Source organism: Rhodococcus sp. 7Tela_A2 (assembly GCF_049311045.1).
Classification (GTDB): domain Bacteria; phylum Actinomycetota; class Actinomycetes; order Mycobacteriales; family Mycobacteriaceae; genus Rhodococcus.
The window spans coordinates 1-57671 of record NZ_JAXION010000006.1 but is presented as its reverse complement, the minus strand read 5'-3'; the positions used below and the strand labels follow the sequence as shown (position 1 = coordinate 57671).

Annotated in this window: 47 protein-coding genes and 3 tRNA genes (1 of these 50 running past the window's edge); 31 read left to right on the top strand and 19 right to left on the bottom strand. The window is 66.9% G+C overall.

Annotated elements, in window-relative coordinates:
- The 16 genes from TVH25_RS02410 to TVH25_RS02335 all read left to right on the top strand — a co-directional run.
- Window positions 1-373, top strand: partial view of a DUF721 family protein gene (locus TVH25_RS02410; protein ID WP_169620896.1) — the 3' portion only. Its footprint begins 185 nt before the window's first position; only the last 373 of its 558 coding nucleotides appear in the window; its start codon lies beyond the left edge, outside the window; it ends in the stop codon at window positions 371-373.
- Between the two features lie 213 nt (window positions 374-586).
- Complete coding sequence (gene gyrB / locus TVH25_RS02405; RefSeq protein WP_169621078.1) at window positions 587-2623, top strand: DNA topoisomerase (ATP-hydrolyzing) subunit B; 2037 nt, start codon at window positions 587-589, stop codon at window positions 2621-2623.
- Between the two features lie 366 nt (window positions 2624-2989).
- Window positions 2990-7003, top strand: coding sequence for an ATP-binding protein (locus TVH25_RS02400; RefSeq protein ID WP_422423273.1), 4014 nt, complete (start codon window positions 2990-2992; stop codon window positions 7001-7003).
- Window positions 7000-7416 (top strand): roadblock/LC7 domain-containing protein, encoded by a 417-nt coding sequence (locus TVH25_RS02395; protein WP_072701130.1) that lies wholly within the window; start codon window positions 7000-7002, stop codon window positions 7414-7416. The genes TVH25_RS02400 and TVH25_RS02395 overlap by 4 nt, the downstream gene beginning before the upstream one ends.
- 13 nt (window positions 7417-7429) lie before the next feature.
- Window positions 7430-7804 carry a DUF742 domain-containing protein gene (locus TVH25_RS02390; protein WP_072701132.1) on the top strand — a complete coding sequence of 125 codons (375 nt, stop codon included), beginning with the start codon at window positions 7430-7432 and terminating at the stop codon, window positions 7802-7804.
- A gap of 13 nt (window positions 7805-7817) precedes the next feature.
- On the top strand, window positions 7818-8372 hold the full coding sequence (locus TVH25_RS02385) for a GTP-binding protein (protein WP_169621077.1): 555 nt from the start codon (window positions 7818-7820) through the stop codon (window positions 8370-8372).
- A gap of 26 nt (window positions 8373-8398) precedes the next feature.
- Window positions 8399-9166, top strand: a complete 768-nt coding sequence (locus tag TVH25_RS02380) for an MHYT domain-containing protein (protein ID WP_422423272.1) — start codon at window positions 8399-8401, stop codon at window positions 9164-9166.
- Between the two features lie 24 nt (window positions 9167-9190).
- The gene (locus TVH25_RS02375; protein WP_296551331.1) at window positions 9191-9967 is read left to right on the top strand and encodes an MHYT domain-containing protein; all 777 of its coding nucleotides are present in this window, start codon (window positions 9191-9193) and stop codon (window positions 9965-9967) included.
- A gap of 178 nt (window positions 9968-10145) precedes the next feature.
- On the top strand, window positions 10146-12650 hold the full coding sequence (gene gyrA, locus TVH25_RS02370; protein ID WP_169620892.1) for a DNA gyrase subunit A: 2505 nt from the start codon (window positions 10146-10148) through the stop codon (window positions 12648-12650).
- Between the two features lie 372 nt (window positions 12651-13022).
- Complete coding sequence (locus tag TVH25_RS02365; protein WP_378527198.1) at window positions 13023-14114, top strand: DUF3566 domain-containing protein; 1092 nt, start codon at window positions 13023-13025, stop codon at window positions 14112-14114.
- A 74-nt stretch (window positions 14115-14188) separates the two neighbouring features.
- Window positions 14189-14262: transfer RNA gene (locus TVH25_RS02360), tRNA-Ile, on the top strand.
- 138 nt (window positions 14263-14400) lie between these two features.
- Window positions 14401-14473, top strand: a tRNA-Ala gene (locus TVH25_RS02355).
- A 137-nt stretch (window positions 14474-14610) separates the two neighbouring features.
- The gene (locus tag TVH25_RS02350; RefSeq protein WP_169652304.1) at window positions 14611-15114 is read left to right on the top strand and encodes a hypothetical protein; all 504 of its coding nucleotides are present in this window, start codon (window positions 14611-14613) and stop codon (window positions 15112-15114) included.
- A 78-nt stretch (window positions 15115-15192) separates the two neighbouring features.
- Window positions 15193-15711, top strand: coding sequence for a copper chaperone PCu(A)C (locus TVH25_RS02345; protein ID WP_422423271.1), 519 nt, complete (start codon window positions 15193-15195; stop codon window positions 15709-15711).
- Window positions 15704-16876 (top strand): Dyp-type peroxidase, encoded by a 1173-nt coding sequence (locus tag TVH25_RS02340; protein ID WP_422423270.1) that lies wholly within the window; start codon window positions 15704-15706, stop codon window positions 16874-16876. The genes TVH25_RS02345 and TVH25_RS02340 overlap by 8 nt, the downstream gene beginning before the upstream one ends.
- Window positions 16877-16902: 26 nt before the next feature.
- A complete protein-coding gene (locus TVH25_RS02335) occupies window positions 16903-17919 on the top strand; it encodes a R2-like ligand-binding oxidase (protein ID WP_422423269.1) in 1017 nt (338 codons plus the stop codon).
- A 31-nt stretch (window positions 17920-17950) separates the two neighbouring features.
- Here TVH25_RS02335 and TVH25_RS02330 read toward each other — a convergent pair whose 3' ends face one another.
- Window positions 17951-19051, bottom strand: a complete 1101-nt coding sequence (locus tag TVH25_RS02330) for a hypothetical protein (protein ID WP_422423268.1) — start codon at window positions 19049-19051, stop codon at window positions 17951-17953.
- A 302-nt stretch (window positions 19052-19353) separates the two neighbouring features.
- Between TVH25_RS02330 and TVH25_RS02325 the strand changes: the two genes are divergently transcribed.
- Window positions 19354-20649: a lipase family protein gene (locus tag TVH25_RS02325; protein ID WP_296551342.1), complete on the top strand. Its 1296-nt coding sequence runs from the start codon at window positions 19354-19356 to the stop codon at window positions 20647-20649.
- Window positions 20650-20776: 127 nt separating this feature from the next.
- On the opposite strand, the gene TVH25_RS02320 is transcribed toward TVH25_RS02325, so the two are convergent.
- Entirely contained in the window at window positions 20777-22714 is a 1938-nt protein-coding gene (locus TVH25_RS02320; RefSeq protein WP_169620884.1) for an acyl-CoA dehydrogenase family protein, read from the bottom strand.
- Window positions 22715-22958: 244 nt separating this feature from the next.
- On the opposite strand from TVH25_RS02320, the gene TVH25_RS02315 reads away from it, so the two are divergent.
- A complete protein-coding gene (locus TVH25_RS02315; RefSeq protein ID WP_422423267.1) occupies window positions 22959-23153 on the top strand; it encodes a hypothetical protein in 195 nt (64 codons plus the stop codon).
- A 65-nt stretch (window positions 23154-23218) separates the two neighbouring features.
- Here TVH25_RS02315 and TVH25_RS02310 read toward each other — a convergent pair whose 3' ends face one another.
- A complete protein-coding gene (locus TVH25_RS02310) occupies window positions 23219-23641 on the bottom strand; it encodes a hypothetical protein (RefSeq protein WP_378527206.1) in 423 nt (140 codons plus the stop codon).
- A 104-nt stretch (window positions 23642-23745) separates the two neighbouring features.
- On the opposite strand from TVH25_RS02310, the gene TVH25_RS02305 reads away from it, so the two are divergent.
- On the top strand, window positions 23746-24273 hold the full coding sequence (locus TVH25_RS02305; protein ID WP_169620881.1) for a peptidylprolyl isomerase: 528 nt from the start codon (window positions 23746-23748) through the stop codon (window positions 24271-24273).
- Window positions 24274-24283: 10 nt separating this feature from the next.
- Window positions 24284-25210 (top strand): rhomboid family intramembrane serine protease, encoded by a 927-nt coding sequence (locus tag TVH25_RS02300; RefSeq protein ID WP_169620880.1) that lies wholly within the window; start codon window positions 24284-24286, stop codon window positions 25208-25210.
- On the opposite strand, the gene TVH25_RS02295 is transcribed toward TVH25_RS02300, so the two are convergent.
- Both TVH25_RS02295 and crgA read right to left on the bottom strand, forming a co-directional pair.
- A complete protein-coding gene (locus tag TVH25_RS02295) occupies window positions 25195-25650 on the bottom strand; it encodes a PH domain-containing protein (protein WP_169620879.1) in 456 nt (151 codons plus the stop codon). The two genes, TVH25_RS02300 and TVH25_RS02295, sit on opposite strands and share 16 nt — an antisense overlap.
- Window positions 25651-25736: 86 nt before the next feature.
- Window positions 25737-26003 carry a cell division protein CrgA gene (gene crgA / locus TVH25_RS02290; protein ID WP_169620878.1) on the bottom strand — a complete coding sequence of 89 codons (267 nt, stop codon included), beginning with the start codon at window positions 26001-26003 and terminating at the stop codon, window positions 25737-25739.
- A 123-nt stretch (window positions 26004-26126) separates the two neighbouring features.
- On the opposite strand from crgA, the gene TVH25_RS02285 reads away from it, so the two are divergent.
- Both TVH25_RS02285 and TVH25_RS02280 read left to right on the top strand, forming a co-directional pair.
- Entirely contained in the window at window positions 26127-26852 is a 726-nt protein-coding gene (locus tag TVH25_RS02285; protein ID WP_169620877.1) for a DUF881 domain-containing protein, read from the top strand.
- Window positions 26853-26872: 20 nt separating this feature from the next.
- Entirely contained in the window at window positions 26873-27535 is a 663-nt protein-coding gene (locus TVH25_RS02280; protein WP_169620876.1) for an aminodeoxychorismate/anthranilate synthase component II, read from the top strand.
- A gap of 66 nt (window positions 27536-27601) precedes the next feature.
- On the opposite strand, the gene pknB is transcribed toward TVH25_RS02280, so the two are convergent.
- From pknB to TVH25_RS02245, 7 genes are all read right to left on the bottom strand, one after another.
- Window positions 27602-29515 carry a Stk1 family PASTA domain-containing Ser/Thr kinase gene (gene pknB / locus TVH25_RS02275; protein ID WP_169620875.1) on the bottom strand — a complete coding sequence of 638 codons (1914 nt, stop codon included), beginning with the start codon at window positions 29513-29515 and terminating at the stop codon, window positions 27602-27604.
- A complete protein-coding gene (locus TVH25_RS02270) occupies window positions 29512-31068 on the bottom strand; it encodes a serine/threonine-protein kinase (protein ID WP_169620874.1) in 1557 nt (518 codons plus the stop codon). The genes pknB and TVH25_RS02270 overlap by 4 nt, the downstream gene beginning before the upstream one ends.
- A gap of 1 nt (window position 31069) precedes the next feature.
- Window positions 31070-32551 carry a peptidoglycan D,D-transpeptidase FtsI family protein gene (locus TVH25_RS02265; protein ID WP_296551347.1) on the bottom strand — a complete coding sequence of 494 codons (1482 nt, stop codon included), beginning with the start codon at window positions 32549-32551 and terminating at the stop codon, window positions 31070-31072.
- On the bottom strand, window positions 32548-33993 hold the full coding sequence (locus TVH25_RS02260; protein WP_169652295.1) for an FtsW/RodA/SpoVE family cell cycle protein: 1446 nt from the start codon (window positions 33991-33993) through the stop codon (window positions 32548-32550). Before TVH25_RS02260 ends, TVH25_RS02265 begins: the two co-directional genes overlap by 4 nt.
- Window positions 33993-35486 (bottom strand): protein phosphatase 2C domain-containing protein, encoded by a 1494-nt coding sequence (locus TVH25_RS02255; RefSeq protein ID WP_169652294.1) that lies wholly within the window; start codon window positions 35484-35486, stop codon window positions 33993-33995. The genes TVH25_RS02260 and TVH25_RS02255 overlap by 1 nt, the downstream gene beginning before the upstream one ends.
- Window positions 35483-35944, bottom strand: a complete 462-nt coding sequence (locus TVH25_RS02250) for an FHA domain-containing protein FhaB/FipA (RefSeq protein WP_169620870.1) — start codon at window positions 35942-35944, stop codon at window positions 35483-35485. Before TVH25_RS02250 ends, TVH25_RS02255 begins: the two co-directional genes overlap by 4 nt.
- 155 nt (window positions 35945-36099) lie before the next feature.
- Window positions 36100-37476: an FhaA domain-containing protein gene (locus tag TVH25_RS02245; RefSeq protein WP_422423265.1), complete on the bottom strand. Its 1377-nt coding sequence runs from the start codon at window positions 37474-37476 to the stop codon at window positions 36100-36102.
- A 202-nt stretch (window positions 37477-37678) separates the two neighbouring features.
- Here TVH25_RS02245 and TVH25_RS02240 point away from each other — a divergent pair.
- Together TVH25_RS02240 and TVH25_RS02235 are read left to right on the top strand one after the other, a co-directional pair.
- A tRNA-Leu gene (locus TVH25_RS02240) sits at window positions 37679-37764 on the top strand.
- Between the two features lie 298 nt (window positions 37765-38062).
- Window positions 38063-38587: a VOC family protein gene (locus tag TVH25_RS02235; protein WP_422423264.1), complete on the top strand. Its 525-nt coding sequence runs from the start codon at window positions 38063-38065 to the stop codon at window positions 38585-38587.
- Between the two features lie 234 nt (window positions 38588-38821).
- Here TVH25_RS02235 and TVH25_RS02230 read toward each other — a convergent pair whose 3' ends face one another.
- From TVH25_RS02230 to TVH25_RS02215, 4 genes are all read right to left on the bottom strand, one after another.
- Window positions 38822-39451 (bottom strand): DUF2510 domain-containing protein, encoded by a 630-nt coding sequence (locus TVH25_RS02230; RefSeq protein WP_422423263.1) that lies wholly within the window; start codon window positions 39449-39451, stop codon window positions 38822-38824.
- A gap of 210 nt (window positions 39452-39661) precedes the next feature.
- Entirely contained in the window at window positions 39662-40303 is a 642-nt protein-coding gene (locus TVH25_RS02225) for a LysE family translocator (RefSeq protein WP_422423278.1), read from the bottom strand.
- Between the two features lie 168 nt (window positions 40304-40471).
- Window positions 40472-40897, bottom strand: a complete 426-nt coding sequence (locus TVH25_RS02220; protein WP_169652291.1) for a hypothetical protein — start codon at window positions 40895-40897, stop codon at window positions 40472-40474.
- A gap of 163 nt (window positions 40898-41060) precedes the next feature.
- Entirely contained in the window at window positions 41061-41339 is a 279-nt protein-coding gene (locus TVH25_RS02215) for a GlsB/YeaQ/YmgE family stress response membrane protein (RefSeq protein ID WP_296550679.1), read from the bottom strand.
- Window positions 41340-41550: 211 nt separating this feature from the next.
- On the opposite strand from TVH25_RS02215, the gene TVH25_RS02210 reads away from it, so the two are divergent.
- Complete coding sequence (locus TVH25_RS02210; protein ID WP_296550678.1) at window positions 41551-43128, top strand: MFS transporter; 1578 nt, start codon at window positions 41551-41553, stop codon at window positions 43126-43128.
- A gap of 75 nt (window positions 43129-43203) precedes the next feature.
- Window positions 43204-43878 (top strand): phosphatase PAP2 family protein, encoded by a 675-nt coding sequence (locus TVH25_RS02205; protein WP_422423262.1) that lies wholly within the window; start codon window positions 43204-43206, stop codon window positions 43876-43878.
- Between the two features lie 18 nt (window positions 43879-43896).
- On the opposite strand, the gene TVH25_RS02200 is transcribed toward TVH25_RS02205, so the two are convergent.
- Window positions 43897-44757, bottom strand: coding sequence for a TIGR03620 family F420-dependent LLM class oxidoreductase (locus TVH25_RS02200; RefSeq protein ID WP_422423277.1), 861 nt, complete (start codon window positions 44755-44757; stop codon window positions 43897-43899).
- 117 nt (window positions 44758-44874) lie between these two features.
- Here TVH25_RS02200 and TVH25_RS02195 point away from each other — a divergent pair, with 117 nt between their 5' ends.
- Window positions 44875-45603 (top strand): Clp protease N-terminal domain-containing protein, encoded by a 729-nt coding sequence (locus tag TVH25_RS02195; RefSeq protein WP_296550675.1) that lies wholly within the window; start codon window positions 44875-44877, stop codon window positions 45601-45603.
- Window positions 45604-45685: 82 nt separating this feature from the next.
- Window positions 45686-47803 carry a catalase gene (locus TVH25_RS02190; RefSeq protein ID WP_378527215.1) on the top strand — a complete coding sequence of 706 codons (2118 nt, stop codon included), beginning with the start codon at window positions 45686-45688 and terminating at the stop codon, window positions 47801-47803.
- Window positions 47804-47914: 111 nt separating this feature from the next.
- Here the strand turns inward: TVH25_RS02190 and TVH25_RS02185 are convergent, their stop codons facing one another.
- On the bottom strand, window positions 47915-49561 hold the full coding sequence (locus tag TVH25_RS02185; protein ID WP_296550673.1) for an acetolactate synthase: 1647 nt from the start codon (window positions 49559-49561) through the stop codon (window positions 47915-47917).
- A 60-nt stretch (window positions 49562-49621) separates the two neighbouring features.
- On the bottom strand, window positions 49622-50653 hold the full coding sequence (locus TVH25_RS02180) for an FAD-dependent monooxygenase (protein ID WP_169620861.1): 1032 nt from the start codon (window positions 50651-50653) through the stop codon (window positions 49622-49624).
- A 68-nt stretch (window positions 50654-50721) separates the two neighbouring features.
- Between TVH25_RS02180 and TVH25_RS02175 the strand changes: the two genes are divergently transcribed.
- From TVH25_RS02175 to TVH25_RS02165, 3 genes are all read left to right on the top strand, one after another.
- A complete protein-coding gene (locus TVH25_RS02175) occupies window positions 50722-51291 on the top strand; it encodes a TetR family transcriptional regulator C-terminal domain-containing protein (RefSeq protein ID WP_169620860.1) in 570 nt (189 codons plus the stop codon).
- Window positions 51292-51593: 302 nt separating this feature from the next.
- Window positions 51594-56189 carry a glutamate synthase large subunit gene (gene gltB, locus TVH25_RS02170; protein WP_296550670.1) on the top strand — a complete coding sequence of 1532 codons (4596 nt, stop codon included), beginning with the start codon at window positions 51594-51596 and terminating at the stop codon, window positions 56187-56189.
- On the top strand, window positions 56182-57633 hold the full coding sequence (locus tag TVH25_RS02165; RefSeq protein WP_169620858.1) for a glutamate synthase subunit beta: 1452 nt from the start codon (window positions 56182-56184) through the stop codon (window positions 57631-57633). Before gltB ends, TVH25_RS02165 begins: the two co-directional genes overlap by 8 nt.
- Window positions 57634-57671: the final 38 nt, after the last annotated feature.

Sequence of the window (57671 nt, the reverse complement as noted above, 5' to 3'; positions counted from 1 at the left end):
CGGCCCCGGACCAGACGACCGGGATCCGCAGCCTCTGGGCGCTCTCACCGGCGCGGTAGCCAAGCAACGAGGCTGGTCGACGCACGTATCCGAGGGCACCGTCCTCGGCAGTTGGGCTCGTGTGGTGGGCGAGGACATCGCCGGCCACGCCCAGCCGACGACACTGCGCGACGGCATCTTGCATATCTCGGCCGAGTCGACGGCCTGGGCAACCCAGTTGCGGATGATGCAATCGCAGATCCTGGCGAAGATCGCCGCGGCCGTGGGCCACGGCGTGGTGAAGGAACTGCGCATCAGCGGACCCACGGCGCCGAGTTGGCGCAAGGGCGAGCGGCATGTCCGTGGACGTGGTCCTCGCGATACGTATGGGTGATCCAGGTCGCCCGCGAGCATCACGAGCGCGGAATGAACCCGACGTAGGAAATTACGTGTGTTGATGCGCGCGAGGCCCGCTGCGGGGATATCAGCGGGGTAAGCAACCGCATTCTGTGTCGCCCCCGGCATACGAGGGTCGGGCACGTAGGATGGATGAAGAATGCCGCGCGCGTTGTGCGGGGCCGAGGCGGAGAAGGAGAGCTACCCACCCGTGGCTGCCCAGAAGTCGAACAAGAGCAACAAAGACTACGGTGCGTCGTCCATTACCGTCCTCGAAGGACTCGAGGCGGTACGCAAGCGCCCAGGTATGTACATCGGTTCCACCGGAGAGCGTGGTCTGCACCACCTGATCTGGGAAGTCGTCGACAACTCGGTCGACGAGGCGATGGCCGGGTACGCGACGAAGGTCGAGGTCACCCTTCTCGAGAACGGTGGCGTGCAGGTCGTCGACGACGGCCGCGGTATCCCGGTCGGGATGCACTCGTCGGGCGTTCCCACGATCGAGGTCGTCCTCACCCAGCTGCACGCCGGCGGCAAGTTCGACTCGGATGCGTACGCCGTGTCCGGTGGTCTGCACGGTGTCGGCATCTCCGTGGTCAACGCGCTGTCGACCACACTCGAGGTCGAGATCGACCGCGACGGGTACCACTGGGAACAGACGTACACCTATTCCAAGCCCGGTGAGCTGGTCAAGGGTGAGCCGTCGACACGGACCGGCACCACTGTCCGGTTCTGGCCGGACCCGGACATCTTCGAGACGACCACCTTCAACTTCGAGACGGTCGCGCGCCGCCTGCAGGAAATGGCGTTCCTCAACAAGGGACTGACCATCACGCTCTCCGACGAGCGCGTGCTTCCCGAGGAAGTAACCGACGAGGTCGTCCTCGAGACCGCGGACGCGCCGAAGACCGCCGAGGATCAGGAACTCGAGGCCAAGAAGCCCGAGGTCCAGAAGGTCAAGACTCGCGTCTACCACTACCCCGGTGGTCTCGAAGACTATGTGCGCCACCTGAACCGCACGAAGTCGCCGATCCACAACTCGGTGGTGGGTTTCACGGCCAAGGGCACGGGCCACGAACTCGAGGTCGCGATGCAGTGGAACTCGGGTTACTCCGAGTCCGTCCACACCTTCGCCAACACCATCAACACCCACGAGGGTGGTACGCACGAGGAAGGCTTCCGTGCGGCCCTGACCACCGTGGTGAACAAGTACGCGAAGGACAAGAAACTTCTCAAGGAGAAGGATCCCAACCTGACGGGTGACGACATCCGTGAGGGTCTCGCGGCGATCGTCTCCGTCAAGGTCGCCGAGCCGCAGTTCGAAGGACAGACCAAGACGAAGCTCGGCAACACCGAGGTCAAGTCGTTCGTACAGAAGGCGTGCAACGAGCACATCTCGCACTGGTTCGAGGCGAATCCGGCCGACGCGAAGACGATCGTGACGAAGGCAGTGTCGTCCGCTCACGCCCGTCTCGCAGCCCGGAAGGCGCGAGAACTGGTGCGGCGCAAGAGCGCTACAGATATCGGTGGTCTGCCGGGCAAGCTCGCCGACTGCCGCTCCAAGGATCCGAGCAAGTGCGAGATCTACATCGTGGAGGGCGACTCGGCCGGCGGTTCCGCGAAGTCGGGCCGCGACTCGATGTACCAGGCGATCCTCCCGTTGCGCGGAAAGATCATCAACGTCGAGAAGGCCCGCATCGACCGGGTGCTCAAGAACGCCGAAGTCCAGTCCATCATCACGGCTTTCGGCACGGGCATTCACGAAGAGTTCGACATCGCGAAGCTGCGGTACCACAAGATCGTGCTGATGGCCGACGCCGACGTCGACGGCCAGCACATCGCGACATTGCTTCTCACCCTGTTGTTCCGGTTCATGCGGCCGCTCGTCGAAGACGGTCACGTCTATCTGGCGCAACCGCCGCTGTACAAGCTCAAGTGGCAGCGGAGCGAGCCCGAGTTCGCGTATTCCGACCGGGAGCGGGACGCGTTGCTCAAGGTGGGTCTCGAGTCCGGTAAGAAGATCAACAAGGACGACGGTATCCAGCGCTACAAGGGCCTCGGCGAGATGAACGCGAAGGAACTGTGGGAGACCACCATGGATCCGGCCGTTCGCGTTCTCCGTCAGGTGACGCTCGACGATGCCGCCGCCGCGGACGAACTGTTCAGCGTCCTCATGGGTGAGGACGTGGAGGCACGCAGAAGCTTCATCACGCGCAACGCCAAAGACGTACGGTTCCTCGACGTCTGACGCGGGGCCGCTCGGCGGGCGCTGAGCGAAATCTGACCACATCGGGATCCCTTTTGTGAGAGACATCACATTAGGGGTCCCGATGATGTGACATGTGACAGTGACACGCTGGTCGCGCTGGCTGGCTACCCGCTAGTACAGTCCATTGGGCCACCGCCATGTGTGGCAGCCGTACAGGGGGTCGGGTGCATTTCGCAGGAGCGTACGAGCGTGCGCCTTCCGTATTCCCTGTATGTACCGCTATGGTGCCCTCACCCAGGAACGTCTCGTTCGACTGCATCGATCGAAAACGCACTCAGTTTCGAGCGGTGCGCCGGTTGGCGCTCGTCGCCTGGCGCGAACGGGGTGGAAGGAGAGCTGTAATCCATGAGTGACAAATCGCCGCCCCGGCAGCGGTGGTGGAACATCGAGGGGTGGGGTCTTCGCACGAAGGTCACCGCCGTCCTCGCTGTCCCCGTGACAGTGGCGATGGTCCTGGGTGGTCTTCGCGTCGAGAACGAACTGTCCAACGCGGTGCACTTCTCCTCCGCGGCCGATCAGGTCGCGGTCGTGCCCGACATCGTCGACTTCTCGACGGCGTTTGCGACGGCGACCGGTAGCGCGGCAGCGGGAACGATCACGCCCGAGGAGATGGACACACTCGGGGAAACGTTCGTCACGATGAAGACGATCGCGGCAAGCCCCGAGTTCGACGAGGCGCTCGTCTCGGACCTCGACCGCACGATCGCCAGCGCCGAAACGCTTTACACCAAGATGCAGGCCGGGCCCGTCGCGATCGCTGAGATCGCCGCCGTCACCAGCGAGGTGCGCGACAACCTCAACAGGATCGTCGAAGCGGTCCTCGACGGTGTCGACGACCGCGAGATCCTCGACTACGGCAACCAACTCGTCAACGCCTGGTACTCGCAGCGATACCTGTTCGGACAGGTGCTCGGTGTGCTCGCGATCCTCGAGAACCCGGAACAGCCCGATACCGCGCTCGTGTCCGCGTCCGGCGGCGAGCTTGCGATGCTCGAACTTCTTTCCCGGTCGTACCCGATGGCCGACGCGCAGATTGCCGACCTGCGGTCCGGCGTCAAGGAACGCACCGACATGGTCGCGGCTGCCGGCGAAGGCCCGCTCCCGATCCTCAACGTCCGAGCGTCGCTGCTGCACAGCGTCGACGTGTACGGCGGCATCATCGACGCTGCAGCGCAGCAGATCACGACGACCATTCAGGATCGTGCCGCGGAGACCCGTGCAGCGGCCTTGCGCGACACCGCGATCGTGCTCGCCGCTCTGCTCGCCGCTCTCGTCCTCGCGCTGCTCGTGTCCCGGTCTCTCGTCGGCCCCATCCGCCGGCTGCGGTACGGGACCCTCAAGGTTGCCCGTCAGGAGCTGCCCGAGGCCATCGACCGCATCAAGGTCGGCGACAGCATCGAGGACATCGAGTTCACCCGCGTTCCCGTCCACACGACCGAGGAGATCGGTCAGCTGGCGCGCGCGGTGGACGACATGCACGGCCAGGCACTGCGTCTCGCGGGAGAGCAGGCCCACCTCCGTCTCCAGATCAACGACATGTTCGAGACGCTGGCCCGGCGAAGCAAGTCCCTCGTCGAGCAGCAGCTCGGACTCATCGAACGTCTCGAGTACGAGGAGAAGGACCCCAGCCGTCTCGAGAGCCTCTTCCGGCTCGATCACCTTGCGGCTCGTATGCGCCGTAACGGCGACAACCTGCTGATCCTCTCCGGCACACGCATCCGCCGCGGTCACTCGGCGCCTGTACAGCTCGGCGACATCCTGCGTGCCGCGATGTCCGAAGTCGAGGACTACCAGCGGGTCCAGATCGGTTCGACACCGGACGGTGCGCTCAGCGGTGCGGTAGCAACCGACATCGTGCATCTCCTCGCAGAATTGGTCGACAACTCGTTGCGGGCCTCCCCGCCCGACAGCACCGTCACGTTCAGCTTCGCGCGCGCCGTCGACGGTGGACTGCTCGTCGAGATCGCCGACCGCGGCATCGGTATACCGCCGGAAGAACTCGAGATCATCAACGAGCGCCTGACGAGCGGTGGCGCGGTCGGTCCCGACACCGCCCGCCACATGGGTCTGTTCGTGGTGTCGCGGCTCGCCGAGCGTCACGGCCTCACCGTGCGGCTGCGCCCGACCTTCGACACCGCACGCAACCCCGGCATCACCGCGAGCGTTCACATCCCGGATGTGCTGCTCGTCTCGCCGCTCGCGTTGTCCCAGACGGGTCCGCAACCGCGAATCATCGACGCGGAGCCCGAGTCTGCACCCGAGGCACTGTCCTCGCCGTCGTCGCAGGAGACTCCCCAGCTGCCGCCGCCTTCCCGCGAGAAGGAATACGAACCGGCGCGGTCGCAGTCTCAGCCGCCCTCGCAGCCCCGGCCACAGCAGCCGCAGCCGCGGCCGCAGTCGGATCAGCAACCGCAGCCCCGGCCGCAGCCGCAGTCCGATCAGCAGTCGCAGCCGCTCCGTGTCGATGCGTACGACCGTTCCGACGCGGAGTCCAACCCGCCGTCGCAGCCGATCCGCATCGAGGCGCCCGACCGGTCGTACTACGCGCAGGACGAGCGGTCTTCGGAGAGAAGAGATCCGGGTCAGGGTGCCCGCCGTGATTCCGCGCCGGGTCGTGACGAGCGTTCCCGCGACGACGAGCGTGCGGGCTTCGCGCCGACATCTCGTGGCGCGGCTCCGCGCGAGTCGACGGGTGCGCACGAATTGTCCGCACTCCGGGAATCAGGTGTTCCGGGGCGGCCTCAGCAAGGCCAGGGCGACCGTTCCGGTCTGCCGACGCGTCAGCCGGGCGCGGCACCGGGACTTCCTCCGCGCCAGCCGGGTTCGAACCAGCCGGGTTCGAACTCGGGTCTGCCCACCCGGAACCCCGGCGCAGCGGCATCGGGTCTGCCTACCCGGAACCCCGGCGCAGCGGCATCGGGTCTTCCGTCCCGTCAGCCGGGGACGACTCCCGGGTTGCCGACGCGTCAGCCGGGTGCGACTCCCGGTCTGCCGACGCGTCAGCCCGGCGCGACTCCCGGTCTGCCGACGCGTCAGCCCGGCGCGACCTCCGGTCTGCCGCAGCCGCAGCAGGCTCCGCGCAGGATCCAGCCCGACGCCGCGGCGGCATTCGTCTCGGCGCTTCCTCCCCGCGGCCAGCACGGTCAGAACCGTCCCGCTCAGGACCGCGTGTGGCAGGACGAGCACGCTCGTCGTCAGGAGCGGGAGGCGCAGGCCGGGCAGGAATCTCGTCAGGATCGTCCTCAGCAGGACGAGCGCGATCGTCGGATGGCACGGGACGAGCGTCCGGCCGAACGGACCGGCAGCCACGCGGCGGCCGAGCCGTCCACACATCGGCAGCAGCCGGAACCTGTTCGGGAACAAGAAGCTTCGAGCCTCCCGCAGCGTCAACCGGGTAATACTCCCGGCCTTCCGGTCCGTTCGGGACCTGCCCCGCAGGAGCAGCGTCCGGATGCGCAGCAGGGAACCCGTCCGTCGGGGCTCCCGCAGCGTCAGCCTGGTGCTACGCCCGGACTGCAGGGACGCGGCGCAGCCCCGTCGCCGGCGCAGCAGACGACTCCTGAGCGTGCTCCCCAGCATTCGCAGGCACAGCATTCGCAGGTGCAGCCGCCGCAGAATCTCCGGCCGTCGCAGCAGCAGCCGCAACACGAGGCTCCGAACGGGCTGCCGCAGCGTCGTCCGGGTGCTACGCCCGGCATTGCCGGTGGGCCGCAACCTCGCCCGGACAGCGCACCGGCCGGAGGACTTCCGCGTCGCCGGCCCGGGGCGACCCCCGGTCTTCCGCCGCGTCCTGCCACCGCGCAGGAACCCTCGGCTGCCGCACTAGCGGGTCCGGCGCCTATCCCGTCGGCGAGTATTGCCGACGGCGGATCGGTGGCGCCGCAGAGCGACGCGCAGAACGCCGCTCGCCATCGCTACCGGACGAACTCCGCGAAGACGGCGTCGTTCTTCCAGCCCAGGCCGGATTCGGTCGGGCTCCGACCGCAGCCCGCACCGCACACGCCGATCTTCTCCAACATGATGTCGGATTGGCTTGTCGATCCGACCAGTCTTCCGGAGGACCGCCGGAGGAAGGAATGGCGCTCGGCTGCCGACGCAGGATGGGAAGCAGCACAGCGAGCAGCAGAAGTATCGGTGGAAGAACACACGACGGCCGGCCTTCCGAGGCGCGAGCCGGGTCACCGCCTCGTTCCGGGTGCGGTGAGGGCTCCCGCCACCGGGGAGCTGCCCAAGACGATCCGACGCCGGGACCCGGAAGCCATTCGGGCGAACCTGAGTCGCCACCAGCAGGGCGTCCGTAACGGTCGCACCTCGGCGAATACCAGCAATCGCGAGAACAATGAACAGGGAGTTCGATGAACATTGATCATGGATCCGACGTGGCCCGTCCACTGGACTGGTTGGTTTCCAACTTTGCGCGCGAAGTTCCAGGTGTCTCGCATGCCGTACTCGTGTCCGCCGACGGCCTGCTGATGGCTGCCAGCGCCCACCTTCCGGTCGACCGTGCCGAGCAGCTCGCTGCCGTCACCTCCGGCCTCGCGAGCCTGTCCAACGGTGTCTCGCAGTTGTTCGACGGCGGCGGAGTTCTCCAGTCGGTCGTCGAGATGCAGCACGGTTACCTGCTGCTCATGAGTGTCGGTGACGGTTCGCACCTCGCGGCTTTGACCGCGTCGGAGTGCGATATCGGACAGGTCGGCTACGAGATGGCGCTCTTGGTGGACCGGGTGGGTGCCTCGGTCGAGGCAACCCCGCGGGTCGGCCAGGGGTCCTGACGTCGAGGTGGCCATGGAATCGCGCAAGCCTGAGTCGGTGCCGGATCAGCCCAGCCTGGTACGGCCCTACTCGCTGACTTCGGGACGTACGAGTCCTGCGGTCGAACTGGCGTTGGAAGCACTGATCCAGGCGATCCCGGGCACGGACCCTCGGGCCCGTGACTTGGACAACATCAACGCCACGATCTTGGAGTTGTGCAAGGAGTCGCCCTCGGTTGCCGAGATCGCGGCGAGGGTGGGCGTGCCGCTGGGAGTGGCACGCGTCCTCGTTGCCGATCTTGTCGAAGCCGGACACGTACAGATCCTGGCCACGCTGAAAGACGATTCGAGCGACGCGGAGCGTCGTGAGCTGATTGAAAGGGTCCTCAGTGGACTTCGCGAACTCTAGCGCCACCAAGCGCGTGACCTCGACCAAGATCGTGATCGCGGGTGGCTTCGGTGTCGGAAAGACCACGCTGGTCGGGGCGGTGTCCGAAATCGTCCCCCTCCGCACCGAAGCGCTCGTGACGAACGCCAGCGACGGGGTCGACAATCTCACCGCGACGCCACAGAAGGCGACGACGACGGTGGCGATGGACTTCGGCCGTATCAGTCTGGCCGAGGACCTCGTGCTGTACCTGTTCGGTACTCCGGGCCAGCACCGATTCTGGTTCATGTGGGACGACCTCATCCGAGGCGCGATCGGTGCGATCGTGCTGATCGACACGCGTCGGCTCGACGAGAGTTTCGCGGCCGTGGACTTCTTCGAGGCGCGGAACCTTCCGTTCATCGTCGCGATCAACGAGTTCGACGACGCGCCGCGCTACCCGCTCGAGGACATCCGCCAGGCCATGGCGATCTCACCCGATGTCCCGATCGTGTCGATCGACGCGCGTTCCCGTGAATCGGCGAAGCAGGCATTGGTGACCGTCACCGAATACGCGCTGCGGAAGCTGCACCAGCCGGTGGCCCCCTAGTGGTCGAGGGACTCCAGCTTTTCACCATGGGTCCATGGGTGATCTTGCTGGCGTACCTCACCTCGGCGATCGGGGTGTTCGTCGGGGTCACCAGCGTTCGGAAGGTTCGTACCGCGAGCACCGACCGCATCCGCCGGTTCTGGCTGGTGGTCGCATGCCTCGTCCTCGGTGGAGTCGGCGTGTGGCTCGCACAGTTCCTGCCGATGGCAGGGTTCGCCGTGGAGAACAGCATCGTCCGGTACGACCTGCTCACCATCGTGTTCTCGATGTTGCTCGCGCTGGTGGCGGTGTTCATGGCTCTGCTGATCGCGTCGCCGTCGGATGGTTCCTCGTCGAGGTCGGAGCCGGCTGCTCTCGTACTCGGCGCCGGACTCGCCGCTGTGCCCTACGTGATCATGTGGTCGGTCCGGACCCAAGGCGAGGTCTCCTTCAACCTCATCTTCGTCGGCGCCGGCGTGCTCGTCGCATTCGTGACGGCCGCGGGTCTGATGTGGCTGGTGCAGCACGCGGACACATGGCCCAAGCGGTTGGTCGGCGGGGTCCTCGGCGGCGCCGCAGTGATCGTCGTGCACTTCCTCGCTGCGGCGTCCATCCGGGTGACTCCCGACGCCACGGTGCCGGCACCCGCCGGCATCGAGGTGTTCGCGATTCTGTTCCCGTTGTTCGTCGCCGGACTGCTCATGCTGGTCGTTCCGATTGTCGCGGTGCTGCTCGCCCCGGACCGCGTCGCGGCGCAACTCGAGCGTGAAGCCGACGAGTGGAACGCGGAGACGTTCCGGACCCCCACGCGGTAACAGTCCGGCGTGCACCATTTCTCGATGGGGCCGTGGGTATTCGTGCTGGCCTACGCGACCGCTGTAGCCGGGTCCTACACCGGGCTGTCGTGCATTCGCAGGTCGCACGAGGACTCGGGACGCAACGGGGGCAACTGGTGGTTGCCCATGGCGTCCCTCGCCATCGGCGGCGTGGGGATCTGGCTCATGCACTTCATCGGCATGATGGGGTTCTCCGTGCCGGGAACCGTGATTCGCTACCACCTCGGACCCACGGTGCTCTCGGTGCTGGCGGCGGTGGCGACCACCATGCTCGGCATCTGGATCGTGACTGTCCGCTCCGCGGTGCTCGAGCGGCTTCCGCGCGGGGTCCGTCCGGGAATCGGCGGCCTGGTGATGGGTCTCGCGGTGACCCTCATGCATTACATCGGGATGACCGCGATGAGGGTCCAGGGCACCATCGACCACGATGCGAGGTTCGTTCTCCTGTCGGTGGGCATCGGTGTGGTCGCGTCGACGCTTGCGCTTGCTCTCGCGCGGAGCGCCGAAAGGGTTCACATCCGTCTGATGGCCGCGTTCGTCATGGCTTCGGCCGTGGTCGCGCTGCACTACACCGGAATGGCGGGGGTGCACGTGGTCGTCGACCCCGGAGCCCCGGAACCGAGCGGCATGAGCGTCCTGTCGTTTCTGTTCCCCGCGTTCATTCTCGGCATCATCGTGCTGGCTGTGCCGATCACCGCACTGGTGCTCGCACCGGAGGACGAGAAGGACCGGCACGAGGACCTGATCGATCTCCGGACCGACGCGGGAAGTGGGACATGACGTGGTGCAGGACGGCGCTTTCGTGTGTGATCTACCTCTCCCTTGCGGAGACGTGAGCGGAAAGTGCCTGTCCTTCGCGGCGTGGGGTGACCTGCACCTATAGACTCGTGTGGTTGCGAGACGTCTGCCGGGCGGAAGACCGCGGGCGGACGTTCGAGCCGAGTAGAAGAAGGAGCTCATGACCGACACCACGTTGCCTCCGGAGGGGCCGGGGCACGACCGCATCGAGCCCGTCGACATCCAGCTGGAGATGCAGAACAGCTACATCGATTACGCGATGAGCGTGATCGTGGGGCGTGCTCTGCCCGACGTGCGTGACGGACTCAAGCCCGTCCACCGTCGCGTGCTGTACGCGATGTTCGACAACGGGTTCAGGCCGGACCGCGGCTATGTGAAGTCGGCGCGTGCCGTTGCCGAGACGATGGGCAACTACCACCCGCACGGCGACTCTTCGATCTACGACACCCTGGTGCGCCTGGCGCAGCCGTGGGCGTTGCGGTACCCGCTCGTCGACGGACAGGGCAACTTCGGTTCCCGCGGCAACGACGGTGCGGCCGCCATGCGGTACACCGAGTGCCGGCTCACCCCGCTCGCGATGGAGATGCTGCGCGATATCGACCACGACACGGTCGATTTCCAGCCGAACTACGACGGCCGGACCCAGGAACCGACAGTTCTCCCCAGCCGTATCCCCAACCTGTTGATCAACGGTTCGGGCGGCATCGCGGTGGGCATGGCGACCAACATCCCCCCGCACAATCTCCGAGAGGTCGCCGAGGCGATCTACTGGGCACTCGAGAACTACGAAGCCGACGAGGAAACGACCCTCGCCGCGGTCATGGAGCGGATCAAGGGACCCGACTTCCCGACCGCAGCCTTGATCACCGGATCCCAGGGCATCCACGACGCGTACACCACGGGCCGCGGCTCGGTGAAGATGCGCGGTGTCGTGGAGATCGAAGACGACGCCAAGGGCCGCACCACCATCGTGATCACCGAGTTGCCGTACATGGTCAACCCGGACAACCTCATCACCTCGATCGCCGAACAGGTTCGCGACGGCAAGATCGCGGGCATCTCCGACATCCACGACGAGTCGTCGGATCGTGTGGGCATGCGCATCGTCGTGACCGTCCGTCGTGACGCGGTCGCGAAGGTCGTTCTCAACAACCTGTACAAGCACACCCAGCTGCAGACGAGCTTCGGCTGCAACATGCTGTCGATCGTCGACGGTGTGCCGCGCACACTGCGCCTGGACCAGATGATCCGGCTGTACGTCGTGCACCAGGTCGAGGTCATCGTCCGGCGTACGCGGTACCTGCTGCGCAAGGCCGAGGAACGGGCCCACATCCTGCGCGGCCTCGTCAAGGCACTCGACGCGCTCGACGACGTCATCGCACTCATCCGCAGGTCGCAGACCGTCGACATCGCGCGTGGCGGCCTCATCGACCTGCTCCAGGTCGACGAGATCCAGGCCGATGCGATCCTCGCGATGCAGTTGCGACGCCTCGCCGCTCTGGAACGTCAGAAGATCATCGACGACCTCGCAGAGATCGAGCGGGAGATCGACGATTACAAGGACATTCTCGAGAAGCCCGAGCGGCAGCGCGCCATCGTCCGCGACGAGCTGAAGGAGATCGCCGAGAAGTACGGCGACGATCGCCGGACACGCATCGTCGCCGCCGACGGTGACGTCACCGACGAGGACCTCATCGCTCGCGAAGACGTGGTCGTCACGATCACCGAGACGGGCTACGCCAAGCGCACCCGCACCGATCTGTACCGGTCGCAGAAGCGCGGCGGCAAGGGTGTCAAGGGCGCTGAGCTCAAGCAGGACGACATCGTCAAGCACTTCTTCGTGACCTCCACGCACGACTGGCTGCTGTTCTTCACGACGAAGGGCCGCGTCTACCGGGCGAAGGCATACGAACTGCCGGAGGCGAACCGCACCGCACGCGGTCAGCACGTCGCGAACCTGCTGGCCTTCCAGCCCGACGAGCGGATCCAGGGCGTCATCCGCCTGCAGAGCTACGAGGACGCGCCGTACCTGGTGCTCGCGACGCGCAACGGCCTGGTGAAGAAGTCGCGGCTGTCGGACTTCGACTCCAACCGCAGCGGCGGCATCGTGGCGATCAACCTGCGCGGGGACGACGAAATGGTGGGCGCGGTTCTGTGCTCCGCCGACGACGACCTGCTGCTCGTCTCGAAGCTGGGACAGTCCATCCGGTTCTCCGCGACCGACGAAGCGCTGCGGCCGATGGGACGCGCAACCTCCGGCGTCCAGGGCATGCGGTTCAACGGTGAGGACAGCCTGCTGTCGCTCAACGTCGTCAAGGAAGGCACCTACCTGCTGGTCGCGACCTCCGGTGGATACGCGAAGCGGACTCCGATGGAGGATTACCCGGTTCAGGGTCGCGGCGGCAAGGGTGTCTTGACCATCCAGTACGACCGCCGGCGTGGCACCCTGGTCGGTGCTCGGATCGTCGAGGACGATGACGAGCTGTACGCGATCACCTCGAACGGTGGTGTCATCCGTACTGTCGCCAAGCAGGTGCGCAAGGCTGGTCGGCAGACCAAGGGTGTGCGCCTGATGAACCTCGCCGAGGGCGACACGCTGTTGGCGATCGCCCGCAATGCCGACGAGCTGGACGACGCAGACGTATCCGGAGCTAAGGAGTCGTAAGTGAGCACTCCCCAGGGACCCAACGGAAACGGCCAGGGGCAACCCGGCCGGAAACCCGAGGATCGCAATGGGCAGGAGGTGTCGTCCGCTTCATCCGGTGCGGCGCCTTCACAGGGGCCGGCTCCGCAGGGGGCATCCTCGCAGGACCGGGCACCGCAGGACCGGGCTCCGCAGCAGGAACGGTCGCCCCAGAACACGGCGGCGGACAAGCCTGCCGGATCTCCGCAGAGCGGTGGCCCGGTTGGGCAATCCGCTCCGTCGAAGCCGGCGGAGGTTTCCGGGAAGGCCCCTGAGAAGGCCCGCGAGACGCCGAAGTCCGAAGGTAAGGGTCCGGCGGCCGGTACGGCGAAGCCCGCACAGCGCGAGGAGTCCGTGCGCAGCGAGTCGCAGGTACGCAGCGAGGAGCCTCGTCAGGCTGCGGCAGCGCCGCAACCGGAGGCTCCCAAGGCGAACCAGGGCGCCGGGAACCAGAGCGCGGGAAATCCGGGCACCGGGAACCAGGGCGGGGCACCGTCCGGAGCTGCGACAGCACAGTCGTCGCAGGGCGGCGATCAGTCCCGCTCGGCGAGGCCCGCCAACCAGACGGCGCGTCCGGGTGGCCAGACCCCGCCGTGGCAGCGCGGCCAGCAAGGGACCGCGCAGGGCGGTTCTTCGCCGCAGAAGACGCCGCAGACCAACCTGCCCGGAGTCGGCCCCGGTCTCGGCAAGTCCGGGCCGGCGGCAGGCGGCGGATCCTCCGCTTCGCGGCCGTCGACGGGTGGCCAGCCTCCCGCCGGCAAGCCTGCCGCAGCTCAGAATCCGGCACCGTCGACCCGTCCGGTCGTGACGGGTACGGCAGCGGCCGCGATGAACTCCGGTAACTCCGGGTCCTCGGCGTCGGCTACGCGCACCACCAACGAACGCGCGAGCAACGACCGTGCTGCGGCGAAGGCGAAAGCCGCGGTCATCGACGGGCCCACGCGGCATATCGAGCGCAAGGATCTTGCGAAGGATCTGCCCGATCTCTCCGCCGTCAAGCATCCGACGCCTGTCGCGCCGGCAACGGGGGAGACCCCGAAGGTGGGTCCGACGGCGATTGCCCCGGCCCCCGCGGGTGTCGACACCGGTGATGCACTACGCGCCACGGTGCAGGTGCGACGGATCGACCCGTGGTCGATGCTGAAGATCTCGTCCGTGATTTCCGTCTCGCTGTTTTTCGTGTGGATGATCGCGGTCGGTCTGCTCTACGCCGTGCTCGCAGGGATGGGCGTGTGGGACAGGCTCAACAGCGCGTTCACCGACATCGTGAGCGATGCGGGCAGTGAGGGACTCGTCACGGTAGGCCAGGTGTTCGGCTACGCGACCGTGATCGGCCTGGCCAACATGGTTCTCATGACCGCTCTCGCGACCCTCGGAGCGTTCATCTACAACCTGTGCACCGACCTCGTCGGTGGCGTTCAGGTAACGCTCGCAGACCCGGACTGACCTGCAGGAATGCTGCCCCGTCGAGGCGATTTGAATCATCCGGCGTCGGTGGGGTAGTGTTCCATCCGGTTCGAGGGCCTATAGCTCAGGCGGTTAGAGCGCTTCGCTGATAACGAAGAGGTCGGAGGTTCAAGTCCTCCTAGGCCCACTCCCCGTGCCCGAAAGGCAGCCAGAAATGAAGTTCCTGATCGCTGTGGGAGCTGGTTTTCTGGCGGTCGTCGGACTTGCTCGCATGCTGCGTAGTGAGGACGAGTGGCACGAGGTACCCAGTCGCTAGTCGGCGTACGGGGCCTTAGCTCAGTTGGTAGAGCGCTGCCTTTGCAAGGCAGATGTCAGGAGTTCGAATCTCCTAGGCTCCACAGCAACACGAAACCCACCTCCGTTCAGGGGGTGGGTTTCGTCGTACTTGCGTGTTGCGTGCGTTTCACGTGAAACCCGGCGCGACAGTGCTGCATCACATACGACGCTCTGTAGTACTAGACGTATCATCGGGGGCATGGCCGCCGACCCTCAGCTTCTCGCGCGCATGCGCGGTGGCTTCGTGGGTGGCACCTGTGGGGTGGTCGCGATCGTCGCGCACGCCGTTGCGGAGGGCGCATATCCGGGCACTACCGCCCTCACGGTTCTTCTTTCCGTCGCCGTGATCGCGGGCGCTGTCGCGGCGGGTACCCGGCTGGCGGTCGTACCGCTACTCCTCGCCGGGCAGGTCTTCGGTCATATCGCACTGTCGCTGGGCAGCGGCCACTTTCATCTCCCCGGTCCGGGCATGCTTGCTGCTCACCTGGCAGCGGTCCTCGTTGCGTCCGCCCTGATACGCGGTGCAGAACGGGGTAGCGCTCTCGCACTGAACGCGGTGCGCCGCATCGCCGCGATCCGCGTTCCCTTCTCCTCTCTGCCCGTTCCGGCCGCACTCCCCGTGGGTTACCGCCCCGCGGTGCGCCGGATGCAGGTCTTCCCCACGGGAGTCTCGACCCGTGGACCACCGCTCGTCACGGTCTGACCTCCTTTTTCCTCCTCGACCACCGTTCCTACGGCGGTCGGCGCCCTCGCGCGTCAACCTACTTTCCTGGAGTTACCGATGACGAAAAAAACTGTTCGTACCGTGGCCGTTGCGGGAGTTGCCGCTGCTCTGGCCGTGCTCACCGCCTGCGGATCGACCGATGCGCCGCCCACTGCCGCCGAGGCGCTGACGGTGTCCGATGCCTGGGTCAAGGCCGCCGACGCGGGCATGACCGGCGCCTTTGCCGAGTTGTCCAACACGGCCGATACGGACCTGCATGTGGTCGCAGTATCGAGCCCGAGCGCGAGCCGTACCGAATTGCACGAGATGGCCCCGGACGGGGGAAGCGCGATGGTGATGCGCGAAATGGCCGACGGCCTCGTGATCGGAGCCGGAAGCACCCACAGCCTCGCTCCCGGCGGCGACCACCTGATGCTCATGGACATCGTCGAACCGATCAGGCCCGGCAGTGACGTCACCTTCTCCCTGGAATTCGAGGACGGATCCGTGAAGGACTTCACCGCGCAGGTCCGCGACTTCGCAGGGGCACAGGAGGAGTACGAGCCGGCGACAACCGGGGCGGGTCACGGTGGCTGAGCTCAGCCGCCGTCATCTACTCGGTGGCGGTCTGGCAGCCGTAGGGGCTGCGGGTCTCGCGGCGGTCGGTGGTGGCGCGGCCGTGGCATCCCGGACGCCCGAGCGGATGGGTGCGGCCACAATCGACCCCCACGGCCGTCACCAAGCCGGGATCGATACACCGCCGCAGGCGTTCGCCTCGTTCGCCGCACTCGATCTCGCGAGCGGTGTCGACCGTGCGGGCCTGGCCGGAATCATGAAGGTGTGGGCGGAGGACATACGGCGCCTCGCTGCCGGACGGCCCGCGCTGGGGGACACCGAACCGGAACTCGCGGTGGATCCGGCTCGGCTCACGATCACCGTGGGATTCGGACCGGCGGTGTTCGACGCCGCGGGACTGGCCGACCGGCGTCCGGCGTGGTTACGTCCCCTTCCCGAGTTCGCGGTGGATCGCCTCGAAGACCGGTGGTCGGGTGGCGACCTGGTGCTGCAGGTGTGTGCCGACGATCCCGTGGTGGTTTCCCACGCCACGCGCACCTTGACCAAGAACGTGCGATCGCTGACCACCGTGCGCTGGGTACAGCGGGGATTCCGGCATGCCGTGGGCACCAGGCCCGACGGGATGACGATGAGGAATCTGATGGGCCAGGTAGACGGCACCGTCAATCCGGCGCCCGGCAGCCCGGACTTCGGGCGGCAGGTGTGGAACCCCGGTGAACCGGAATGGCTGCGCGACGGAACGTCGCTCGTGTTTCGCCGGATCCGGATGGAACTCGACACGTGGGACGAACTCGACCGGCCCGCACGAGAGCTCGCGGTGGGCCGGACCCTGTCGAACGGTGCACCTCTCACCGGCACCGAGGAGCATGACGACGCCGATTTCGAGGCTACTGACCGGTACGGGATTCCGGTGATCCCACCGGAGTCACACGTGGCGAGGGCGCGGCCACGGACCGCCGACGAGCAATTCCTGCGTCGGGGATACAACTACGACGACGACGGTGCAGGGCTGTTGTTCGCGGCGTACCAGGTCGACGTGGACCGTCAGTTCGTCCCCGTACAGCAGCGCCTCGCCGAGCACGATGCGCTCAATCCGTGGATCACCCCCGTCGGATCAGCGGTGTTCGTCGTTCCACCCGGCTTCGGTCCGGAGGGCTATCCGGGAGACACGCTCCTGGCCGGGTGAACTCGCGCCGGACGTGCCGGTGACGAATGCTTCCGGGACGCCCGGGGTGGGGTTACCCTCGGGGTGTGACCGGAAGCACACAGACACGTCTCGGGTTCGCGTCGCTGCGGGGAGGCGGCCTCAACTGGGACGCCTTCCCGCTCCGACTCTTCGCGAAGGGCAACGCGAAATTCTGGGATCCCGCGGATCTCGATTTTTCGCGCGACGCCGCCGACTGGCAGGCGCTCACCTCCGAGCAGCGCCGCAGTTCCACGTTCCTCGTCGCGCAGTTCGCCGCGGGAGAAGAAGCCGTCACCCAGGACATCCAGCCGTTCGTGCGCGCGATGGAGGCCGAGGGGCGGATCGGCGACGAGATGTATCTGACGCAGTTCTGTTTCGAGGAGGCCAAGCATCTTCAGGTGTTCCGGCTGTGGATGGACTCGGTGGGGCTCACCTCCGACCTCCACCCCTATGTGGCCGACAATCCGTTCTACCGGCAGCTCTTCTACGACGAATTGCCGAACTCGCTGCGACTGCTCGAGTCCGATCCGTCGCCGGCCAACCAGGTACGCGCGAGCGTCACCTACAACCATGTGATCGAGGGGAGCCTCGCGCTCACCGGTTACTACGCGTGGCAGAAGGTCTGCACGACGCGCGGCATCCTTCCCGGAATGCAGGAACTGGTCCGGCGTATCGGTGACGACGAGCGCCGGCACATGGCGTGGGGCACCTTCACCTGCCGGCGGCACGTCGCGGCAGACGACTCGAATTGGGCTGTGGTGCAACAGCGTATGAACGAGTTGCTTCCGATGGCACTCGGCATGATCGGGTGGGTCAACGATCAGTTCGACGAGCAGCCGTACGGGCTGGATCCCGACGAATTCGTCTCCTACGCCGCCGACCGGGCCGAGCGGCGTCTGGGCGCCATCGAATCTGCTCGCGGTCGCCCGGTGGAGGAGATCGATCTCGATTACTCACCGGAATCGCTCGAGGAGAAGTTCGGTGCGGAGGACGCGGCCGAACTGGCGTCGATCGCCGACGGGGGAGACGGAAGTCCTCGCTAGATCCCGACCGTGATCGGGATTCCGCGCGGGTTCAGATCAGGATTGCGACGGCGACGACGACGACCAGCACCGCCAGCAGCACGACAGCGGCTATCCGCACGGTGTCGGCCTGGCTTCGCACCGGCTGGGGAGGTTGGCGGGTTGCGGTGTCCGGTTCTACCGTCACCGCGACCGCAGCGGCGGAGTTCTCCGTCTCGTACAGATCCTCGATGGCTTTCAGACGTGCGAGGCCACCGGTGAGCACGTCCGTTTCATCGTAGGAGGGCGGCAGACCGATCCGGGTCTTCTTCGTCTCGCGCGCCGGAGTGAAACCAGCGGCGAGAATCGCCGCGCCGAGCGCCGCGGTCTGCTCGGGCCCCGGTCCGACGAGACTACGCACCATCAGCTTGGTCGCGAGGCTGTTGGCGATCTCCTGGATATGCGAGCGATCACGCGCGACGAGTCCGTCACCCATGACGACCACGGCGTCGAGATTGTCCGACAACCATCCGAACGAACCGAGTGCCGACGCGAGTTGGGCTGCGGGTGACGGTGCGTTCTTGACGGGAACCCGGAATGCCTTGCCGACGGGGACACCCGAGCGCACCAGCGTCACAGTCGAACCCACGTCGTCGACGTGATAGACCCCGACGAGCTGACCGGGCGTTTCCGAGATCTCGGAGGCATACCAGGTGGCCGCAGCCTGCGCGTCCGACACCAGATCGACGTGCCGGAGATCGGCGAAGTCGAGCGCGGATCGGAGGGTTGCGACGGTCGCGGGGTCCCAGTGGGAGGGGTAGGTGGCGGTGTATCCGGGGTCGCTGTCCCTGTCCATACCGCCGAACGTCGGCAGGGGATGGCACTCGGTGAGCAGGCAGTGGATGGCCGTCGCCATGGCGTCCTCCGCGCGGTAGACGCGCCCGTCGCTCGCCGAGAGTCCTGCGGGGTCACCTACGCGGGAGAGGAAACCGCTGAGCGTCCGGACCTCGTCGTCGGCCCGCGCGGAGCCACCGAGAAAGGTCGAGTCGTCCCGGCCGATATGGAGAACGGTGTCGCGGGCGATGACCACCGGGTCGGGAGTGCCGGGTTCGTTGGACGCGACCACCGCTGTGGACACGACCCTTCCGATTCGGAGCCCCACCCCGATTGCCATGACTCTCCCCTCGTCTGTCGATCCGGGTCCATCTTGCTACCGGCACCACTCCGTGTGGTTGTGCCGCGCCGCGACCCCGATCGTCATGATCAGGACATACCACATACCGGTCGTCGCGCAACTGTCATCCCTTCCTGCGGGCCGAACCGAGCGCGCGCCAGGGTTCCGCGACCGAGGTTTCCGGGGCCGTCTCACCTCATGTCCTGTGTAGGAACACCGCCTTACCGGTCGGTAATGTACGTGTTACAGTCCGTACCATGTGACCGAAGGCACGCCTAGGTCCGGGATGTGGTGGAGGAAATATGGGAACGAGCAGGACCCGGAAGTGGGCGGCAGCGGCGTTGACATCCGCAGCGCTCGTGGGGGGACTTCTGGCGGCGCCGGCGACGGCACACGCCGAGGGCGACTTCTACACGCCGCCCGCGCTGGAGCAGGGGGGAAGCCCGGGAGACATCCTCCGGAGCGAACCGTCCGATCTTGCCATCCGGGTTCCGACCGGGGACGGTGTGTTCCCCGCGCAGGGGACGCGGTTGCTGTACCGCTCGAACAACGCGAAGGGCGCACCCAACGCGGTGAGCGGCACGTACCTCGAGCCGTCGACCGTGTGGAACGGTGAGGGACCTCGCCCCCTCGTCGCAGTGGCGGTCGGCACGCACGGACAGGGCGACCAGTGCGCTCCGTCGCGCAATCTCGGTGCGCTGGTGCAGTACAACCCGCCGCTCGATCTGTTCACCGAGTACGAATTGCTGTCGATCAATGCGTTGCTGCTCCAGGGCATCGCGGTGGTGGTGACCGACTACGACGGACTCGGGACTCCCGGGCACCACACGTACGTGAACCGGGCCGCCGAGGCGTACGCGGTGCTGGATTCGGTCCGGGCGGCGCTGAATCTTCCCGGAACGAGCCTTACCCCCGACAGCCCCGTCGGGCTGTACGGATACTCCCAGGGTGGCGGTGCGAGCGGGGCCGCAGCCGAACTCGCTCCCACGTACGCCCCCGAACTGAATCTCAAGGGCGCCTACGTCGGTGCCCCTCCCGCCGATCTGCTGGCCACGCTGAAGCAGATCGACGGCACGCTCCTCACCGGCGCCGTGGGCTACACGATCAACGGGCTGATCGAGGCGTACCCCGAGATTCGCTCCGAGGTCGAGGCCGAGATCAACGACCGCGGCCGCGCCATGCTCGCCGCGGTGGCGAACCAGTGTGTTCCGGAAACCGTTGCCACTGTTGCGTTCCAGCGGACCGAAGACTTCACGCGCACCGGTGAACCGCTCGACGTGGTGGTCGGCCGGCTTCCCCAGGTCCAGAAAGCGATCGACGAGCAGCGCATCGGCCGCCTGACCCCGCAGATCCCGGTGCTCCTCCAGCACGGCACGCAGGACGACACGGTTCCCTACGGGCAGGGTCGCCAGCTTGCGCTGGACTGGTGCGACAACGGCGCCACCGTCCAGTTCGACGCGAACCTCACGCCGCCGATCCTGCCGGGCTTCGTGATCAACCACGCTGTACCGCTGCTCACGGGACTGCCCAACGCGGTCCAGTACCTCGACGCGCGTCTGCGTGACGCACCCGCGCCGTCCAACTGCGGCGCCTTCTGACGCGACCCCGAACGCAACGGCCCCCCCCCCCCGCCCCGGGCGGGCCCGGGGGGGGGTCCCCGCCGCCCCCCCCCCCCACCCCCCGCCCCCCCCCGCCCCCCGGGGGGGGGCCGTTGTGGTTCTGCGCCTACACGACGTTTCTGGTGTCGATGATCCGGCGAGCCACGTTCTCTTCCGTGGACGGGCCCGGTGTCCATTCCGCGATCCACGGGCCTGTTCCTTCACTCGCATCCAGGATGCCGTTCTCGAGCCAGCTGTAGCGACCGTCGAGGACACCGCGGGTGAGCTTCCGGTCGGAATCGTCGGTGTTGCTCCACAATCCGTCGAACAGCGCCTCTACCCGTAGCCGGGACTGCCGGCAGAAGGCGTCGGCGAGTTCGTATGCGGCATCGGCACCCGGATGGCCGTCGGCGCGTTGACGTTCGGCGCGCACACAACTGGCCGACATCGCGAACAGTTCGGCACCGATGTCGACGATGCGGCCGAGGAAGTTCTGACGCTTCTCGAGACCGCCCTGCCACCGGGCCATGCCGTAGAACGTCGACCTGGCGAGTTTGCGCGAGCTACGTTCGACGAACCGGAGATGTGGTGCGAGGATGCCGAATTCGGTGAAAGCTCCGGGAAGGCGGCCCTTTCCTGCCACCAGCGAGGGCAGCCACTTGGCGTAGAAGCCGCTCGCCTTCGCCGCGGCGCGCGCCTTGGTCTCGAGAGACGCCTTCGGGTCGATCAGGTCGCCGGCGGCACGGAGATGTGCGTCGACTGCCTCTCGGGCCACCAGTAGCCGCATGATCTCGCTCGAGCCCTCGAAGATGCGGTTGATGCGCAGGTCCCGGACGAGTTGTTCTGCGGGCACGGCTCTTTCACCGCGTGCGGCGAGCGACTCGGCTGTCTCGTAGCCGCGGCCCCCGCGGATCTGGATCAACTCGTCGGCGATGGCGCAGCCCATCTCGCTGGCCCACAACTTCGCGAGCGCGGCCTCGATGCGAATGTCGTTGCGCTCCTCGTCGTTCATCTGGCCGGACAGTTCGACCACGGACTCGAGTGCGTAGGAGGTCGCCGCGATGAACGAGATCTTGGCGGCCACCGCCTCGTGTTCGCCGAGTGCTTTGCCCCACTGCACCCGGGCTTCCGACCACTCGCGGGCGATCTTGAGCGCCCACTTGCCGGCTCCGGCGCACATCGCCGGGATGGCAAGCCGTCCGGCGTTGAGTGTCGTGAGGGCGATCTTGAGGCCGTCACCTTCGCGTCCGACGAGGTTCTCGGCGGGCACGCGCACCTTGTTCATGCGGGTCAGGCCGTTCTCGATGCCTCGCAGGCCCATGAAGGAATTGCGGCGTTCGACGGTGATGCCGGGCGAATCGGCTTCGACGACGAACGCGGAGATACCGCCGCGATGCCCGTCGCTCTTGGGGACCCGCGCCATGACCACGAGCAACTCGGCGACCACACCGTTGGTCGTCCACAGTTTCACGCCGTCGAGTTCGTACGCCCGGCCGTCCTCGACCGGAACCGCACTCGTGGCGAGTCGTGCGGGGTCGGAACCGACATCCGGTTCGGTCAGCAGGAACGCCGAGATCGCGCCGCGCGCGCAGCGCGGCAGGAACCGCTTCTTCTGCTCCGGGGTGCCCGCCAGTTTCAGCGGTTCGGGTACACCGATCGACTGGTGTGCCGAGAGCAACGCTCCCAGGCTGGGGTGTACGCACGCGACGAGCATGAGCGCCCGGTTATAGGCGACCTGCGACAGGCCCAGGCCGCCGTACTCCTCGGGGATCTTCATGCCGAAGCACCCGAGTTCCGCCAACCCGCGGATGTAGTCGTCGGGAATGCGTGCCTCGCGCTCGATGGTCGGGCCGCTCATGTCCCGGCACAAGTTCCGCAGCGAGGTGAGGAATTTTTCGGTGCGGGCGTCTTCGTCGGGTGTGGGACGGGGGAAGGGATGGACGAGATCGAGGGTGAACCTGCCGAGGAAGAGGTGTTTGGCGAACGACGGTTTCGTCCAGTCCGCTTCTCGTGCTTCTTCGGCGACCTCACGGGCTTGCTGTTCGGTGACGCGCGTTTCTGCCATGTCTGCCTCCAGAAGGGCTTGCCTACCGGCGAGTATTCACCCTTCTGTGTCGCACGTCACAGGATTGGACGGACCGATACCGGTGAGTAATCGCAGGACGTGCACCGCAGGTGTGAAACAGATCACCCGGGGCTGCGGTGTCTCGAGATGCCGGGTGCGCGATACAGGCCTACTCTCGAGTAGTCACCGCCGACGCGTCCGCCCGTCAACCCTCGTCGATCTTCGGATCGAACTGGAGGCGACCATGGCCCTACTTGCGTCCGTACCCGTTCTTCTCGCACTCGTCGTGCTTCTGTACTTCGTCTCGTGCCGCATCGTCGATCACGAGATACGCAGCGCCGAACGCGAATACGGTGGCATGCCGGCCGACTCGCCCGCCGTGCCGGATCCCATTGTCCCGGGGATGCCCCCTGTCCCGGGGATGCCCGCCCACCGGTGAGCCGGGCCCCGCACGAGTGCGGGTCTCCGAGCGCTCACTCGTTCGAGATGCGCTCGCCGGCAGGATCAGTCGGTGGCGGGAGTTGTGTCACCTGCCGCCGGACGTACGCGCGGGGGTTCCGGCGCGATCGGCGGGTGCGCCGGCCGCCGACTCCGGTACAACGCGAGTGCGCCGAGCACGACCGCGGCGAGCGCGCCCGTCGTGACGAGTGCCTTGCGTCCCGGGCGGGGCGCTGTGCGCCGACGAGGTGCGGCGTCGAGCGCGGCCTTGTCCCGACGTGCATCCTGCACCCGCTCGACGGCATTCTTCGTCAGTTCCAGCCCTTGGCGGGAGAGCACGAGGCCTGCCGCCGCGGATCCCTGCGCCAGGGTGACCGCGCCCTCGCCGGCGACATGCAGGGCGTCGCTCAGGCTTCCCGTCTGTGCCAGGGGATATACGAGGTCGGGGAGGGAACCGCTGCGGGTGCTGGAGTCGCTCACCTTCGTCATACGTCCCACTCTTCCATACCGCAGCACGTGTTCCCGTCTGTCGTGCGGTGCCGACAGGGGAAGGACCGCGTAGGCCCCGAAGCCAGGAATGGCACCATAGGGGAATGACGTCACCGAATCAGACAGCAACCGCCACCCTCCACACCAACCGCGGAGACATCGTGATCGCGCTCTTCGGCAACCATGCCCCGAAGACCGTGGAAAACTTCGTCGGACTCGCCACCGGCACCAAGGAATACAAGTCCGCGAACGCGAAGGGCGAGTCCAGCGGACCGTTCTACGACGGTTCGGTGTTCCACCGCGTGATCGACGGCTTCATGATCCAGGGCGGCGACCCCACCGGCACCGGTCGCGGCGGCCCGGGCTACCAGTTCGGTGACGAGTTCCACCCCGAACTGCAGTTCGACCGCGGCTACCTGCTCGCCATGGCAAACGCGGGCCCGGGCACCAACGGCTCGCAGTTCTTCATCACCGTCGGCCCGACGCCGCACCTCAACCGTCGCCACACGATCTTCGGTGAGGTCGTGGACGCCGACTCGAAGAAGGTCGTCGACGAGATCGCCACGACCAGCACCGATCGCGCCGACCGTCCGGTCGACGAGGTCGTCATCAACAGCATCACCATCTCCTGAGAGAAGTGCCATGACGAACCCCGGCTGGGGTCCTGCGGCCGAGGGTGGTGGCCGGCAGCCCCAGCCGAGGTGCGTCCGCCACCCCGATCGCCCCACTCTGCTCACCTGCACTCGATGCGGGCGTCCGTACTGTCCCGAGTGCCTGCGTCCGGCCGCGGTCGGCCAGCACTGCGTGGACTGTGTCGCCGAGGCCGCCCGGTCCACCCCGCAGGCCCGGACCATCGCGGGTGCGCCCGCACGTTCGGCGAAGACGACCCCGATCGTGACGTACACGCTCATCGCGCTGAACGTCCTGGTCTTCCTCGTCACGGCCGCACAGTCCGGCAGCGTGATGAACAACGAGCGGTCGTCACCGCTGTTTCTCGACTGGGCTCTGTGGCCGCCGGCGATCGCCGCCAACGGTGACTACATCCGGATTATCGGCAGCGGATTCCTGCACTTCGGCCTGATGCATCTCGCGATCAACATGTTCGCGCTCTGGATCATCGGCCGCGACACCGAGTTGGTTCTCGGCCGCGCCCGTTACCTGTCGGTGTACGTGATCTCGATCCTCGGCGGTTCCGCCGCGGTGATGCTCCTGCAGACGGGGGCCGTCACGGCCGGCGCGTCCGGTGCGGTCTTCGGATTGCTCGGCGCCCAAGCGGTGATCCTCATGAGGCTCCGCCGCAGTCCCGCTCCGGTGCTGGCGGTCGTCGCGCTGAATGTGGTCATCAGCATCACGATCCCGGGGATCTCCCTGTGGGGACATCTCGGCGGGCTGGTGGCAGGTGCGGCCGCCACCGCGGCACTGCTGTACGGGCCGCAATCGCTCCGTGCGGGCAACGATCGCGCGCGGGCGACTCGCACGGGATGGGTCGCACTCGGTGCGGTCGCCATCCTCGTCGTGGCGGTGGTCGTGGTCGCGGTTCTTCGCTTACGGGCTCAGCTGGGCTTGTGATCGGGTGCCAGCCCCCGCGCGCCGAGTGCTTCGTGCACCTCGCGGGGGTCGGCTCCCAGATCCCAGCGACCGAAGATCATCAGGCTCTCGGAGCCGTCGCGAGGATCAATAGTGTCGATTTCCAGCATGGGCACCCGCCTGCCCATGCGGGGATACTCCACGAGTCGCACGCGGTGCAGCGCCGCGGCCGGGTACTCGCGTCGTCCCGTCAGCCGGGTCACGGCGAGTCCCGAGGATTCGGGTAGAACCTCGAGGCGGGGACGCTGGCGCCAGGCGGAGGCAGCGAATGCGAGCACCAGTGCGGCCGCGACCCCCACGAGGACACGTCCGGCCGCATCGACCGCCGTCGCAGCCGCCACCGCGAGCGCGACGCCTCCGGCAGCAAGGGCCACGACGGCGCCGGGCGGAGTGGACCACCGTGGTGTGTTCTCGGCGCTCACGTCAGCCCTCACATCGCTTTGTACACAGGGTTATCCCCAGGTGGGGATGAATAACAAAGATGTAATCCACAGAACGAGGCGCGATTTCAGCGCCATCTCATCGTCATGACGAGCCCGGCCACCATGAACCCGAATCCGATGAGGAAGTTGTAGGCACCCAGCGAATTCATCCACGAAATCTGTTCTGCGGCCAGGTAATACACCACCAGCCACAGCAAACCGATGATCATGAGGCCGAGCATCACCGACACGTAGAGGGTGCTCGACGGCGCAGCTTTCACCTTCACCGGTGTGCGGCTCACCGTCCTGGGGGCCGCGCTGTCGTCCTTCTTACGTACCTTCGACTTGGGCATCGTGTCCTCGTTCTTGCGACTCCGCCCGTGCCGGACGAGCGGAGTAAGTTGGGCAGCTACCTGTGCTGTATACGCTAACGCTGTCCTGTTCACGCTAACGTAAGGCCGGAACGGAGGGGTGAGGTGTCCGAGTGGCGGCCGCGTCGAGTGGCCTGGGGTTCCGCGACCCTGGCCGTGTGCCTCGTGGGTGGTCTGTTGATCGGTACCACCCGCGGCGTCTCCGACGGCAACGAACTCCGCGTCGGTGACTCGCCGCGCCTGTCCGATCTGGTCCGGGCCGCACAATCCGGAACCGACGACCTCGCGACCACCCGTGACGACCTCGCCCAGCAGGTCGCGCAGGTGCAGGCCCGCGTCGCCGCGACCGACGGCGACGTCGCGTCCGTGCTCGACGAACTTTCCGCCGTCGCGGATCCGGCGGGGCAGACGGCTCTGCGCGGACCGGGGATCACGGTGACCCTCACCGATGCGTCGCGCGACGCCGACGGTAAGTATCCGTCCGGTGCGTCGCCGGACGACCTCGTGGTGCACCAGCAGGACGTCCAGAGCGTGCTCAATGCGATGTGGGCCGGCGGCGCCGAGGCCATCTCGATGCAGGACCAGCGGATCGTCGCGACGTCGGCGCCGCGCTGTATCGGCAACACTCTGCTGCTCCACGGCCGCACGTATTCCCCGCCCTACGTCATCACCGCCCTCGGCGACCGCTCGCGTCTCGAGGCTGCCCTCGGGGCCGAACCGGGTATCCGGCTGTACAAGCAGTACGCGACCCGCTACGGGCTGGGCTACACGCAGACCGCGGGTGACGACAAGTCCGTTCCCGCCTATACCGGGGGCGCGCCCGCCCGCTGACCTGTGGGTACTCTCGTGGCATGCGCATCCTGGTCGTCGACAACTACGACAGCTTCGTCTTCAATCTGGTCCAGTATCTCGGGCAGCTCGGCACGACGGCCGACGTGTGGCGCAACGACGACGACCGGCTCACCGCGCCCGGCGCCCTGGCCCGTGTCGCCCAGGACTTCGACGGTGTGCTGCTGAGCCCGGGACCGGGCACCCCCGAGCGTGCGGGCGTGAGCATCGACCTCGTCAAGGCGTGCGCCGACACGAGCACTCCGCTGCTCGGCGTATGTCTGGGACACCAGTCGATCGGGGTCGCCTTCGGCGCGACGGTCGACCGGGCCCCTGAACTGCTGCACGGCAAGACCAGCGTCGTGCGGCACAACGACACCGGTGTTCTCGCGGGCCTGCCCAGTCCCTTCACCGCCACGCGCTACCACTCGCTGACCGTCCTTCCCGAAACCATGCCAGCCGAGCTCGAGGCGACCGGTCACACCGAGAGCGGCGTCATCATGGCGTTGCGCCACTCCGAGTTGCCGATCCACGGCGTGCAGTTCCACCCCGAGTCCGTGCTCACCCAAGGTGGTCACCGGATGCTCGCGAACTGGCTCGGGATGTGCGGCGAGGCGCCGGAGGAGACTCTCGTCGCGCAGCTGGAGGCCGAAATGGCACGCGCGCTCGACGGTGGCGCTGCCTGACCCGCACGCACTACGACGAAGGTCCCGGCCATGATGTCCGGGACCATCGTCGTCAGGCGGGAGCGATCAGCGGATACCGAGAACTCCCACACCGATCGTGATCGTCTGGGTCTTGGAAATCTCCGAGCCCGGAGGTTGCGCCTGGGTGATCACGGTGCCCACCAGGTCCGGGGACAGCGTGGCTTCACGAGTCTGCACGAGATCCGACGCGGAGCCGGTCCACCCGGCGCTCCGCAGCGCCGACAGCGCCTCCGACACCGAGCGGTTGGTGACCACCGGCATCTCGACGCGGTCACCGTTGGAGACCTTGATCGTCACCGTCGACCCTTGTGCTGCGGACGCGCCGCCCGCGGGGCTCGTCGACACCACAGTGCCGTCCGGCTCGCTCGAGTCGACCTGCTCGACGACGACCTCGAAGCCGGCACCTTCGATGTTGCCGGTGGCCACGGCGGTGGCCTGACCGACCACGTTGGGCACCCGAACCTGTTCCGGTCCGCTTCCCAGCGTGATGGTGACTTCGCCGTCACGCTCGATGCTCGCGCCCGCGGCCGGGCTCTGTCCGACCACGAGATCCACATCGTCGGCGTCCGACGGCGCTCGCTGCACGTCCGAGCCGAGACGCAGACCCACGGCGGCGAGCTCCTGCGCGGCCCGCTGCTGTGACATTCCGGTGAGGCGGGGGATCTGCACCTGCTCCGGCCCGCTCGACACCTCGAGTGTCACGGTCGATCCCTCTTCGACCTGCGTACCCGAGACGGGCCGGGTGTTGATGACGTTGCCACGTGCCACCACCGGATCGTTCTTCTGCTGGATCGACACCCGGAAACCGGCGTCCTGCAGCTGGTTCTCCGCCACATCCGAGGTCAGGTTCCGGACATCGGGGACCGCCACCTGTGCGGCGGTCGAACCGGGACCGAGCGACCACAGGAACACACCCACGATGCCCACGACCACCAGCGCGACGAGACCGAGGAGCACGCGCTTGGTGACCGACCCGCCGCCTCCACCGGAATCACTGCTCCCCGCAGCACCCGCCGGGGCGGCCGGCGCCACTCGCGCGTGCCGTCCCGGATTCGTATCCGCGGAGTCGAGCAGGGTGGTGCGGTCCTCGTCGGTCATCACCATCGGAGCGCTGGGTCGCTGACCGTTGAGTACCCGGATCAGGTCGCTGCGCATCTCGGCTGCGGACTGGTAGCGGTTGGCGGGATTCTTCGCCATCGCCTTCAGGATCACCGAGTCGAGCTCGTGCGGAATCGACGGATTCACCGACGACGGCAGCGGCGGATCCTCCCGGACGTGCTGGTATGCGACCGCCACGGGAGAGTCGCCCTTGAACGGCGGTTCGCCGGTGAGGATTTCGAACAGCACGCAGCCGACGGAATACACGTCCGACCGCGCGTCGACCTGCTCGCCGCGCGCCTGCTCGGGCGACAGGTACTGGGCCGTACCGATCACGGCGGCGGTCTGCGTCATGGGGCTGGCGGCGTCCGACAACGCACGGGCGATGCCGAAGTCCATGACCTTCACGGCCCCGGCCTTGTTGATCATGACGTTCGCGGGCTTGACGTCCCGGTGCACGATCATGTTGCGGTGGCTGAAGTCCAGCGCTGCGCAGACGTCGGCGATGACCTCCATCGCGCGCTTGGGTGCCATCGGGCCGTCGCGGCGAACGATGTCGCGCAGGGTGTCGCCCTCGACGTACTCCATGACGATGTAGGGCAGCGGCCCGGCATCGGTCTCGGCCTCGCCGGTGTCGTAGACCGCGACAATCGCGGGATGATTGAGCGCCGCGGCGTTCTGTGCTTCGCGACGGAAACGCAGATAGAACGTGGGATCGCGCGCGAGATCCGCACGCAGAACCTTGATCGCCACGTCCCGGCCGAGCCGTGTGTCCCGCGCGAGGTGTACCTCGGACATGCCGCCGAAGCCGAGGATCTCACCCAGCTCGTACCGAGAGGAGAGCTTGCGCGGTGTGGTCATGACGTTCCTTGGGTGTCCGGCGGTGCGTTGTTCGTACCGTTGCTGGCTTCGGGATCTGGGTCCCCGCCGTCTGCGTCTCCGTCCGCCTCACCGTCGGTCTCGCCGGCGTCCGGCGCCGTCACCGTGGTCGTGGTGGGTGTGGTTGTCGCGTTCGTGGTTGTGGGGACGGTCGTGGTGGGAGCATCCGTCGTCGGCGGCACCGTGGTGGTCGGCGGGACGGTCGTGGTGGGTGCGTCGAAAGTCGGTGTCTCGACCGGGGCCGGGGCAGGCACGGTTTCCTGGGTGATCGTGGTGGTCCGAGGGGGCCGCGTCGTCGTGGTCGTCGAGGGACGGGTCGTCGTGATCTGGGTCGTCGGCGACGGTCCGGGTGTTCGCGTTCCCTCGTCGTCCCCGCCGAACAAGACGATCCCCAGCGTCACCAGGGCGAGCAGGATCGCCGCACCCGCGGCCCACGCCAAGGCAGTCGGGCTCGGCCCGCGTTTGCCGCCGTCACCGTCGCCGGCCGGCCCACCCGTCGTCGGCGGTCCCGAGACGGGCGGCTGTCCCGCTGTCGGGGGCAGCGCACCGGTCTGCGGCTGGGTGTAGGCGGTCGGGGAGTAGTACTGATTCGGATCGAGCGCGCGCGTGGCGGCAGTCGGCGCCGAGGTGCCCGGAACCCCGGGCGGCAGGACGCGATTCGCGCTGGTCACCGGCGGCACGTTGCCGGGCGGAGGCGCAGCCCGGCCCGAGCGCACCGCGGCCACCGCGTTCGCGAACTCGCCGCCGTTGGAATAGCGCTGGAGCGGGTCCTTCGAGATCGCAATGCTGATGAGTTCGCGCACCTCGGCCGGGAGATCGTTCGGCAGCGGAGCCGGTGTCTCCTGGACGTGCTTCATCGCGACCGTCACCACGCTGTCGCCGAGGAACGGGCGGCGACCCGACAGCACCTCGTAGCCGACGATGCCCAGCGAGTACACGTCACTCGCGGAGGTCGCCTCCTGCCCGAGAGCCTGCTCCGGGGCGATGTACTGGGCGGTTCCCATCACCATGCCGGTGCGGGTGACCGGAGACGCGTCGACGGCCTTCGCGATGCCGAAGTCCGTGATCTTCACCTGCCCCGTGGGCGTGATGAGGATGTTCCCGGGCTTGACGTCGCGGTGCACGACACCGGCATTGTGCGCGGCCTGCAGCGCACGCCCGGTCTGCTCGAGCATGTCCAGGGCGTGGGGAAGCGAAAGCCGGCCCACCCGCGAAAGCACCGCGTTGAGCGGTTCGCCGTGGACCAGTTCCATCACCAGGTAGGCGATGGACTGGCCTTCGGTGTCGGTGGTCTCGCCGTAGTCGAACACCCCGGCGATGCCCGGGTGGTTCAGCTGTGCGGTGGTGCGCGCCTCGAACCGGAAGCGCGCGAGGAAGTCCTCGTCGCCCGAGAGTTCGGCCTTGAGCACCTTGACCGCGACGCGCCGGTCGAGCCGGGTGTCGAGTCCCTCCCACACCTGTCCCATGCCGCCGGTCGCGATGAGGCGCTGGAGTCGATATCTGTCGGCGATCATGGCGCCGTTGCTCAAAGCCATGTCAGCCTCCCTGTAACCCGGCCGAGATCACGGCTCGTCCGATGGGCGCGGCCACTGAGCCGCCGGTCGCGGCGAGTGCACGGTCGCCACCGTCCTCCACGATCACCGCGATGGCGATAGTGGGTTGTTGCGCCGGCGCAAACGCGATGTACCACGTGTGCGGCGGGGTGTTGCGAGGATCGCTGCCGTGCTCCGCGGTCCCGGTCTTCGACGCGATCTTCACACCGGGGATGCCCTGGCCTCCGGCGAAGTCCTCGGCACCCACCATCAGGTCGGTGAGGGTCGCGGCGACCTCCGGCGCAATGGCCTGGCCGAGCGACTCCGGTGTGGTCTCCTCGAGCACCGCGAGATCGGGGCCCTGCAGACGCTCAACGAGATACGGCTCCATCCGGACACCACCGTTGGCGATGGTCGCGGCGATCGACGCGTTCTCGAGCGGGGTGAGCGCCACGTCGCGCTGCCCGATGCTCGTCTGGCCCAGAGCGGCCCCGTCCGGGATGGGCCCGATGGTGCTGGGCGCGACCGGCAGTGGCACTTCCATGTTTTCGTCGATTCCCAGCGCTTCGGCCTGGTCGACGAGGGCTTCCCGCCCGGTGGCGATGCCCATTTCGACGAAGGCGGTATTGCACGAGCGTGCGAACGCCTCACGCAGCGTCACCGTAGGTGCGCCACCGCACGCGGCACCACCGTAGTTCTCGAGGGTGGTCGCCGTGTCGGGCAGGGTGATGTTCGGGGCAGCGGTGAGCTGGGTGTCCGGGGTGACGCCGGACTCGAGGGCCGCGGCCGTGACGACGACCTTGAAGGTCGAACCCGGCGGATAGGTCTGCGAGATCGCGCGGTTGAGCATCGGCTTGTCGGGATCGGCGTTGAGTTCGTCCCACGCCGCCGACGTCGCAGCCCCGTCGTGTCCGGAGAGACGGTTGGGGTTGTAACTGGGCGTGCTCACCATGGTCAGGATCCGGCCCGTGCTGGGTTCGATCGCGACGACCGAACCGGTGTAGCCCCTGCTCGTCAGTTCGTCGTAGGCGACCTGCTGCATGACGGGGTCGATCGTCGTGACGACGTTGCCGCCACGGGGATTGCGTCCGGAGACCAGATCGAACAGTCGCTGACCGAACAGCAGGTTGTCGGACCCGTTGAGCAGCGCATCCTCGGAGCGCTCGAGTCCGGTGCTGCCGTACTGCATCGAGTAGAAGCCGGTGACAGGCGCGTAGGCGAGCGGGCTCATGGGCTGATTCGGCGGTGCCGGGTATTCACGCAGGTACTTGTAGCGGCTGTCGGTCGGGATCGAGACGGCCAGAGCCTGTCCCGCCGCGGCGATCTGACCGCGCTGACGGGAGTACTCGTCGATCAGCACGCGGGAGTTGCGCGGATCGGTGCGCAGGTCATCGGCCTTGATGACCTGCACATACGTGGCGTTGGCGAGAAGAGCGACGACCATGAACATCACCGCCATCGCAACCTTACGAAGCGGACCGTTCATTCGCGCCCCAACATTTCCGTCGGCGCGTCCGCGATCGGCGTGGCCTTCTTCCGCGGAACCACAGGCTCGCGGGCAGCATGGGAGATCTTCATCAGCAGTGCCAGGAGTAGATAGTTGGCGAGCAGAGACGAACCGCCGTACGACACGAACGGTGTGGTCAGGCCCGTCAGGGGGATCAACTTCGTCACGCCTCCGACCACCACGAAGAGCTGGACCGCCAGGGTGAACGACAGGCCGGCGGCGAGGAGCTTGCCGAAGCTGTCACGGATCGCCAGGGCGGTGCGAAGGCCCCGGATGACCAGAATCAGGAACAGCAGCAGGATGGCGGCGAGCCCGATGAGCCCGAGTTCCTCACCGATGGTGGCGACGATGAAGTCGGTTTTCGCGAACGGCACCTGGATCGGCCGTCCGCTTCCGAGACCGGTACCCGCGACACCGCCGGTCGCGAGACCGAACAGCGACTGGGAGATCTGGTAGCCGGTGTTGTTGTAATCGGCGAATGGGTCGAGCCACGTCTCGACGCGTACCCGGACGTGGCCGAACATCTGGTACGCGAAATAGAACCCGACCGCGAGCAGCGAGAAGCCGATCACCAGCCAGCCGACGCGTTCGGTCGCGATGTACAGCATCACGAGAACGGTGGTGAACAGCAGCAGCGACGTACCGAGGTCCTTCTCGAACACCATCACACCGATGGAGAGAACCCAGGCCGCGAGGATCGGGCCGAGATCACGAGCCCGGGGAAAGTCCATGCCGAGGAAATGCTTGCCGGCGGTGGTGAACAGATCGCGTTTCGCGACGAGCACCGACGCGAAGAAGATGATCAGCAGGATCTTGGCGAACTCACCCGGCTGAATGCTGAATCCGGGCAGCTTGATCCAGATCTTCGCGCCGTTGACCTCGGAGAACCGGGACGGCAGCAGCGCCGGAATCGCGAGCGCGACCAGTCCGATCAGGCCGAGGGTGTAGCTGTACCGCGCGAGCAGACGGTAGTCGTGCAGGAACACGAGGACCGCGATGAACAGCACGATTCCGAGCGCGGTCCACAGCACCTGCTGGGTGGCATCGGGTGACGGCGCTTCCACCCCCATGTAGCGCGCGTTCTCCTGGTCGGCGAGGTCGAGCCGGTGGATGAGCACCAGGCCCAGTCCGTTGAGCAACGCCACGATCGGCAGCAGGAACGGGTCGGCGTACTTGGCGAACCGGCGCACGGCGAGATGCGCGACGAGGAACAGCGCCGCGTACGTCACGCCGTACTTCAGGAGATCCGGGGTGATCGTCTGCTCGAGGCTCGCCTCGACGAGTATCAGCGACACCGTGGTGATGCCGATGGCACCCAGGATCAGGAGAAGTTCGGTATTACGACCTGTCGACTGAACCGGTGCCGGAGCGAAGCCACCCGGGGGACTTGGGAAGGCCCCCGCGCCATGGGTCACCGACATCAGGCGCCCACCCTGCAGTTCTGGCCGGGTATCTGGGGCGGCGCAGGAGGTGCCGCCGGTACCTCGGGCGCTGTCGTCTCGGGCGCGGGGAGCGGCTGACCGTCGACCCCGGGTGCCGGTGGTGCCGGCGCAGAAGCTTCGGCGGGAGGAACGCCGGGCGCGGCAGTGCCGTCCGTTCCGGGTGCCGGAGTCGCCGGCGGTGCCGGAGTGGGCTCGGTCGGGGGTGCTTCCTCGACGGAGCACACGGGCAGCAGATCCATCTCGGCGAGACGTTCCATCTGAGCGCTCGTGTCCTCGAGCGAGCCCGACGGCAAGCCCGCGCGAACCTGTTCACGCGCGGCAGGCCACAGATCGTCGACGAGCATGACCCGGCACTGCGCATCACCGGGTGCGGTGAGGGTCAGCGTGCCGTCGTCGGTGAGGCATCCGACGAGGGCGGCTTCCTGCAGCGAATACCCGAAGACGTTTCCGGGCAGGCCGCGCAGGACGGTCACCGCTCCGCTGTTGTCGCCCACGTAGTAGTTGTTGCGGACGAGTTGGCGGCCGACGACCAAGCCGACCGCGAGGAGCGCGACCAGCGCGAGGATGACGACGGGCCACCACAGTCGGCTGCGCTTCTTCGGGGGCGTCTCGGGCGCCTGGACGATCACACGCTTCGGAGCGGCGCGCGGCGGGCGCATCGCGGCGGCGCGTCCGGCAGCGGTGTTCGGAGGGGGAGTGTCCTCGTCGTTGTCGCCCGACGCGGCGCCGGCGACAATCGGCTTGCTCTGCCCGTAGTCGAGGTCGATCACGTCGGCGACGACCACGGTGACGTTGTCGGGGCCACCGCTGCGCAACGCCAGTTCGATGAGCCGGTCGGCGCACTCGTCGTGGGTGCCCTCGCGCATCGTGTTGGCGATCGTCTCGTCGCTCACGACATCCGACAGGCCGTCCGAGCAGATCAGGTAGCGGTCGCCGGCCCGCGCTTCGCGGACGGTCAGCGTCGGCTCGACCTCGGCGCCGGTCAGGGCGCGCATGATGAGCGAACGCTGGGGATGGGTGTGGGCCTGCTCGGCAGTGATACGACCCTCGTCCACCAGCGACTGCACGAACGTGTCGTCACGGGTGATCTGGGTGAGCTGGTCGTCGCGCAGCAGATAGGCGCGGGAGTCGCCGATGTGCGCGAGTCCGAGCTTGCTTCCGGCGAACAGGATGGCCGTGAGGGTGGTGCCCATCCCGTCGAGTTCGGGTTCCTCGTCCACCTGATCGGCGATAGAGGCGTTGCCTTCACGGACTGCGGAATCGAGCTTTCCGAGGAGGTCACCACCGGGCTCGTCGTCGTCGAGATGCGCGAGCGCGGCGATCATCAGCTGGGAGGCGACCTCACCGGCCGCATGCCCGCCCATACCGTCGGCAAGCGCGAGCAGACGTGCGCCGGCGTAGACGGAATCCTCGTTGTTCGATCGGACGAGGCCGCGGTCGCTGCGGGCGGCATAACGCAATACAAGGGTCACGGGCGGAGCTCGATCACGGTTTTACCCACTCGGACAGGCGTACCGAGAGGGACGCGGACAGCGGTGGTGACTTTCGCACGATCCAGATACGTGCCGTTGGTCGACCCGAGGTCTTCGACGTACCAGTCGGATCCCCGCGGCGACAACCGGGCGTGCCGGGTCGAGGCGTAGTCGTCGGTCAGCACCAGCGTCGAGTCGTCGGCGCGGCCGATGAGGACGGGCTGGGTGCCCAGGGTGATCCGGGTGCCTGCGAGCGCACCGTGGGTCACCACGAGATATTTGGCGGTCTTGTTGCGGCCCAGCGACGGGAGCATCGACTGCTTCGGCGAATACCGAGGCAACGGTCGAGCAGTCCCCGCATAGATGTCCGACCGCAGACTGCGCAGCACGGACCACACGAACAACCACAACAGGAGGAGGAAACCCGCCCGGGTCAGTTGCAGAATCAACCCCTGCACGGCTCATCCTCCTTCGGCTCGGTCGACCGGCATATGCCGTCCGGTGCGCTGCGGTCACTCACAATACGGACACGGCCGACTCGATACAGCGTCCGACGCGCAGTACACGCGTCGGACGGTGTCGACGGACCCCGTAGGCCCTGGATATCCGCAGCTCAGAGAATGCGCACAAGGATTTCCGAGTGGCCCGCCCGGACGATATCGCCGTCGGCCAGCTGCCAGTCCTGGATGGACGCGCCGTTGACGGTGGTGCCGTTCGTGGATCCGAGATCGGAAAGCATCGCGACCTGCCCGTCCCAGCGGATGTCGATGTGACGACGCGAGACACCGGTGTCGGGGAGGCGGAACTGTGCGTCCTGCCCGCGACCGATGATGTTGCTGCCCTCACGGAGCTGGTAGTACCGGCCGCTGCCGTCTTCGAGCTGCAGGGTGGCCGTCAGCACACGACCGGCGGCGGGGGACTGGTAGCCACCTCCCGCGTAACCCTGGTCGTACGCCGGCTCTGCTGCCGCGTAGCCCTGGTCGTATGCCGGCTCGGCGTAGCCCTGCTGGCCGTACGGCTGAGCCTGGTAACCCTGGTCGGCGTAGCCCTGGTCGTATCCGCCGCCCTGCGGCTGCGGAGCCTGGTAACGATCGTCGTAGCCGGGCTGCCCGTACTGCTGAGCGCCGTCGCGGCCGTAGTCCTGGCTGTATGCCTGGGGCTGCGCGCCGTAGGCCTGCTGGTCGTAACCGGCAGGCTGGTCGTACCCGCCCTGCTGGTCGTAACCGGCAGGCTGGTCGTAGCCGCCTTGCTGGGAATAGCCTTGCTGGTAGCCCTGCGGATCGTAGTTCTGATCGCTGTAGGCCTGCTGGTCGTATCCGCCCTGGGCGGGGTCGCCGTAGCCACCCTGGGGCTGGTTGTCGTAACCGCCCTGCTGCGGGTCGCTGTAGGCCTGGCTACCTGCGTAGCCCGCGCCGTTGTTGTAGCCCTGTGCGTAACGCTGATCCTGGCCGACGTGCGCGTGACCGTTGCGTGCGTACTGCGGTTCCGCCTCGGCGGGGTCACGGCTCGGTTCGTAGCCGGGGTTCTGCGTCATGGGGCCAACTCCTGGTTCGGGTGTCACTGTTGGGCGGATCTGCGGGTTCCGCGGAGCCGGGGCGCGCGCCGCTGAGCGCCCCACATCTGGATCAACCGAGCCGCGAGTCCGGAACTGCCCTGTGTGCAGTGCCGACGACGACTCGAAGACGACCTGGATGTCACCGTACGTCTGCCATCCCTGTTCACGGATGAAGTCATCAAGGTGACGCGCGAAGGCCTTGACAGTCAAGTCCCGGTCGGCAGCGAGGGCCTCATGATCGGATTCGCTGATGGTGATCACGTATTTGTTCGGGGCCAGGGTATGGCCTCGATCGAGCTGCTGGACGCCGTCGGTCGCCTCTTGCTGCAGCGCAGCTTCGACTTCCTGAGGAACCACGCCGCCGCCGAACACGCGGGCGAAAGCGTCGCCGATAGCGGACTGAAGCTTGCGTTCGAATCGTTGGGCGATGCCCATTGCGACCCCCTTTCAGGTCTCCGCGTGTCGTGATGCAGATCGTGCAACTGCATGGTATCCACTTTTTCCACGTTTGGACCGGGTGGCACCCCCTGCGTGTTCCGATCGGTAGTGCGCCGGGGTCCCGTGAGGCTCCGTTTTCGCCCTGACCAGGCGAATCGTTGTTTGATTAGGAGCTGTGTTACTGTTTTCTGCGTTGCTCGGGCGAGTGGCGGAATGGCAGACGCGCTGGCTTCAGGTGCCAGTGTCCTTCGGGACGTGGGGGTTCAAGTCCCCCTTCGCCCACCAGGAGCAGTTCCAACGAACTGCACACGAACGAGGTCACGAACTCGAAAGAGATCGGGGCCTCGTTTTTCGTTCGGAAAGGGCCGCGGAGTGCGTGTATCGGCATCTCGCGGGCTGCGCCCCCGGTGACCCCGGTCTCTCGACGACTGCCGACCCACGCTGCGATGTCCTGACGTTCCTGGTCCTCGCAGTCTTTCGGATCGCAGATTCCGAAACCGCAGCATCGAGGACCGAATCCGACCTCTTTCGTACATAGCGTTGCCCACGACCGCAGGGAAACAGCGTCGAGGGGGAACCGCCCATGTCCGAACAACGCAACTCCGCCCCGGCCGGCTACACGAGCGTCGCCCCTTGGGTGGTCACCGACGACACCCGCGCTTTCCTGGACTTCGTCGCGCGGGCCTTCGACGGCGAGGAACTCGCCCGGGTCGAGACCGAGGACGGGTCGATCGGGCACGGAGAGATCCGGGTCGGTGACACAGTGGTCCTGGCCTTCGACCGCCGCCCGGAGTGGCCGACCATGCCGAGTCTGCTGCGTGTGTTCGTTCCGGATGCGGACGAGACGTTCGCCAAGTCGGTCGCCGCCGGGGCCGAGGTGGTCACAGAGCTGAGCGACAGCGCGTTCGGTCAGCGAGGGGGACGCATCAAGGATCCGTTCGGAAACATCTGGTGGGTGACGTGCCACATCGAGGACGTACCCGAGAACGTGATGTGGCAGCGAATGCAAGACCCGGTGTATGCCGATCAGATGCGTGTGGCGCAAGCGACGCTCGATGCCGAGTTGAGCGGACGAGAGCACGGACGCAGCAGCGCACCGGTGCGCTGACCACGCGGGTCACCCCGCCACCGCGTGAGTTCACCGCAAGGGTCGTGATCGGCACGGGATCGTCTGGCATCCAGGCGATCCGTTCATCGCCGAGTTCGGCGTAGCCGGTCTTCCGCTCGCCACAGGTGGATCTCCCTCGCGCACATCCCGAGTCGGTCCTCGAGGCACACACCATCCAGTGGCTGGTCGATGCCGACGAGGTGTGTCCTGAGCTCGCCGACCGCAGGAACCCGATCAGAAGGCGTCGTTGATGGTGATCCGGTCGTACGTCGCCGGAAAGTCGTCGGCACCAAAGCAGTTCAGGGACGTGGTTTGCCCCACCTGAATCTGTTCCGTCGTGCAGTTGACCAGCGCCACCACTTCGCTTCCGTTCATGAACTTGATTTCTACGATCGCGCTGTCCGTCTCGTCCCGCGCGTTCGTGACTCGAAGACCCTCCACCTGTGCGTTACCGAGCGTGTCCTGGGTAACGGACCATCCGGGCGCATATTGAAATCCGGAGACCTCGAACGGTTGCCCCTCGGCAATCGTCAGCGGGTTGTCGGGGCCGCCCGGAGCAGCGTCGTCCACCTCTGCTGACTCGATCGCCTCGTTGACCTCGTTTCCCGCAAACGCCAGGAGAGCGACGCACCCGCCGATTGCCAGCACGAACACCGCGATCAGCGCGAGCAGGACATTGCGCAGCGTGTGCGACTTCTCCCGCGGCCGAGAGGGTGGTGGCTGGGGCGCAGACGGGGACGGACCGCTGTTCTGGACGCTATCGGTCCACCGGGCTCCGTCCCACCAGCGCATCACTCCCGATGGGTCGCGGTAATAGCCGGGGCCGGGTGATCCGGTGTTGCCTGGATTCGGAGTATCGGACATCAGCGTTTCCTTCCGGCCGATGTGGATCCGGTTTCTTCAAGGTAGTGAGCCGAGGCACGTATCCGCAGGCCTACTCCGCGGAAACGAAAACAAACCGTAGGATTGATATATCGTCGTATTCAAACCGATAGTATGTGAGCGAGGCTGCGATGGGTTCGAATTCGTGAGTATCGACGGTTCTCCCCCGTTACCGGCTGCGGCGGCGCAGTCTCAGGCGGGCGCAGGTCCTTTGCCGAGCGCAGTCTTCACTGCGAAACCCGCCAAAAGTGTCCCGGCAGCCCATCGCTGGGCGAGCATCACGCGCGGCCGGGCGAACAGGAAACCCGCGATCTTCGCCGCTCCGAGCACGATCATCCCGTTGACAGCGACTGCGATCACGATCTGGACCGCGCCGAGTTGGAGGAGTTGCAGCCACACCGGGCCCGATTCCGGAGACACGAACTGGGGGAGCAGCGCGGCGTACATCAATGCGATCTTCGGGTTGAGCAGGTTGGTCAGAAGGCCCATCCCGAAGAGCCGGCGATCGCTTACCGGATCCAGTTCGCGAGGGGAGAACAGGCCACGTCCGCCGAGGCGGATCATTCCCCAGGCCAGGTATACGAGATACGCAGCGCCGGCCAGTTTCAGCACGGTGAACGCCGCAGGGACCGCGCCGAACACGACAGACAGACCGGCAACTGCCATCAGCAGATAGCAGAGGAATCCCACCCCCGTGCCCGCCAACGACACCAGGCCGGCGCGTCGGCCCTGTCCGATCGCGCGGGACGTCAGGTAGACCATGTTCGGCCCGGGGGTGAGCACCATGCCGAGCTCGATGAGGGCGATACCCCCTGCTGCGGCCGCATCGACGATCATCCGATTCCCCTCGAGAAGGCTGTCGACGCAGAATAAGCGGAATCGTCCGGCTGAGTCCGACCGCTCGGTGTCCGACCGCTCGGTCACGGTCCTGCACGTAAGGCCCCGCGAGGCTGCAGGGCTATGCCCCGCGCCCGCCGGGGACGCGGAGCATCTGCGCCTTTGTTACTCGACGATGGGGAAGATCGACTCGCCGTCTTCGGGGCTACCGTCGATCTGGCCGCGGTCCACGCGGGAATCCTCGACTATGACCCCGTCGACTACTTCCGCATGTTTGACGGTGCCGTCGTCCTCATCCGCATCTTCATCGATGACCTCGTCCACGAGGTCCTCGGTGAGTTCGTCGTCCGGCATCACCGCGACCGGTACCTCCGGCGGTGTTTCGGGCTCGATGTCGGGTTCTTCTTCGGCAAGCCGCTGGTCGAGCGATTCGCCTTCCTGCTCTTCGCGCTGTGTGGTGCCGAATTTGTCGGCTTCGCTCCATCCTTCGGGCGGATCGACAACTTCGTCGCCGTCGTCGTTGCGTACTTCGTCCGCGTCGAGACCCTCGCTCGGGCTGAGGGTGTCGCCGGGTCCGTCTTCGATACTCATGTCTTCGGAAATACCCGAGCCGGCAGGCCACGAAACGACGTCGGGGTGTGGCAGAACGAACGAAAATGCTGGACCCGTGGGGTCCGGCATCTTCGTAGGCCTGAGCTGTGTGTCGCTCGGGGTACGGCGTCGTCGCCGTCGCCTCGCGGGACAGCCCGGAGTCTTAGCGGCGGACGCCGCCGCGACGACCGGTAACAGCCTTGACGAGGAACAGCAGGATCACTGCGCCGAGGAGGCAGGTCAGGAAGCTGAAGATCAGCCCACCGCCTTCGACATCGACACCGAACAGCTTCAGGAGGAAGCCGCCGATCAGGCCGCCGATCACACCGACAACAACGTTGAGGAGAATGCCCTGCTGGGCGTCAGTGCCCATGAACTTACTGCCGATCCAACCGGCCAAACCACCGATGATGATCCAGCCGAGGATTCCGAGTCCGAGCATCGCGCGGGTCCTTCCTTGAGACTTCGGTAGAGAGATTGACTAGCCCATACTGCTTCTTTGCCGAGGTGGTTATACCCGTTTTGTCAGGATCAAACCGTTGGCGCACAAAATCGTTCGTTCCCGGTGACTCTCCGGGGCAGTTTTCGGCGTGGACGGGCCACTTCGCCGAACAAAGCGCGCATGCGGAGTCGCAGGACGCACACTGTTTCTCGTGCTCCCATCCACGACGGATAAGCCCGCCCGAGCGCCACTGGTGCTGGGAACGCTCATCCTCGTCGCGGCGGTCGCGAATCTCAATCTCGCCGTCGCCAATGTGGCCCTGCCCGACATCGGGAAAGCATTCGACACCAGCCAGACCGACCTGAACCTCATCGCGGTCGGATACTCGCTGGGTTTGGCGGGGTCGGTGCTCTATCTCGGTGCGGTCGGCGACCGCTACGGCCGAAAAACGATGCTGGTGCTGGGTATGACGTTGTCGGTGCCGATCTCGCTGCTCGCCGGTCTGGCACCGAACACCGAGGTGTTGTTTCTGGCGCGGGTGCTCGGTGGAGTATCCGCCGGGCTGGCCTTCCCGACGACGCTGGCCTTGATCACCGCGTTGTGGTCGGGTGCGGCGCGGACCCGGGCGATCGCATTGTGGTCCGCCATCGGCGGTGGTCTCACGTCGCTCGGTCCGCTCGTGGCAGGAGCACTGCTCGAGTGGTTCTACTGGGGATCGGTCTTCCTGGTGACGATTCCGCTGGCGGTGGCTGCCCTCCTCCTGACAATCGTGTTCGTCCCGAGGCACGTCAACGAGTCCACCGCTCCGGTCGACCACCTCGGCGGGGTCGTGTCTGTCGTGATGGTGGGGTCGCTCGTTCTCGGCATCACCTTCGCGCCGGTGAGCGGTATGCAGACCACCGCCGTCTCCGCGGGTGTGATCGCACTGGCAGCCGGGGCCGTGTTCGTCATCCGCCAGCTTCGGGCGCCGAACCCGCTGTTCGACCTGCGGGTCGCGCGCCGCCGAATCTTCTGGGTCGCGGCGGTGGCGGGCATCATCGTGTTCGGATCGCTGATGGGATCGATGTACGTCAGCCAGCAGTATCTGCAGAACGTTCTCGGATATTCGACGCTGGCGGCGGGATCGGCTGCCTTGCCGGCCGCAGCGGTGATGGTGCTGGTGGCGCCGCAGTCCGCGAAACTCGTGGAGGCGTACGGTTCGCGGTTCACGTTGTTGTCGGGATACGTGCCGATTGCGCTCGCGTTGGTCCTGGCGCTGGTGCTGTGGGACGAGAACGCCCGCTACTGGTCGATCGCCCTCGTATTCATGTTGATCGGTGCGGGCATCGGCCTCGCAGGGACACCCGCCTCCCACTCGCTCACGAGTTCGGTTCCGGTCTCACGGGCCGGAATGGCGTCGGGTACCTCGGATCTGCAGCGGGACCTGGGTGGCGCCATCATGCAGTCGACTCTCGGTGGACTCCTGACTGCCGGCTACACCGCTTCGTGGGCGGCGACGATCGCAAGCGCACCGGACGCTCAGTCCGTCAGCGAGCAAACGCAGGCAGCCCTCGAGAAGTCGTTTGCCGGTGCTGTGCATGTCGCGGAGAGCAACCCGCAATATGCGGAGCAGATCATGTCCGCGGCCCGCACCGCCTTTCTCGACGGTGACGATCGTGCGTACGCCGCAGCGATCGTGATCGTGGTCCTCGGAGCTCTGCTGGTGTTCTTCGTGTACCCGAAGCGCGACGGCGAAAAAGAACTTCTCGCGCACTACGCGGAGGAGGACTCCCTGGAAACGGCCGAGTAGCGATCGGTCGGGCCACTGCATCGCGGTCGCCTGCCGGTCTACGCCTCGGTGCAGGGCCGCGATAGCGTCGTGCCCATGAGTTTCGTCGAGGCTTCACCCGCCGTTCGCACGCGCTTGTCCCGGGCGACGCTCCGGCGTGCGATGCTCACCGCCGTCGTCCTGGCTGTCCTCGCACTGGCGGCTGTCCCTCTGCACGAGGAGTTGTACACCGCAATCGCCCGCACCATCGGGGCGTCGCCGCTGGCGGAGTTGGCGGGTGTGGTCGCGGAGAAGGGGCCGCTGGTACTGGTCGCGACGTTTGCGGTGCTGGCGGTGCGGTCCTGGCTGCGCGACCGCCGCGCGCTCCGGATCATGGTGGCCGGTGGCGCAGGAGCCGTGGTGGCGTACCTGACGAGTGAGCTCGTCAAACTCGTCATCACCGAGCCCCGGCCGTGCCGGGCATTCGACGTGACGACCGTCCTGGAGTGCCCCGAAGTGGGCGACTGGTCGTGGCCGTCGAACCACTCGGTGATCGCCGCGTCGCTGGCGACCGCCTGCGTTCTGGCCGTCCCGCGCATCATCTGGTTCGTTGCGCCCGTGGCGGTGCTGCTGGGATTCTCCCGGGTCGCCGGCGGCGTGCACTACGTGCACGACGTGCTCTCGGGTTTCGCCCTGGGCGTGCTCGTCGTCACGGGCATCACCGTTGCGCTGCTGCCCCTCGTCGACCGTCTCTACCTCCGGCTCCCGGACCGATTCGAGCGCACGGACTGACGCTCCGCGGGACGGCGTTCAGCTGATGAGTGCCGCTGCCAGTTCGCGGTAGTCGGCGGCCGGGAACGCGTTGGGATCGGCGGTCAGCACCTGGATGGCCACTTCGTCGGCGCCCGCGCGGTAATGCTTGTCGATGCCGGCGACGACGCGGTCGAGATCGCCCCACGGAATCAGCGCGTCCATCAGCCGGTGGCTGCCTCCCCCGGCCACGTCGTCCTCGGTGTACCCCAGACGCAGCAGGTTGTTCGAATAGTTCGGCAGTGACAGGTAGCCGCGCATGTATTCGCGCGCGATGCCACGAGCGGTGTCCTCGTCGCTCTCGAGCACGACGGCGACCTCCGGGGCGAGCAACGGACCGGCTCCGAGGATTTCGCGTGCCTGTGCGGTGTGTTCGGCAGGAACGAAGTACGGATGAGCGCCGGCCGCTCGTGCCGCCGACAGGGCGAGCATGCGCGGGCCGAGGGCCGCGAGGACACGGCGCTCGGCGGGAACCGGCGGCTGGGCGGCGTCGAGCGCGTCGAGGTACTCGACCATGTGGCTGTACGGCTTGGTGTAGGTGTGCGCAGCCTTCGCGTCGACGACGGGAGCATGGCTGGTGCCCACGCCGAGCAGGAACCGGCCCGGGTGTTCCTCCTCGAAGCGCGCGACGGTCGCGGCAACGTCGGCCGGTTCCGCATGCCAGATGCTGACGATGCCGCTCGCGACGCCGAGGCGCGTCGTCGCATTCAGGACTTCGCCGTACACGGGCGGAACGCCCTCGCCGAATCCACCCGACGTCCACAGTCGCTCGTAGCCCAGATCGTCGAGTTCACGGGCCGCGTCGAGCGCAGCCTCCCGGGTCTTTCCGCTCAGCCAGAACCCGCCGCCCCACACACTCACTCGTCGCGTCATGCACTCGACGATAACCGGAGGGCGGCGCCTGAGCCCCGCTACCTGAGCCGGAACGGCCGTCAACCAAGGGTTGACGAGCCTGGATCGTCAACCTAGCGTTGACGCATGGAACCCCTACGACCGACCCATCCCATCCGGCTCGACGACCTCATCGAAGGAATCAAGCAAGTCCATCCCGACGTCCTCGACCAACTCTCCGACGCCGTGATCGCCGCAGATCACCTGGGCGACATCGCGGATCACCTCATCGGCCACTTCGTCGATCAGGCGCGACGCTCGGGAGCGTCGTGGTCCGAGATCGGCGCCAGCATGGGCGTGTCCAAACAGGCGGCCCAGAAGCGATTCGTTCCGAAGCGAGAGAACGACCTGGATCCCGAGCAGGGGTTCTCCCGATTCACGCCACGTGCCAAGAACGTCGTCATGGCGTCGATGAACGCAGCCCGGGCCGCGGGCAACCCCGAGATCGCGCCGGCGCACCTCGCTCTCGGCCTCCTCACCGACACGGACTCGTTCGCTGCGCAGGCGCTCATTGCCCAGGGGATCGATCTCGAGGCGCTGCGCACCTCGATCACAAGCGCCCTGCCTGCTCCGTCGAGTGAGTCGATGCCCGAACTGATCCCGTACGACGCGCAGGTCCGGAAGATCCTCGAGCTGACGTTCCGGGAGGCGCTGCGCCTCGGGCACAACTACGTGGGGAGCGAGCACATCCTTCTCGCCGTGCTCGAAGTGGAGAACGGTTCCGGCGTGCTGTCGGCGGCCGGAATAGGCAAGACACGCACGGAAGGGGAGATACAGAAGATGCTCGGTGAGACCCAGGAGACCACACAGGATTGAGAGCGCGCCGAATCGGTTTGTCGCGGGGGCATTCGGGTACTCGAAGAGAACCATCGCGCACTTACCGATCGGAGTTTTCGATATGGCAGGGCAACCCCCTAAGGTTCCGGGCGCACCCGCGTCCATCGAGCCACAGCTCACAGAACCCACGACACCGGTTGATGCTCCCGGAACGAAGCCCGACCAGCAGCAGCCGGCGGGCGTGACCGCAACGGGCAACAAGGTCGACATCGACGGTGCCCGCGCCCAGAGCGGCGCATTCCTCACCACCGCGCAGGGCGCGCGTCTCACCGATACCGATCATTCCCTCAAGGCAGGGGCACGCGGGCCTGTTCTTTTGCAGGACCATCACTTCCGCGAAAAGATCACTCATTTCGACCACGAACGCATTCCCGAGCGTGTAGTCCATGCGCGAGGCGCCGCCGCTCACGGAGTGTTCCGCGCCAACGGTGCAGCCACGACGGTGACCCGTGCCGGGTTCTTGAAGAAGGGCGCGGAAACGCCTGTCTTCGTTCGGTTCTCGACTGTTCTCGGTTCGAGAGGCTCGGCGGACACCGTTCGCGACACGCGTGGATTCGCGACCAAGTTCTACACCGACGAGGGCACTTTCGACCTGGTCGGTAACAACATTCCCGTTTTCTTCATTCAGGACGCCATCAAGTTCCCGGATATCATCCACGCCGGAAAGCCGCACCCCGACAGGGAGATTCCGCAGGCACAGAGCGCGCACGATACGTTCTGGGACTTCGTCTCGCTCCACACCGAGGCCACCGCGCACACGATGTGGAACATGTCCGACCGCGGTATTCCGCGCTCGTACCGGATGATGGAGGGCTTCGGCGTCCACACCTTCCGGCTCGTCAACGAGGCGGGCGAGACTTCTCTCGTCAAGTTCCACTGGAAGCCGCGCTTGGGCGTGCACTCCCTGGTGTGGGAAGAAGCCCAGATGATCAACGGCTTCGACCCCGACTACCACCGCCGCGACCTGGCCGACGCCATCGAGGCCGGGGCATACCCGCAATGGGATCTCGGGGTGCAGGTGTTCCCCGACAATCCGGAACAGACCTTCGAGGGCATCGATCTGCTCGACCCGACGAAGATCGTGCCGGAAGAACTCGCTCCGGTGCAGATCATCGGCACCATGGAGCTCAACGCCAACCCCACCAACTTCTTCGCGGAGACCGAGCAGGTCGCGTTCCATCCCGGCCACCTCGTGCCCGGTATCGACGTCACCGACGACCCGCTGTTGCAGGGGCGCCTGTTCTCCTACCTGGACACCCAGCTCACCCGGCTCGGCGGGCCGAACTTCGGCCAGATTCCGATCAACCGCCCGCACGCCCCCGTCAACGACATGCTGCGCGACGGGTTCCACCAGCACGCGGTCCACAAGGGCGTCGCGCCGTACAAGCCGAATTCGCTGGACGGGGGATGTCCGTTCTTCGCCGGTGCCGACGAAGGGGCCTTCATCGACTTCCCGGTCGAGCTGCCGGCGGCCCAGAAGGAACGCGCCCTCTCGCGGAGCTTCGACGACCACTACTCGCAGGTCCGCCAGTTCTACAAGAGCCTGTCGGAGATCGAGAAGGAACACGTCGCGTACGCGTACACCTTCGAACTCGGCAAGTGCTACGAGCAGACGATCAAGGAGCGTCAGCTCCAGATCCTCGCCAACATCGACGCCGATCTGTGCGCGACGGTGGCGGCAGGGCTCGGTCTCGAGGCGCCCGCACCCACGATCGAACTCGTCGATCCTGCCCCGAGCCCGGCGCTGTCGCAGGTGGGCAAGACATGGCCGGTTCAGGGCCGCATCATCGGTGTCGTCGCGGACGACACCAGCGACCTCGATCAGGTGCAGGCCGCGGTGAAGGCGATCGACGGCGCGGATTGTGTGCCGCTGGTCATCGCACCGCACGGCGGGAAGCTCGGCGGCGTTGTTCCGATCTCCCGAACGTTCCTCACCGCACGGTCCGTCGAGTTCGACGCGGTTCTCTTCGCCACCCCCGCACCCGACCCGCGGGCACGGCTCCTCGTCGACGAGACGCTCCGGCATCAGAAGGCGGTTGCCGCGTGGGGCGACGGCCGGGCGTTGTTCGAGGGCGTCGCGGCACCGGGCGTGGTCTCTGCGACCGGTCCGGAAGACGCCGTCAGCGCGGTGTTGGAGCTGCTCGGTACCCACCGAGTCTGGGAACGAACCGCGATGTGACAGAGTTCACCTGAGCGCGACTTACGGTTTCGAAAGCTCCGCGTTATTCTTTCGTTACCTCTGGCCGCAGCTGATGTTCATCGCTGCGGCCAGTTGTTGTTTACGGGCCTTTCAGATGCCCGTGGTCGCGCGAGGATAGGCCGCCTCCGTGTCGGTGAGAACGTTCACCACATAGGGGACCCCCGACGAGAAAGCCCTGTCCAGGGCCGGGCCGATCGCCCGGGGATCGGCGACCATCTCACCCCCGGCACCCAACGCGACCGCTACCTGGTCGTAGCGGGTGCCGGGGGTGAGGTCTGCCGCGACGTCATACCCGTACAACATCTGCATCGGCCCCTTCTCGAGCCCCCACGCCGAGTTGTTCCCCACCACGATCACCACCGGCAGACGGTGCCGCACCAGGGTGTCGACGTCCATCAGCGACATCCCGGCGGCTCCGTCGCCGAGCAGCAACACGACCTGGCTCGACGGCCGCGCTATCCGCGCCGCGATCGCCGCCCCCAGACCGGCACCGAGGCATCCGTACGGTCCGGGATCGAGCCACAGGCCCGGCTTCCGCGGCTCCACGAACTTTCCCGCGAAGGACACGAAGTCACCGCCGTCCCCGATGACGACGGCGTCGTCGGCCAGGCGCGGGAGAAGCTCACCGTAGATGCGGGCCGGATGGATGGGGTCCGAGTCGGCGGACAGCAGCGCGGTATCGCGAGCGGCCGCCTCGAGCGTGAGAGCGCGCAACCGGTCCGCCCACGCCCGAATATCCGGCCTTGCGGACAAGGCCGAGAGAATGCCGTCGAAGCACGCCGTGAGATCCCCGGCCGCGGAGGCCGCGAGTTCGGCATGTGCCGAGATCTGGCCGGGGGAGTCCGCAATGTGCACGACCTGGGCGGCCGGCCCGCCGTCGCGGCCTCCGAACCGTCCGTACCCGAGCCGGAAATCCAGCGGGGTGCCCACGACCAGCACGAGATCGCACGTGCCGACCGCCGCGCTCCGTGCTTTGCTGACGAGCAGCGGATGACCGCCGGGGACGATGCCGCGTCCCATGCCGTTGGTGATCACCGGTATGCCCAGTTCGTCGACGAACCGGAGGGCCGCGTTCTCGGCGCCGTCCGCCCACACATCGGTGCCCAGGACGAGCAGGGGCCGTTCCGCGCTGGTCAGTAGCCGGGCGATCTCGGCCAGGTCCTCCGAATCCGGCTCGAGGCGGGAACGCACATGCGCCTGCGGCCGCGGCGCCGTCACTCGTCCGTACAGCTCGTCCATCGGGACATCGACGAAAGCCGGTCCGCGATGCGGGGATTCGGCCGCGGTGAACGCCGCATCCACCGTCGGGCCGACCTCACCGACGGTGCGGGCCGTCTCCGACAACTTGGTGACCGACCGGAACAACGGGGGCTGATCCAGTTCCTGGAGACTGCCCGTGCCCCAGCGCGCATTGGGGGCGCGGCCGCCCAGTACGACCAGTGGCGAGCCCGCGAAGTGGGCCTGCGTGACGGCGCTGATCCCGTTCGTGACGCCCGGCCCGGCGGTGAGTACCGCAAGGCCCGGATGCCGCTCGAGCTTGCCGGTCGCCTCCGCCGCGAACACCGCCGTCTGCTCGTGTCGCACGTCGACGAGACGCATCCTCGACTCGCCTTTCACCGCGGCGTCGTACAGGGGGAAGACGTGGGCGCCGGAGAGGGTGAACATCGTCTCCACACCGTGTGCGCGGGCCACAGCGGCGGCGTGATCGCCACCGTGCCCTTCCAATTCGGGGCTCATGCGCCCGAACGCTACGACCCGGCGGAGGGCCGTGGGTTCGGTTCGAAGGAACCCGGGGCGTCAGGCGAATCTCGAGGTGGCGCGCACCGCCGCGTTGCGCGCGGTGGTGAACCGGGTGGCGGTCGCGACCCCGGCCAGCATCCGGGAGGCCCGCACGAGTCGCTGGGTGCGGTGCCGGCGCGCGCGGTCGTAGCGATGGAGGGCTTCGGCGACGGGGTGGTCGCGAAGCAGGACGGCGAGCGCGGAGGCGTCGACGATCGCCTCGCAGGCACCGCGGCCGAGGTTGGGTGCCATCGCGTGTGCGGCGTCGCCGATGAGGGCCACCTTGCCGCGGACGTACGACGGCAGCGGTGGCGACTGGTACAGGTCGTGATGCAGCACCATAGAGGGGTCGAGGCGATCGAGTACGTCGAGGACCGCGGGGTGCCACTCGCGGAAGCGCTCGCGGAGGTCGGGAACACCGCCGGTCGAGTCGGCCGGCGCGCGGACCGCCGCGAACCAGTTGGTGAGGTCGCCGTCCCGGGGTGTGATCCCGAACAGCGCGTTCGGTCCCCAGCTTTCGCTCAGTGAGGCGGCACGCCCGTCGACCCATCCTCGCCATGCGGTGAATCCGGTGTAGACCGGCCGGAACCGCGACCCGAAGAGGGCGTCGCGGGTCGCGCTCCCGATGCCGTCGGCGCCGACCACGACGTCGTATCCGGAGAGATCCGGTGCCGCCGGCGCAGTGTGACCGAAGTGCACTGTGCCATCCGGTAACCCGGCGGACAGGAGCTCGAGCAACGGCGGCCGCGACAGGAGGACGGCGGGCCGCCGGAGATTCTCGAGGCGCGCGATGGGCAGGCCGTCCCAGCGCAGGAACCACCCCGAGGTCTGCAGCACTCCCCGTTTCTCGGCCTCGCCTCCGAGGCCGGCGACCTCGAGCGAGGCAAGTGCCTCGGGCCACAGTCCCAGCGCGGTTCCGGTGGGAGGCAGGCCTTCCGCGCGTTCGAATACGTCGACGTGCCAGCCGAAGCGGACGAGTGCGTTCGCAGCGGTGAGCCCGCCGATGCCCCCGCCGAGAATCGCGGCCTTCCCTGCGTGTGTCCCGCTCATGCACCGCAATCTACTACGTTTGTAGTGTGGTGTCACTACAAACGTAGTGACCGGTTTATGCTGGGACCGTGACCGACAAGCGTGCCGCTGTGCTCGACGCCGCCATCGAGGTTCTGGGAGGGGACGGGGTGCGTGCCCTCACCCATCGCCGCGTCGACGCACGTGCGGGTGTTCCCGCAGGTTCGACGTCGAACTACTTCCGGACCCGGGGTGCACTCGTCGAGGGGGTACTCGATCGCCTCCTCGAACGTGATCGCCAGGATCTGGCGGCACTGACGGCGGACGGCACGGCCCCGGACCGGCGAGGCCTCGAGGTCCTGTTGCGGGAGTACGTGCTCTACGCGACCGGTCCGGACGCGGTGCGCACCCGCGCGCGACTGGCGCTGTTCGTCGAATCGACCACGGTCCCGGCTCTGCGCGAGTCGGTGGGAGCGAGGCGCGGAGAACTGCGGGCGTGGGGCAGGGAAATCCTTGCCGCGCTCGGCGCCGACGACCCCGAGACCGCCGCGCAGATCGTGGTGGACTACGTCGACGGGGTGATCCTCCACCGCCTCACCTCCGAGGACGACGCGACGGACCCGCAGACCGGCATCGGCAGGATCCTCGACGCCGTCCTGCAGCGAACCGCGGTTATGTGAACGGCTCGTCACAGGCGTGTCAACGGGGCATTTACGCAGGTCAGCCCCAAGGTAGGGCAGCCTATGTTGCATTACCCCCGGTGACCTGGCATATCGTTTCCTCCAGAGCGGTGGGCCCACGATGTCCCACCGGTCGCCAGACCCGTCTCGTGCTGCCGACAAAAGGCACCCGCACCGTCGCGGATGAGCGGATACTGGCGGTGTCGAAGGTATCGGGACACCCGGCCGATACCCGTCTACGGCAGTAGATGGCCATCAGCGCTGCTGGTCGTCGGTGCTATCGCACGCAACGAAGGCTAGGTATGACTCTTCTCCCCGGGCCTCAAGGGCTCTACCACCCCTCGAACGAGCACGATTCCTGTGGCGTCGCGTTCGTTGTCGACATGCACGGTCGCCGAAGCCGCGACATCGTCGAGAAGGCGATCACCGCGCTCGTCAATCTGGAGCATCGCGGTGCTGCGGGAGCGGAGCAGAACACCGGCGACGGCGCCGGCATCCTCATTCAGATTCCCGACGCCTACTTCCGCGCTGTCGTCGACTTCGACCTTCCCGCCGAAGGCGCCTACGCGACGGGTATCGCCTTCCTGCCCAAGGGCACGGAAGCCGCCGATGAGGCTGTTGCACAGGTGAACCGCATCGTCGAGGAAGAGGGCCTCGAGGTCCTCGGCTGGCGTGAGGTGCCCGTGGACGAGTCGGAACTCGGCTCCATGGCGATCGACGCCATGCCGACCTTCCGCCAGATCTTCGTCGCGTCGGGCGCCCGCGCCCTGACCGGCATCGACCTCGAGCGCCGTGCCTACGTGGTGCGCAAGCGCACCGAGCACGAACTCGGACACGAGGGCCCCGGCGAGGACGGCCCCGGCCGCGAGACCGTGTACTTCCCGAGCCTGTCGGCGTCGACCTTCGTCTACAAGGGCATGCTCACCACGCCGCAGCTCAAGGGCTTCTACGTGGACCTCCAGGACGAGCGCGTCGAGTCGGCTCTCGGTCTGGTGCACTCGCGCTTCTCCACGAACACCTTCCCGTCGTGGCCTCTCGCGCATCCCTTCCGCCGCGTCGCACACAACGGCGAGATCAACACCGTCACGGGCAACGCCAACTGGATGCGTGCACGTGAGGCACTGATCGACAGCGACATCTTCGGCGGTCGCGACAAGCTCGAGAAGATCTTCCCGGTGTGCACCCCGGGTGCCTCGGATACCGCGCGGTTCGACGAGGTTCTCGAACTTCTCCACCTCGGTGGCCGCAGCCTGCCGCACGCGGTGCTCATGATGATCCCGGAGGCGTGGGAACGGAACACGGCCATGGATCCGGCCCGTCGTGCGTTCTACGAGTACCACTCCGCGCTCATGGAGCCGTGGGACGGCCCGGCGTCGGTGTGCTTCACCGACGGTGTCGTCATCGGTGCGGTGCTCGACCGCAACGGTCTGCGCCCGTCGCGCGCCTGGGTCACCGATGACGGCCTGGTCGTGATGGCGTCCGAGGTGGGTGTGCTCGACATCCCCGCCGAGAAGATCGTGAGCAAGCGGCGCCTGCAGCCGGGCCGGATGTTCCTCGTCGACACGGCCAAGGGCCGCATCGTCGAAGACGAGGAGATCAAGCGCGAACTCGCCGCCGAACTCCCGTACCAGGAGTGGGTCGAGAAGGGCGTCACCCGTCTCGAAGACCTGCCGCAGTCGAAGTACACCTACATGTCGCACGAGCGGGTGGTGTTGCGGCAGCAGGTGTTCGGATACACCAACGAAGAGGTCGACCTTCTCGTCAAGCCGATGGCTGCCACCGGTGGTGAGGCGCTCGGTTCCATGGGCACCGACACCCCGATCGCTGTGCTGTCGTCGCGGCCGCGGATGCTGTTCGACTTCTTCTCCCAGCTGTTCGCGCAGGTGACCAACCCGCCGCTGGACGCGATCCGCGAAGAGATCGTCACCAGCATGGGCGGGATGCTCGGGCCCGAGGGCGACCTGCTCGACCCCACCGCCGCGTCGTGCCGGCGCATCCTGCTCTCCGCACCGGTGATCGACAACGACGATCTGCAGAAGCTCATCCACGTCAACGACGAGAAGCAGTTCCCGGGCTTCAGCAGCGTCATCATCCGCGGCCTGTACCCGGTCGCGGAAGGCGGAGCCGGTCTGGAGCGGGCGCTCGCGAGCATTCGCGCGCAGGTGTCCCAGGCCATCGAGAAGGGCGCACGCCTGATCGTGTTGTCGGACCGCGAGTCCGACGAGAAGCTCGCGCCGATCCCGTCGCTGCTGCTCACCTCCGCGGTGCACCACCACCTCGTGCGGGAGAAGACGCGCACGCAGGTCGGTCTGCTCGTCGAGGCGGGCGACGCCCGCGAGGTGCACCACATCGCCGCGCTGTGCGGTTTCGGTGCGGCCGTGGTCAATCCGTACATGGCGTTCGAGAGCATCGACGAGTTGCTGCAGAACGGCGACCTGCCGGAGGGCATGACCCTCGACAAGGCCATCGCCAACTACATCAAGGCCGCGTCGAAGGGCGTCCTCAAGGTGATGTCCAAGATGGGCATCTCCACGCTCGCCTCGTACACCGGCGCGCAGCTGTTCCAGGTCATCGGCCTGTCGCAGGACCTCGTCGACGAGTACTTCACCGGCCTGCAGTCGCAGCTCGGGGGTGTCGGCCTCGAAGAGATCGCCCACGACGTGGCAGCCCGTCACCGGTCGGCATTCCTCGACCGGCCGTCCGAGCACGCGCACCGCGAGCTCGAGGTGGGCGGCGAATACCAGTGGCGTCGTGAAGGCGAGTACCACCTGTTCAACCCGGACACGGTGTTCAAGCTCCAGCACGCCACCCGCACCGGTCAGTACAAGGTGTTCAAGGAGTACACGAAGCTCGTCGACGACCAGTCGCAGCAGCTCGCGTCGCTCCGTGGCCTGTTCGAGTTCAAGACCGGTTTGCGCCCCGCCGTGCCTCTCGAGGAGGTCGAGCCGGCGAGCGAGATCGTCAAGCGGTTCTCCACCGGTGCGATGAGCTACGGCTCCATCTCGTCGGAGGCCCACGAGACTCTCGCGATCGCGATGAACCGTCTCGGCGGCCGATCGAATTCCGGTGAGGGCGGCGAACATCCCGACCGCTTCACGCCGGACGAGAACGGCGACTGGCGGCGCTCGGCGATCAAGCAGGTCGCGTCCGGCCGGTTCGGTGTGTCGTCGCACTACCTGACGAACTGCACCGATATCCAGATCAAGATGGCGCAGGGCGCCAAGCCCGGCGAGGGTGGACAGCTCCCGCCGCACAAGGTGTACCCGTGGGTCGCCGAGGTGCGTGGTTCCACGCCGGGTGTCGGCCTGATCTCGCCGCCGCCGCACCACGACATCTACTCCATCGAGGATCTGGCCCAGCTGATCCACGACCTGAAGAACGCCAACCCGGAAGCCCGCATCCACGTGAAGCTGGTGTCCGAACTCGGCGTCGGCACGGTCGCGGCGGGCGTGTCCAAGGCGCATGCCGACGTGGTGCTCATCTCCGGTCACGACGGTGGCACCGGCGCGTCGCCGCTGACCTCGCTCAAGCACGCCGGCGCACCGTGGGAGATCGGCCTGGCCGAGACCCAGCAGACGCTCATGCTCAACGGTCTGCGCGACCGCATCGTGGTGCAGGTCGACGGCCAGATGAAGACGGGCCGCGACGTCATCGTCGCGGCGCTGCTCGGAGGCGAGGAGTTCGGTTTCGCCACCGCGCCGCTCGTGGTCTCGGGTTGCATCATGATGCGCGTCTGTCATCTCGACACCTGCCCCGTGGGTGTCGCGACGCAGAACCCGGTGCTGCGCAAGCGTTTCACCGGCAAGCCGGAGTTCGTCGAGAACTTCATGCTCTACATCGCCGAAGAGGTGCGCGAGTACCTCGCGGAGCTGGGCTTCCGCAGTCTCGACGAGGCGATCGGGCAGGTCGACTGCCTCGACACCCGCAAGGCCGTGGACCACTACCGCGCGTCGAAGCTGGACCTGTCGCCGTTGCTGCAGAAGGTCACCTCGCCGATCTACGGCGAGCAGGACATGCACTGCACCAAGGAACAGGACCACGCACTCGACAAGGCGCTCGACAACGACCTGATCGCCAAGGCGCAGCAGGCTCTCGAGTCCGGCACGCCCGTCGAGATCGACACGGCCGTCGCGAACGTCAACCGCACGGTCGGCACGATGCTCGGCCACGAGGTCACCAAGAAGTACGGCAAGGACGGCCTGCCCGACGGCACGATCGACATCACGTTGACGGGATCGGCCGGTAACAGCTTCGGTGCCTTCGTGCCTCGCGGTATCACGCTGCGCCTGTACGGGGACGCGAACGACTTCGTCGGCAAGGGCTTGTCGGGTGGCCGCATCGTCGTGCGTCCCCCGCTCGACGCCGCACCGGGATTCGTGCCGGAAGACAACATCATTGCCGGCAACGTGATCCTGTTCGGTGCCACCGGCGGTGAGGTTCTCATCCGCGGTGTCGCAGGCGAGCGTTTCGCAGTCCGCAACTCCGGAGCCACGGCCGTCGTCGAAGGCGTCGGCGACCACGGCTGCGAGTACATGACGGGTGGCAAGGTCGTCATCCTCGGCAAGACCGGCCGCAACTTCGGTGCGGGCATGTCCGGTGGCGTCGCGTTCGTGTACAACCCGGACAAGGACTTCGAGGACAACCTGAATACCGAGCTGGTCGACCTCGAGGATCTCGAGGGCGAAGACTTCGTCTGGCTCAAGGGCGCGGTCGAACGGCATCGTGACGAAACGGGCTCCGACGTTGCAGCCCGCATCCTGGCCGACTGGTCACAACAGGTCAGCCACTTCGCGAAGGTCATGCCTCGCGATTACAAGAAGGTGCTCATGGCTATCAAGGACGCCACCATTCGTGGTGGGAACGTGGACGAGGCGATCATGGAGGCAGCTCGTGGGTGATCCAAGCGGCTTCCTCAAGCACGGGTCGCGCGAGACTCCGGTCCGTCGTCCCGTCCCCCTCCGGCTGCTCGACTGGAAGGAGGTCTACGAGCCTTTCCCGCTCGAGACCCTCCAGGTCCAGGCGAGCCGCTGCATGGACTGCGGTATTCCCTTCTGCCACAACGGCTGTCCGCTCGGAAACCTGATTCCCGAGTGGAACGACCTGGCGTACAAGGGCAAGTGGGAGGACGGCATCGAACGCCTCCACGCCACCAACAACTTCCCGGAGTTCACCGGGCGGCTGTGCCCGGCACCCTGTGAGGCGTCGTGTGTCCTGGGCATCAACCAGGATCCGGTGACGATCAAGCAGGTCGAGGTCGAGCTGATCGAGAAGGCCTTCGAGGACAACCGCGTCAAGCCGGTGCCGCCGTCGAAGCTCACCGGTCGCAAGGTGGCGGTCGTCGGGTCGGGTCCGGCAGGACTTGCTGCGGCGCAGCAGCTTACGCGCGCGGGGCACACGGTCACGGTGTTCGAGCGGGCCGACCGCATCGGCGGACTGCTCCGCTACGGCATTCCCGAGTTCAAGATGGAGAAGCGGTTCATCGACCGCCGTCTCGCACAGATGGAGGCCGAGGGCACCGTCTTCCGGACCGGAGTGAATGTCGGGGTCGACATCACGGCCGACGAACTGCGCGAGCAGTTCGACGCCGTGGTCCTCGCCGGCGGTGCGACGGTGGCGCGCGATCTGCCCATTCCCGGACGCGAACTCGACGGGATCCATCAGGCGATGGAGTTCCTGCCGATCGCCAACCGTGTCCAGTTCGGTGACCTCCCCGCGCCGACCATCACGGCGGAAGGTAAGAAGGTCGTCATCATCGGTGGCGGCGACACCGGTGCCGACTGCCTCGGTACGTCACACCGTCAGGGTGCGGTGAGCGTCAGCCAGTTCGAGATCATGCCGCGCCCGCCGGAGCAGCGCGCCGACTCGACGCCGTGGCCGACGTACCCGTTGATGTACCGCGTCTCTTCGGCACACGAAGAGGGTGGCGACCGCGTCTTCTCCGTCAACACCGAGCAGTTCGTCGGCGAGGACGGCAAGGTCACGGGTCTCCGCGCCCACGAGGTGCGCATGGTGAACGGCCGTTTCGAGAAGGTCGAGGGAAGCGACTTCGAACTCGAAGCCGATCTCGTCCTCCTCGCGATGGGCTTTGTCGGGCCCGAGAAGCCGGGCCTGCTCACGGATCTCGGTGTTGACCTCAACGAGCGCGGCAACGTCGCCCGCTCCGAGGAGTGGTCCACCAATGTCGACGGCGTGTTCGTCGCCGGCGACATGGGGCGTGGCCAGTCTCTCATCGTGTGGGCCATCGCCGAGGGTCGCGCATGCGCGGCGGCAGTGGATCGATTCCTCGAGGGAGCAACGGCGCTTCCCGTTCCGATCACCACCAGCACGATGCCGCAGCGCTGACGCTGCCGAACGACAGGCGGGGCCGCACACGAGAGTGT

What these genes read in the sequence shown, in the direction of transcription:
- TVH25_RS02350 (WP_169652304.1), top strand. Translation starts at nt 14,611, where the DNA reads ATGGCCGCCGACCCTCAGCTTCTCGCGCGCATGCGCGGTGGCTTCGTG.
- TVH25_RS02205 (WP_422423262.1), top strand. Translation starts at nt 43,204, where the DNA reads ATGAGTTTCGTCGAGGCTTCACCCGCCGTTCGCACGCGCTTGTCCCGG.
- TVH25_RS02185 (WP_296550673.1), bottom strand. Translation starts at nt 49,561, where the DNA reads ATGAGCCCCGAATTGGAAGGGCACGGTGGCGATCACGCCGCCGCTGTG.
- TVH25_RS02190 (WP_378527215.1), top strand. Translation starts at nt 45,686, where the DNA reads ATGGCAGGGCAACCCCCTAAGGTTCCGGGCGCACCCGCGTCCATCGAG.
- gyrA (WP_169620892.1), top strand. Translation starts at nt 10,146, where the DNA reads ATGACCGACACCACGTTGCCTCCGGAGGGGCCGGGGCACGACCGCATC.
- TVH25_RS02230 (WP_422423263.1), bottom strand. Translation starts at nt 39,451, where the DNA reads ATGTCCGATACTCCGAATCCAGGCAACACCGGATCACCCGGCCCCGGC.
- TVH25_RS02280 (WP_169620876.1), top strand. Translation starts at nt 26,873, where the DNA reads ATGCGCATCCTGGTCGTCGACAACTACGACAGCTTCGTCTTCAATCTG.
- TVH25_RS02270 (WP_169620874.1), bottom strand. Translation starts at nt 31,068, where the DNA reads ATGGCTTTGAGCAACGGCGCCATGATCGCCGACAGATATCGACTCCAG.
- TVH25_RS02390 (WP_072701132.1), top strand. Translation starts at nt 7,430, where the DNA reads ATGGAATCGCGCAAGCCTGAGTCGGTGCCGGATCAGCCCAGCCTGGTA.
- TVH25_RS02325 (WP_296551342.1), top strand. Translation starts at nt 19,354, where the DNA reads ATGGGAACGAGCAGGACCCGGAAGTGGGCGGCAGCGGCGTTGACATCC.
- crgA (WP_169620878.1), bottom strand. Translation starts at nt 26,003, where the DNA reads ATGCCCAAGTCGAAGGTACGTAAGAAGGACGACAGCGCGGCCCCCAGG.
- TVH25_RS02180 (WP_169620861.1), bottom strand. Translation starts at nt 50,653, where the DNA reads ATGAGCGGGACACACGCAGGGAAGGCCGCGATTCTCGGCGGGGGCATC.
- TVH25_RS02245 (WP_422423265.1), bottom strand. Translation starts at nt 37,476, where the DNA reads ATGGGCATCGCCCAACGATTCGAACGCAAGCTTCAGTCCGCTATCGGC.
- TVH25_RS02310 (WP_378527206.1), bottom strand. Translation starts at nt 23,641, where the DNA reads ATGACGAAGGTGAGCGACTCCAGCACCCGCAGCGGTTCCCTCCCCGAC.
- TVH25_RS02265 (WP_296551347.1), bottom strand. Translation starts at nt 32,551, where the DNA reads ATGAACGGTCCGCTTCGTAAGGTTGCGATGGCGGTGATGTTCATGGTC.
- TVH25_RS02215 (WP_296550679.1), bottom strand. Translation starts at nt 41,339, where the DNA reads ATGCTCGGACTCGGAATCCTCGGCTGGATCATCATCGGTGGTTTGGCC.
- TVH25_RS02235 (WP_422423264.1), top strand. Translation starts at nt 38,063, where the DNA reads ATGTCCGAACAACGCAACTCCGCCCCGGCCGGCTACACGAGCGTCGCC.
- TVH25_RS02330 (WP_422423268.1), bottom strand. Translation starts at nt 19,051, where the DNA reads ATGGCAATCGGGGTGGGGCTCCGAATCGGAAGGGTCGTGTCCACAGCG.
- TVH25_RS02220 (WP_169652291.1), bottom strand. Translation starts at nt 40,897, where the DNA reads ATGAGTATCGAAGACGGACCCGGCGACACCCTCAGCCCGAGCGAGGGT.
- TVH25_RS02380 (WP_422423272.1), top strand. Translation starts at nt 8,399, where the DNA reads ATGGGTCCATGGGTGATCTTGCTGGCGTACCTCACCTCGGCGATCGGG.
- TVH25_RS02305 (WP_169620881.1), top strand. Translation starts at nt 23,746, where the DNA reads ATGACGTCACCGAATCAGACAGCAACCGCCACCCTCCACACCAACCGC.
- TVH25_RS02260 (WP_169652295.1), bottom strand. Translation starts at nt 33,993, where the DNA reads ATGTCGGTGACCCATGGCGCGGGGGCCTTCCCAAGTCCCCCGGGTGGC.
- TVH25_RS02315 (WP_422423267.1), top strand. Translation starts at nt 22,959, where the DNA reads ATGGCCCTACTTGCGTCCGTACCCGTTCTTCTCGCACTCGTCGTGCTT.
- TVH25_RS02400 (WP_422423273.1), top strand. Translation starts at nt 2,990, where the DNA reads ATGAGTGACAAATCGCCGCCCCGGCAGCGGTGGTGGAACATCGAGGGG.
- pknB (WP_169620875.1), bottom strand. Translation starts at nt 29,515, where the DNA reads ATGACCACACCGCGCAAGCTCTCCTCTCGGTACGAGCTGGGTGAGATC.
- TVH25_RS02335 (WP_422423269.1), top strand. Translation starts at nt 16,903, where the DNA reads ATGCTTCCGGGACGCCCGGGGTGGGGTTACCCTCGGGGTGTGACCGGA.
- gltB (WP_296550670.1), top strand. Translation starts at nt 51,594, where the DNA reads ATGACTCTTCTCCCCGGGCCTCAAGGGCTCTACCACCCCTCGAACGAG.
- TVH25_RS02375 (WP_296551331.1), top strand. Translation starts at nt 9,191, where the DNA reads ATGGGGCCGTGGGTATTCGTGCTGGCCTACGCGACCGCTGTAGCCGGG.
- TVH25_RS02320 (WP_169620884.1), bottom strand. Translation starts at nt 22,714, where the DNA reads ATGGCAGAAACGCGCGTCACCGAACAGCAAGCCCGTGAGGTCGCCGAA.
- TVH25_RS02300 (WP_169620880.1), top strand. Translation starts at nt 24,284, where the DNA reads ATGACGAACCCCGGCTGGGGTCCTGCGGCCGAGGGTGGTGGCCGGCAG.
- TVH25_RS02345 (WP_422423271.1), top strand. Translation starts at nt 15,193, where the DNA reads ATGACGAAAAAAACTGTTCGTACCGTGGCCGTTGCGGGAGTTGCCGCT.
- TVH25_RS02195 (WP_296550675.1), top strand. Translation starts at nt 44,875, where the DNA reads ATGGAACCCCTACGACCGACCCATCCCATCCGGCTCGACGACCTCATC.
- TVH25_RS02395 (WP_072701130.1), top strand. Translation starts at nt 7,000, where the DNA reads ATGAACATTGATCATGGATCCGACGTGGCCCGTCCACTGGACTGGTTG.